The sequence below is a fragment of the Roseicyclus amphidinii genome (assembly GCF_030163755.1).
GTDB classification, from domain to species: Bacteria; Pseudomonadota; Alphaproteobacteria; order Rhodobacterales; family Rhodobacteraceae; genus Roseicyclus; species Roseicyclus amphidinii.
Genome location: NZ_JASJOE010000007.1, coordinates 1 through 55,213, shown reverse-complemented (window position 1 = coordinate 55,213; position 55,213 = coordinate 1). Strand labels below are relative to the sequence as shown.

The window sequence follows — 55,213 nt, the reverse complement described above, 5'->3', positions numbered from 1 at the left end:
CCTCGGCAAGCCCGCCTCGGTCTTCAACCAGCACAAGGCCCCTTATGCGATCATCGGCTCGGACGCCGCGGGCATCGTCTGGGCGGTGGGCGACAAGGTCACCCGCTGGAAGGTCGGCGACGAGGTCGTGGTCCATTGCAACCAGGACGACGGCGATGACGAGGAATGCAACGGCGGCGATCCGATGCTCTCGCCCAGCCAGCGCATCTGGGGCTACGAGACCGCCGACGGCTCCTTCGCGCAATTCACCCGCGTGCAGTCGCAGCAGCTGATGCCGCGCCCCAAGCACCTGACCTGGGAAGAAAGCGCCTGCTACACGCTGACGCTCGCCACCGCCTACCGGATGCTCTTCGGCCATGAACCCCATGACCTGAAGCCCGGCCAGAACGTGCTGGTCTGGGGCGCGTCGGGCGGGCTCGGCTCCTTTGCGATCCAGCTGATCAACACGGCGGGTGCCAATGCCATCGGCGTGATCTCGGAAGAGGACAAGCGCCAGTTCGTCATGGACCTTGGCGCCAAGGGCGTCATCAACCGCAAGGATTTCAACTGCTGGGGCCGCCTGCCCGAGGTGGGCACCGAGGAATACAAGGAATGGTTCGCCGAGGTGCGCCGCTTCGGCAAGGCGATCTGGGACATCACCGGCAAGGGCGTGAATGTCGACATGGTCTTCGAGCACCCCGGCGAGGCGACCTTCCCCGTTTCCACCTTCGTGGTGAAGCGCGGCGGCATGGTGGTGATCTGCGCGGGCACCTCGGGCTACAACTGCACCTTCGACGTGCGCCACATGTGGTCGCATCAAAAGCGCCTGCAGGGTTCGCATTTCGCGCATCTCAAGCAGGCCGCCGCGGCCAACAAGCTGATGCTGGACCGCCGCCTCGACCCCTGCATGTCCGAGGTCTTTCCCTGGGAAGACCTGCCGCAGGCGCACATGAAGATGCTGCGCAACGAGCACAAGCCGGGCAACATGGCCGTGCTGGTGCAGGCCCCCCGCACCGGGCTGCGCACGCTCGAGGACGTGCTGGACGCAGGTCCGACAGCCGGGTGAGCAAGACCGCCTCGCCCCGCCGTGCGGAGGACACGGCGGGACGCGGCGGGGCGAGGCGGGGCGAGCGGGCTTGGGCGTGGCGGCGTTGTTCCCGTGCAACCCCCGCGCCTCCGACCGGCGGCGGGGGTGCCCCTTTCGGGCCACATGCTCTAGAACGGGCGAAATGCCAGTAGACCCGTTGCCAGTGCCATGACCCCGGACGTTCCGATTTCCGTCACCACCCGTTTCTCGTTCCTCGGGCTCTCAGGCTGGAAAAGCGAACCTTCGCGCAATCCCGAGCTTCTGTTCGAGGACAGCCGCCTGAAAGGGCGGCTCGTGTTGTTCGAGACCGTGGCGCTGGCCTCGCTCGCGGCCCAGACCGATCCGGATTTCCACCTTCATGTCCTGACCAGCGACCAGATGCCGGGATGGGCGCTCGAGCGGCTGCACGAGATCTCTGTCACCGCGCTGGGGCCCGAGCGGGTCACCATCGACCCCCGCCCCGAGGGGCGCGCCCGCAAGTTTCACCGTATCCACCTGCAACAGGCCTATGGCGACCGGCGCGTCGCGCAGGTCGTGCTGGATGACGATGACGGCCTCTCGGCCGATTTCATGGAGATCCTGCGCCACAGGATCGCCGAGGCCGAGGAGGCCGGGCACCTGCCCGACCTCGCGGCGCGGCATTTCCTGTCCTTCCCCTTCGGCTACGGGTTGGTGCATTCCGACGGGCCGACCGAACTGTATCGGCACCGTTACAAGCTCATCAACCTCGGGCTGACCATGCTGGGCAACAGCGACAGGTCGATCCATTCCATCGACCACCGCAACGAGCCGAACAAGGTCGGGGTCACGACCGACGGGACGCAACCGATGTTCCTGCGCTCGGTTCACCACCTCAACGACAGCCGCGTCGAGGTGACGGACCGCTGGAAGAAGGTGCCCGACTGGCGAGCCGAAGCCGGGTTCGAAGAGCGGTTCGGCTATGTCGCGCCGCTGCTCGAGGGGCCGCCGCTTGCCGCCCGCCTTTAGGGCGCCGGGCCTCAGGCCATGACGGCCACGAAGAGCGCGATGACCAGGGCGACAGCGCCGCCAAGGCCCATCACGCGCCGCCGCCTGCGCCGGTCGATCCTCGAGGTGCCGCCGGCATAGTCGAAGCGTTCGTAGATCACCCGCTCCATCGGCAGGCCGAGCGCCAGCAACCCGTCCGACACCGCGGTGACCATCGCGCCCGGCCCGCAGATCAGCGCGACCACCCGCGCAGGCTCCAGCCCCTGCGCCAACTGCGCCAAGCGGCCATGATCGAGCCGCCCGACCTCGCCCGGCCAGCCGGCCGCGTCCTGCTCGCTGACCAGCAGCACCTCGAGGTCGAGCGTCGCGCGGGCGGCCTCGATCTCGGGCAGGCAGGCGAACTTGGCGGGGTCCCCCGCGGCGTAGGCCAGCCGGACGGGCCGCCGGTCACCGCGCGCGACCAGATCGCGCAGAAGCCCCATGATCGGCGCGATCCCCACGCCGCCCGCGATCAGCAGGACCGCGTCGGCGGGATGCGCCTCGAGGGTGAAATCGCCGTAGGGTCCGTCGATCCCGATCGGTGTGCCGGGGGGCAGGCTGCCGATCCGGTCGGTGAAATCCCCCGCCTGCTTGACGATCAGGCGCAGGCCGGGGCGCGCCGGGCTGCCCGCGATGGAAAACGGGTGATCGAACAGCGGAAAGCGCCGCGCGCCCTCGGTCATCCAGACGAATTGACCCGCCGTGTAGGCCAGTTCGGGCGTGCCAGGAGCGGGCTGGATGTCCAGCTCCCACATGCGGCCCGGATGCCGCGTGACCGAGGCCAGCCGCCACGCCCCGCGGTGCAACTGCGCCCAGCGCCAGCCGTAGAGCACCGCGAGGACCGCGACCACCGCGGCCCCGACGCCCCACCACAGGAGGGGCATGCCCCCAACCATGCCGAAACGTCCCACGGTGATCGCGTGGTGCAGGCCCGCGCCGAGCGCGAGAACGGACAAGGCCACATGCGCACCGCGCCAGAGCTCGTAGCGCAGCGGCAACCGCTCGCGCAGCGCCGAGGCCGGAACCAGCACCGCGAGGGCGGCCAGCGCGATCACCCCGCTTCGATAATGCGGCAGCGTGAGATAGGCCCGAAGCCGCTCCCACGCCAGGCCGGGGTCGGCCAGCCAGGTGGGCAGCACGTAGATGAGCGGATGCAACAGCAGCGCCAGCAAGACCCACCACGCGGCGATCTTGTGAAAGGACATGACCCGGTCGATGCCGATGCGGCCAGAGACCAGCTCGAACCGCCCCGAGGTCACGGCCTGCACCGCCATCGCGGCAAGGCCCACCATGCCCAGCGCGGCCGCCGCGATCTCCCATGTCGCGGCCGGGGCGGCGCTGCGCGTGACGGCAAGGACCAGTGGCGCGGCGCAGGCCAGCACATAGAGCGGCCCGAGGGCGCGAGGGGGCAGGCGCAAGCCTCTCCTGCGACGCGCTGCGTCGGCCTCATGATCGGGGACTGTCATCGGATGATCCTCGAGTCTTGGTCCCTCAGCCGTGGCAGCACGGAGCCGGGCGGGCCTTGATCCGTGTCAAGGAAAGGAACCGCGGCCCGATTTACCCTTTCACCGACAAGAATGTCACAAGGGGGTGCCCCGATGCCGCGCACATTGTCATGTATCGTCTGCCTGTCGCTCCTGCTTGGCTGGGCGGTCGCGTCGGCCGCACAGGCGCAGGGCCATGACCTGTCCGCGATCACCGAGGCCTGGCTGGCCGGGCCGCATGGCGACTACCGCGCGCCCTCCTACACCCATTGGAACGCGGAGGGCGAGGTGCCCCCGGCCTGCGCGGCCTGCCATTCGGAAACCGGGTTCCTCGACTGGCTGGGCGCGGATGGCACCGCCGCGCTCTCGGTCGAGCATCCGGCGACGATCAACACCGCGATCGGCTGCGTCTCGTGCCATGTCGGCGAAGCCGAGGCGCTGGAGGACGTGCCCTTCCCCTCGGGGATCACGCTGACCGGGCTCGGCCCGTCGGCCACCTGCACCGCCTGCCACCAGGGGCGCACGCATTCCGGCACCGTCGAGAGCGCCGTGGAGGGTCTGGGGCCGGACACGGTTGCCGAAACCCTGCGCTTCATCAACGTGCATTACGGCGTCGCGGCCGGCGTCAGCGCGGGCGACCTCGTCGACACCGGCTACCACTATGCGGGGCGCAGCTACGCTGGCCGCTTCACCCATGTGCCAAGCGCGGGCACCTGCGTCGCCTGCCACGAGCCCCACAGCGGCGAGGTGGCCACCGAGGGCTGCGTCGCCTGTCACCAGGGTGTCGAGGACATCACCGCGATCCGCACGCGCCACGCCGATTTCGACGGCGACGGGCGCCGCGACGGCGGCATCCGCGACGAAATCGCGGGGCTTCACGCAGGGCTCGGGGACGCCATCGAGGCCTATGCCCGCGATGTGATCGGCACGCCCATCGTCTATGCCGCGGGCAGCTTCCCCTATTTCTTCACCGACAGCGACGGCGACGGCACCCTGTCCGAGGCCGAGGCCGTCTTTCCCAACCGCTACGCAAGCTGGACGCCGCGGCTCCTCCGGGCGGCCTACAATTACCAGGTGGTCGCCAAGGATGCGGGCGCATGGGTCCACAACCCGGCCTATGCGCTGCAGCTGCTCCATGACAGCCTGGTCGACCTGTCCGACGGGGTCGGGATCGACACCACCCGGCTGGTGCGGCCCTGAGCCCGCGGGGTCGGGCGGCCCGGTCCCTGCCCCGCTCAGGAGGCGGCCAGCGCCTCGGCCACCACGGCCTTGAGCGACAGCCCCTCGACCGGCGCGAAGCCGAGCGCCTCGGTGCCGAGGTAGGCGCGCTGGTTCAGCGCGGTCCACCCGTTCACCGCGAGCCGGTAGGTCGCCGCCGGATCGACGTCGATCTCGGCGGCATGGACGAAATCGCCCGTGCGCTGGTCGAGACTGGCCGCGCGGTGCTGGTTTGCCCGCGTGAGGATCCGTGCCAGTTCCTGCCCCGACACCTCGGCCACCTGCAGATCGCCGTCGAAGCGGATATAGGCGTCGAAATCGAAGCGCGTCACCGGCCCTTGCGGGAGCGGCTGGCCAAAGGTCGTGTGGCCCAGCATGGCGATGTCGGCCCCGGTCGCGGCGCGCACGGCCTCGGTCGCAAAGAGGATCGAGGCGGCAAGATCCCGCGCCACCCGGCTTTCGCCGATCACCGCGCGCTCCTCGTCGGTCAGATGCGCATCCATCTGCGCCGCGATGCTCGCGGCAAGCGCCGCATCCCCCTGCATGTCGGGCGTGATCGGGCGCATCTCGACGCTGGGGCGCATCCCCGGCGCAAGCCCGATCACCGTCAGCATGCCGCCTCAGGACCCGCCATGGACATAAGGCGCCGCGGCATCTTCGCTCACGAAACTCAGGTGGTCATGGCCGCCCACCATCGCCGTTCCCGCGGGCAAGGTGGGCAGGATCGCCTTGTCGTCGGCCACGCCCGCATGGCTGAGCAGGATCGAGACATCCGAGCCCGCAACGACGCCCGGGAAGGCATCGGCGGCGAAGCCCGCGGGATCGAGGAATTGCAGGGTTCCGCGCACGGGCGCGCGGTAGACGAAGGGGTTCGTCGGCGCGAGGCCAAGCACACCGATCCGCAGACCGCCCAGCGCGACACGGGTCGACACCGGCGCGAAGAACCGGCCGCGCCTGGCGTCGATCAGGTTCCCGATCACCTCGACGCCGAGGCCCTCGGCCACGGCGACCGTCGTGGCCATGTCGTCGACCAGCGCGGTCTCGTGATTGCCGAGGTTCAGGATGACCGGACCGCGCAGCGTGAGCGCCGCGAGAAACTCCAGGTCGGCCACCCCGCCCGAGCGCAGCGCCACGGCATTGCCGCGCTCGAAGAGATCGCCGTTGATCGCAATCGCCACCGGCAGGCCGCTTTCGGCGCGGATGCGGTCGATCTCTGCCAGAAGCTGCGGCAGGCGCGCATAGGGGGAATGCAGGTCGGCCAGCGACAGGACAAGGGCGTGCGCGCCTGCATGCTGTGCGGACAAGGGGCGCGGCAGAAGGGCCGCGGCGGGCAGGGACGCAAGCCCGCCCAGCAACAGGCGGCGGCTCACGGCGGCGGTCATGCGATACGTCATGACAAAGGGTCCCGATCTCGGTGCAATGCACAGGGATCGTAAACCACGGGTGGTGAAGGTTCCATGACGCCTGCGGGCGCGGGTGCCCGCGGGGCCCCTGCCGCGTTGCCCGCGATCAGGCCGCGCCCGCCCCGTCCGCCGCCGCCCGGATCGCCTGGATGTTGCGGCCATAGACCTCGGGCGCGTCGACCGAGCCACCCTTGAACACGGCCGAGCCCGCGACAAGCACGTCGGCCCCGGCCGCGGCCACCAGCGGCGCGGTGACCGGGTCGACGCCGCCGTCGATCTCGACATGCACCGGGCGGTCGCCGATCATCGCGCGCAGGCTCCGCACCTTGGCCGTCATGTCGATGAACTTCTGTCCGCCGAAACCGGGGTTCACGGTCATCACGCAGACCAGATCCGCCAGGTCGAGCAGATGCGCCACCGCCTCGGCGGGCGTGCCGGGGTTCAGCGCGACGCCCGCCTTCATGCCCGCGCCGCGGATCGCCTGAAGCGTGCGGTGGATATGCGGCCCGGCCTCGACATGGGCGGTCAGCACATCGGCCCCGGCCTCGGCATAGGCGTCGATATAGGGATCGACGGGCGCGATCATCAGGTGAACGTCCATCACCGTCTTCACATGCGGGCGAAAGGCCTTCACCGCCATCGGGCCGAAGGTCAGGTTGGGCACGAAATGCCCGTCCATCACATCGACATGGACCCAATCGGCGCCGTGCGCCTCGATGGCGCGGATCTCGGCCCCGAAATTGGCGAAATCGGCGGACAGGATCGACGGCGCGATCTTGATGGAACGGTCGAACGGCATCGGCAGGGCCCCCTTGGCAAAACGCCGCCCTGTTAGCCGCTTCGCCCGGCGCTGTCACGGGGCCAATCCCGCCGCCGGGTCACGCTTGCCAAGGTCATGGCCGCGTGACACGATTTAAGGCATGTCCCAGACCGCCGACACCACCATGACCGCGCCCCATTCCACCACCGCGCCCGGCCATCTGCCGCAGCTTCACAGGCCCCGCAATCCGGGGATGCCGCTGGACCTCGACTGGGTCGCGCGGGTGCAGGCCAACACCTCGGCCATCGAACGCCGCGCAGCCACGTTGCCCGGCCGCCGCACGGTGAAGAAAGAGTTTCAGGCCGCCTGGCTCGCCCGCGCGATCACGCTGATCGACCTGACGACGCTTGCGGGGGACGACACGCCCGGCCGCGTCCGCCGGCTTTGCGCCAAGGCGCGCCAGCCGGTGCGCGCCGATCTGCTGGAGGCGCTTGGCCTGCCCGGCCTGACCACGGGGGCGGTCTGCGTCTATCACGAGATGGTGGAAACGGCAGTCGAGGCGCTTGAGGGGTCGGGCATCCCCGTCGCCGCCGTCTCGACCGGCTTTCCCGCGGGCCTGTCGCCCTACGCGCTGCGCGTGAAGGAGATCGAGGAAAGCGTGAAGGCCGGCGCGCAGGAAATCGACATCGTCATCTCCCGCCGCCACGTGCTGACCGGCAACTGGCAGGCGCTCCATGACGAGATGCGCGACTTCCGCGCCGCCTGCGGCGAGGCGCATGTGAAGGCGATCCTTGCGACAGGCGAGCTTGGAACGCTGCGCAACGTCGCCCGCGCCTCGCTGGTCTGCATGATGGCGGGGGCGGATTTCATCAAGACCTCGACCGGCAAGGAGAGCGTGAACGCCACGCTGCCCGTGAGCCTCACCATGATCCGCGCGATACGCGCCTATGAGCAGGCGACCGGCATCAAGATCGGCTACAAGCCTGCGGGCGGCATTTCCAAGGCCAAGGACGCGCTGGTCTACTTGTCCTTGATGAAAGAGGAACTGGGCGACGACTGGCTGCGGCCCGACCTCTTCCGCTTCGGGGCCTCCTCGCTTCTGGGCGATATCGAACGGCAACTCGAACACCACGTCACCGGCGCCTATTCGGCGGGCTGGCGGCATCCGATGGCATGACGGCAGGGCGCGTTTTCCTGCAGGAAAACGGCACGAAAAACTGCAGTTTTTCGGCGCGGAAAACTCGCGTTTTCCGGTGCCGCGACAAGGGACACGGAACATGACCACTGCCCAGATCTTCGACAGCATGGACTACGGCCCCGCCCCCGAAAGCGCCGCCGAGGCGCTGGAGTGGATCGCCACCCGCGGCCCGGCCTTCGGCCATTTCATCGACGGCGGCTTCACGCGCCCCGGCGAAACCTTCGCCACGAAAAACCCTGCCACAGGCCGCGAACTGGCCCAGATCACCCAGGGCACGGCGGAGGACGTCGACGCTGCCGTAGCGGCCGCGACGAAAGCCTTCCCCAAATGGTCAAAGCTCTCCTGCCACGCGCGGGCGAAATACCTCTACGCGCTGGCCCGCCTGCTGCAGAAACACGCCCGCCTCTTCGCCGTGCTGGAGACGCTCGACAACGGCAAACCGATCCGCGAGGCGCGCGATATCGACATCCCCCTCGCCCAGCGCCATTTCTACCACCATGCAGGGCTGGCCCAGCTGCGCGACGCCGAACTGCCCGGGCATCGGCCCATCGGCGTCTGCGGCCAGGTCATCCCTTGGAACTTCCCGCTGCTGATGCTCGCGTGGAAGATCGCGCCTGCGCTCGCCGCCGGGAACACGGTGGTGCTGAAACCCGCCGAATACACCTCTCTGACCGCGCTCCTCTTCGGTCATATCTGCCAGGAGGCGGGTCTGCCCCGCGGTGTCGTGAACATCGTGACGGGCGACGGGCGGACGGGCGAGGCCATCGTCACCCATCCGGGCACCGCGAAGATCGCCTTCACCGGCTCCACCGCCGTGGGCCGCCGCATCCGCGAACAGACTGCGGGCATGGGCAAGTCGCTGACGCTCGAGCTGGGCGGAAAATCCCCCTACATCGTCTTTGACGACGCAGATATCGATTCAGCCATCGAGGGGCTTGTCGATGCGATCTGGTTCAACCAGGGGCAGGTCTGCTGCGCGGGTTCCCGGCTTCTTGTGCAAGAAGGTATCGCCGGGGAGTTTCATGACCGGCTGAAGGCGCGCATGGCGAAGCTGCGCGTGGGCGACCCGCTCGACAAATGCATCGACATGGGCGCGCTGGTCGATCCCGTGCAGCACGCGGCCATTTCGCGGATGGTGGACGCCAACACCGAGGGCGAGACCTGGCGCGCGCCCGTCGAGATGCCGGAAACGGGCTGTTTCTACCCGCCGACGCTCGTCACCGGCCTGTCGCCCGCAGCACCCCTGATGCAGGACGAGATCTTCGGCCCCGTCCTCGTCTCGACCACTTTCCGCACGCCCGCCGAGGCGGTCGAGGTCGCCAACAACACCCGCTACGGGCTGGCCGCGAGCCTCTGGACCGAGAACCTGAACCTGGCGCTCGACATCGCGCCGAAACTGGCGGCGGGCGTTGTGTGGGTGAACGCCACCAACCTGTTCGACGCCGCCGCCCCCTTCGGCGGTCTGCGCGAAAGCGGGTTCGGCCGCGAAGGCGGGTGGGAGGGGCTGCAGGCCTATCTCGCGCCCGCCGCCAAGTGGGCCCCGATCAAACCCATCGCCCCCTTCCCCGCGCCCGAGGCCCCGGAGGCCCCCGGCCTTGACCGCACGGCGAAGCTTTATATCGGCGGCAAGCAGGCGCGGCCCGATGGCGGCTACTCGCACCCCGTCTGGTCGAAGCGCGGCGCGCTGCTGGGGCATGCCGGGATCGGCAGCCGCAAGGATATCCGCAACGCGGTCGAGGCCGCGCGCGGCGCTGGCGCATGGGCGAGGGCCAGCGCACACAACCGGGCGCAGGTGCTCTATTACATCGCCGAGAACCTCTCGGCCCGCAGCGAGGAATTCGCCCGCCGCATCCGCGAGCTGACCGCCTGTTCGGCGGCAAGGGCCGAGGCCGAGGTCGCACGCTCCATCGACCGGCTGTTCAGCTACGCCGCCTGGGCCGACAAGATGGACGGGCGCGTCGCCAATGTCCCGATCCGCGGCGTGGCGCTGGCCATGCGCGAGCCGGTGGGCGTGATCGGCGCGCTCACTCCCGACGAAGCGCCGCTTCTGGGCGCTGTCTCGCTGATCGCGCCGGCCATCGCCATGGGCAACCGCGTGGTGCTGGTGCCCTCGCAGCCCTGCCCGCTGGCGGCGACCGACCTTTATCAGGTGCTCGACACCTCGGACCTGCCGGGCGGGGTGGTGAACATCGTCACCGGCCCATCGCACGAGTTGGGCATGACGCTGGCGCGGCATCTGGACGTGGACGCGCTGTGGAGTTTCGCGGGCGGGGTGGATGCGGGCGCGCTGGAGACGGCGAGCGCGGGCAACCTCAAGCGGACATGGATCAACCGCGCCGCGCCGGACTGGGCCGGGCCCGAGGCGGAGGGGCGTGCCTTTCTGGACCAGGCGACCGAGGTCCGGACGATCTGGGTGCCCTACGGCGAATAGGGCCGGGCCTTGGCGCGGGTGGCAGGCTGCGGGAGCCTCCGGCGGGGATATTTGGGAAACGGAGAAGGGGGGGAGCGCGCGTTAACCTTGATACGGGGTTAACCACGCCCTGCGAGACGGTCCTTCATCTTGGCCCATTGCACCGAGACACGGTCGACGATCGGGTCGATCACCCGGTCGTTGAGGCGTTCCCAGATGCGCCAGGCCATGAAGACCACCAGCGCCAGGAAGGCCAGGATCACGATGTTGAGCCACGGAAAGGCGCTTGCGTCCGGGCCTGCGACGGGGCGGATCGTGATGGCGTTGGGGTAGATCGAGATCAGGTTCGAACGCCAGCCGTAATGGGTGATGGCGACCCATTGCGGTTCGGTCTCGGTCGAGGTGAGGTTCGCCGCTTCGGTCTGAAGATCCTCGCTGTCGAACTTGAAATAGGGCGGCCAGAACACGCCGGTATCCTCGTTGCGGAACACCAGCGGGCGACCGTCGGGGCGGATGGTCGAGATCAGGCGCAGGTCGCGCGCCGCGCTGGTCTGGGCCGAGCCGCTGTCGCGCTGCGCGAAGAACAGGCCGTTGAAGCCGCCGACCTCGGTCAGGCGCGATTCGGCGTTGACGATGCGCACGACCTCGCGCTGCGGCAGCGTGTAGTGCAGCGCCGCGACCAGCAGGAGGGCGAGCAGACTGAGGAAGATGATCCGGGGCCAGCGCATGGCGCACCTCAATTCGTGATGTATGTGTAAATGCTCAAGCCCGCGATGGGCAGGACGTAAACCAGAAACACCAGCCATGTGCGGATGCGCCGCGCCACGGGTGCGATGCGCTGGTCGATCCAGTCCTCGCGGTCGCCGGGGCGGCCCTCCATGACCCATTGCTCTTCCAGCCGGATGCGGGCCCCGGCGCGCAGGTAGAGAAACAGGCTGACATAGACGACGGTCAGCAGCACCAGCATCACGAGCAACATGCGCCCAAGGCCGAGGATCATCCGGACACCCTTTCTGGTCGGTTCCTTCCGATATAGGGCAACGCGGCGCGAAATGGCAGGGCTTGCGGGCGGCGGCGGCAACGCGCAGTCTGTGCGGCATGGAGTGGGACGACCGATTGACGGCAGCGGTTGCGGCGCGCGAGGACGATCTCGTTGCGCTCACGCAGGATCTGATCCGTATCCCGACGCTGAACCCGCCGGGGCGGAACTACCGCGAGATCTGCGAGCTGCTGGCCGCGCGCCTCGAGGCGCGGGGGTTCACGGTCGAGCTGGTCCGCGCCCATGGTGCGCCCGCCGACAGCGACCGCTACCCGCGCTGGAACATGGTGGCGCGGCGCGAGGGGGCGCGGCCGGGCGACTGCGTGCATTTCAACGGGCATCACGACGTGGTCGAGGCGGGGCACGGCTGGACGGTCGATCCGTTCGGCGGCGAGCTGCGCGATGGCCGCGTCTACGGGCGCGGGGCCTGCGACATGAAGGGCGGGATCGCCGCCAGCGTGATCGCGGCCGAGGCGTTCCTCGACACCTGCCCCGATTTCGCGGGCGCCCTCGAGATCAGCGCGACGGCGGACGAGGAATCGGGCGGTTACGGCGGCGTCGCCTACCTGGCCGAGCAGGGGTATTTCGACCCCACGCGCGTGCAGCATGTCATCATCCCCGAACCGTTGAACAAGGACCGGATCTGCCTCGGGCATCGCGGCGTCTGGTGGGCCGAGATCGAGACGCATGGGCGCATCGCCCATGGCTCGATGCCGTTCCTCGGCGATTGCGCGGTGCGCCACATGGGGGCGGTGCTGGCCGAGATGGAGGCGACGCTGTTCCCGCTTCTGGCCTCCAAGCGCACCGAGATGCCCGTCGTCCCCGAGGGCGCGCGGCAGTCCACCCTCAACATCAACGCGATCCACGGCGGCGAGCCCGCGCAGGAGGAGGGCTATACCGGCCTGCCCGCCCCTTGTGTGCCGGACCGCTGCCGCATCACCATCGACCGGCGCTACCTGATCGAGGAGGACCCCGCCGAGGTGAAGGCCGAGGTCTCGGCCCTGATGGAGCGGGTCAAGGCGCAGCGCCCCGGCTTTTCCTACGAGATCCGCGAGCTCTTCGAGGTGCGCCCGACGATGACCGACCGCGAGGCGCCCGTGGTCACCACCGTCGCGGCCGCGATCGAGCGGGTGCTGGCGCGCAAGGCGGATTTCGTGGTGTCGCCCGGCACCTACGACCAGAAGCATATCGACCGGATCGGGCGGTTGAGGAACTGCATCGCCTACGGGCCGGGGATCCTCGACCTCGCGCATCAGCCCGATGAATGGGTGGGCGTGCGGGACATGGTGGACAGCGCGACGGTGATGGCGCTGACGCTGGCCGACCTTCTGTCACCCCGTCAGGGGCGGGACTGATCCATCAGGCCGAGATGCCTGAGCGCCGCCGCGGCCATGTCGCGGACATCGCTGTCGCCGTCCAGAAGCTCGCGGTTGAGGCGCTTGACGAGGCGGCTGAGGGTGCGGGACCCGGCCTGCGTCCGGATGAACTCGGGCACCATCTGAGGTGCCAGATCGAGGATGTCGCTGGTGTCCGGAACTGTCATTCGGCCCCCATGTCTTCTACTCCGAATGCCGTTGGTAACGTTCCGTTAACCCGATTCGGGTTCGGTGGGGAACGATTCATGAAGGTGATGCGACAGTGGATACCGAAAGGTGACGGGTCTCGACGCGCCCGTCACTTGTAGGATCCCGGCGCGAGAAAGGCGACGATCTGTTCCATCGCCTCGCCCTCGGGGACGGGTCGGCCGAGGTGCCCGGCCAGTTCCTCGACGAAAAGCCGCGGGTCCAGAACCGCCTTTTCGTAGGAGACAAGCAGCGTCGGCACTCGCCAGCGGTCCACGAGGAACCAGTTCTTCTGCTGCTGGACGAGGATTTCATGTGCGGCGAGCGTGATCTCGCGGTTGTGCCAGCGCATGTGCCCCTTCATGGTGGCGGCGATGTCGCGGAAGACGACGACAAGCCAAGGGTTGCGCAGGTCTTTCGACAGCCCTTCGAGGTAGTTGGAGGCCGCCGGGAATTTCCAGCCCCAGACGTCATGGGCGGCATTGCGCTCGGCAATCGCCTCGCGCATCCGCGCGGGCGACTGGCCGGGGCCGAAGCGGGGGTCTTCGTAATTGTTGGGCAGCTCGTCGCCCATGAAGATGCCCAGACGCTGCATCGCGCCCGCCACGGCGCTGGTTCCACCCCGGGCGACGCCGAAACAGACATAGGTGCGGCGCGGATGAAGCTGGCCGTCCGCGCGGGTGAACATCGGCACGATGGCGCTGTTCCGCTCGGTCGAGGACATGCGACAGGGTCTTTCACTCGTTACGCTGCGCCCCTTGGCCTACTGTATTGCGCCCGAACCGGCAAGCGCGTGGACACGCGACGATTTTTGACGGGATTTTTGCGGAAAGCCGGGACAATATGCGCCGAACCAACCTCAGGGAGAGAGACATGGTCCATCATCTTCGCAACGGGGCGGCGATCTGCGCGCTTTGCGCCGGGGCGGCCCTTGCCCAGCAGACAGACATCTCGGTCGGCATGGTGCTCGAGCCGCCGAACCTCGATCCGACCGCCGGCGCCGCCGCCGCCATCGACGAGGTGGTCTATTCCAACGTCTTCGAAGGGCTGACCCGCTTCGGCCCCGACGGCGCGGTCAACCCCGGCCTTGCCGAGAGCTGGGACATCTCCGAGGACGGCACCGTCTACACCTTCACGCTGCGCTCGGGCGTGACCTTCCACGATGGCGCGGCGATGACGGCCGAGGACGTGGTCTTCACCCTCGACCGCGCGCGCGCCGAGGGCTCGACCAACGCGCAGCCCGCGCTTTTCGCCAATATCGTCAGCGTCGAGGCCACGAACGACACCACCGTTGTCGTCACGCTGGACGGGCCGGACGGCGCGTTCCTGTTCGACATGGCATGGGGCGACGCGGTGATCGTGGACCCGGCCAGCGCCGACACGAACGCGACGAACCCCGTCGGCACCGGCCCGTTCCGCTTCGTCGAATGGGTGCAGGGCGACCGGGTGGAGCTGGCCCGCAACGAGGCCTACTGGGGCGAGCCGGTCGCGCTCGAGGCCGCGACCTTCCGCTTCATCTCGGACCCCAACGCCGCTTTCGCCGCGCTGATGGCGGGCGACGTGGACGCCTTCCCGAACTTCCCCGCGCCCGAGACGCTGGCCCAGTTCGAGGCCGATCCGCGCTTCACCGTCATCGTCGGTTCGACCGAGGGCGAGACGATCCTCGCCATGAACAACGCGCAAGCCCCGCTCGACGACATCCGGGTGCGGCAGGCGATCAGCCACGCGATCAACCGGCAAGACATCATCGACGGCGCCATGTTCGGCTACGGCACGCCCATCGGCACGCATTTCGCGCCGCACAATCCCGATTACGTCGACCTGACGGCGAACTCCGCCTATGATCCCGAGGCCGCCCGCGCCCTGCTGGCCGAGGCCGCGCCGGACGGGCTGACGCTGCGCATGGCCCTGCCGCCGCCCTCCTACGCGCGCCGTGGCGGCGAGATCATCGCGGCCCAACTGCGCGAAGTGGGGATCGAGACCGAGATCACCAACCTGGAATGGGCGCAATGGCTCGAACAGGTGTTCCGCGGCCATGACTTCGACCTGACCATCGTCAGCCACACCGAGCCGATGGACATCGGCATCTACGCGCGGCCCGACTACTACTTCCAGTATGCGCGGCCCGAGTTCGTGGCGCTGAACGACACGCTGGCCACCACGTCGGACCCTGTGGAACGATCCAGCCTCCTGTCCGAGATGCAGCAGATCATCGCCGCGGATTACGTGAACGGCTACCTGTTCCAGCTCGCCAAGACCGGAGTCGCCGATGCGCGGATCGAAGGTCTTTGGGAGAACTCGCCCACGCAAGCCAACGACCTGACCGCGGTCCGCTGGACCGAGTGAGCCGCCACCACGCGATGCCGCCCTCGGACAGGGGGCGGCATCCTTCCTTCAAGGGTCTCCGAATGTCGCTCATCCTTCCCGTCCTGCCCGGCGGCGATCCGGAGGTCAGCCGCCCCGATCCGTCCCGCGTGATCGCGGGTGACCCGGTTCATCGGACATGGCTGACCGAAGAAGCCGATGGCCTTTTCGCGGGTGTGTGGGAGTCGACACCCGGCACATGGCGCGTGATCTATGACGAGTGGGAATATTTCCGGCTGACCGACGGCGTGTCGGTCATAACGCCCGACGACGGCGCAGCGGTGACGCTCCGTGTCGGTGACGCCTGGGTCATCCGCCCCGGTTTCACCGGCGCATGGGAGGTGGTGGAGACCACCCGCAAGGATTTCGTCATCCGCCTGTAGCGGTCGCTCCGATCTCGAGCACGATGGCCCCCTTGCGCCTGCGCGTCTCGACCTTGGCATGGGCCGCGCGGATCTCGTCGAACGGGTAGACCGTGTCGATCACCGGGCGCAGCTGGCCCGCGGCGATCAGTTCCACAAGCCGATCCAGCCCCTCTTTCGTGTCGCCGTTCACCTTGAGGATCTGGGCGTGGCCATTGCGCCGGGCCTTGCGCCCCTTCCACACATCGCCAAGGCCGAAGTTCAGCGGCACGAAGCGGCCGCCCTTGGCCAGCATCGGCGCGGCGCGCGTGTAGTCGAGCGCGCCCACCGTGTCGAAGACCACGTCATAGGGGCCGGTCAGCTTGGCCGGATCGGTCTGGCGGTAGTCCACGACATGATCCGCGCCAAGGCTTTCGACGAAGGGCAGGCTCTCGCCCGAGGCGACGCCGGTGACGATGGCCCCCAGCGCGCGGGCGACCTGCACCGCGTAGGCCCCGACCCCGCCCGAGGCCCCCACGACCAGCACCCGCTCGCCCGGTTTGAGCTGCGCGAAGCGGTCGAGGAACTCCAACGCGCACAACCCGCCGAAAGGCAACGCCGCGGCCTGCGCGTCGGTCAGGCCATCGGGCGTTTTCGTCACCGCGCCCGCGGCCTTCACCGTCATGAATTCCGCATGCGCGCCGCCGAACCGGAAGCCGAAGACACGCTCGCCCAGGGCAAAGCCGGTCACACCCGGCCCCAGTGCCTCGACCCGGCCGGCAAAGTCGCTGCCCAGCACGGGATTGCGCGGCGCGCAGATGCCGAACATCAGCCGCCCGGCCACCGCGCTGATCGCCCCCGGAAAGGCCGCGGCGCGCAGGCGCCAGTCGGCGGTGGTGACCCCGGCCGCAGCGACGCGGACAAGGAGCTCGCCCTTCCTCGGCTCGGGGCGCGCGAGGGTGCCGAGGGTGACGACCTCGGGGCCGCCGTAGGTTTTCGAGATGGCTGCTTTCATGGCGGGCCTCCTTGGTCACTCGTTGCGATGAGGGAGAGATACCGCTGCAGCAATCCAAAAGAAATTGACTGGATATGCAGAATATCCATACGTTTTCGCATGGATTGGAAAAGCCTGACCTTCGACTGGAACCGCGCGCGTGCCGTGGTGGCGACCGCCGAACATGGCTCTCTCTCGGCGGCGGCCCGTGCGCTGGGGATGACCCAGCCGACGCTCGGACGGCAGGTCACCGCGCTGGAGGAGGAACTGGGCGTCACGCTGTTCACCCGCGCGGGCAAGCGGATGGAGCTGACCGAGGCGGGCACGCGACTGATCGAGCATCTGCGCCACATGGCCGAGGCCGCCCATGCCGCGGCGCTGGCCGCCTCTGGGCAAAGCCGCGACATCGCGGGGACGGTGACGATCACCGCCTCGCATCTCTACGCGACCGAGCTTCTGCCGCCGATCCTTGCCCGCATCCGGGCCGAGGCGCCCGCGCTTCAGGTTCAGATCGTCGTCACCAACGCGCTGCGCGACCTGATGCGGCGCGAGGCGGATATCGCCGTGCGCCACGCGCGGCCCGACCAGCCGGAATTGACCGCGAAACTGATCCGCGAGGACGAGGCCGCGCTTTACGCCACCCCCGCGCTGCTGGCGAAGGGACCGCTCGAGAGTCTGCCCTTCATCGGCTACGACCATGCCGGCACCTACCGCGCGATGCTGGCCGAGCGGCGGATCGACCTGCCGCCCGAGGCCTTCCCCTTCCTGTCGGAAGACAGCCACATGCAGCTGGCGCTGGCCCGCGCGGGCCTTGGCGTCGCCGCCCTGCCGGTCTGGGTCGGCGACCCCGACCGGGCGCTTGCGCGCGCGCAACCCGGCGCGCCGCCGCTTGTCACCTTTCCGGTCTGGCTCGCCGCGCACCGCGACCTGCACCTGTCGCGGCGCGTGCGGCTGGTGTTCGACGCGCTGGCCAAGGGTCTGGCCCCGCGGGCGTGAAAAAGCCCCCGTGGCGAACCGCGGGGGCGTGTTTGGTGCTGAAATGACGGGGTGAAAAGCGATATGTCCCGCCCCGCATATCGCAGGGCGGGACATCGGATCACATCGGCGGGATGGCGAAGACCCTCATTCCGAAGGAATGGCGAAGAACATCGTTTCGCCCGAGTGGTCATCGACACCGTCATTGTCGGTCGACACCCACATGGTGCCGTCCGCGGCGATGGCGAGGCCCTCGACCTTGTCCAGCACGAAACCGCCGGTCGAGGTCAGGTAGGGCAGCAGGTCGACGACGACCTCGGTCTCGAGCACGGCGGGGGTTTCCCCGACGGCGACCATGGCTTCCATCGCCGACATCGGCACGCGGGTGATCAGCTTGGTCACCGCCGCGTCCGCGATCTGGTTGTCGCGCTCGACGAAGTAGAGGTGATCGCCATGGGCGACGATCTCGGACAGGCCGACCCAACCGGTCGAAGGCTCGGTCAGCGGGTAGTGGATCACCGACCATTCCTCGGTCTCGAGGTTGTAGCCCAGAACCTTGGCGTGGTTCGCCGGATCGTCGCGCCACGGGCGCTGCACCGCGACAAAGAGCATGTCACCGACCCGCGTGATCCCCTCGAAGCCGAAGCGGATCTCGACGGCCATCAGCTCTGCGGGGAGGGTGATGTAATCCTCGATCGCGCCATCGGCACCCACGTGGTAGATCGCATGCGGCACCAGACGGTCGGTGCGGCCCTCGGAGGCGATCCAGAAGCCGCCCTCGCCGTCGAGCGCGATGCCTTCCATGTCCATCAGCTGCGCGGGCTGGCCCTCGCGCGTCACCCGGATCGCATCCACGATGCGGGCGGGGGTTTCGCTGACGTCGATGTGGAAGATCGTCGGCTGCATGCCGTAGAAGCTGTCGGAGACGGCGAAGATCGTGCCGTCCTCGGCCATGACCTGACCCGAGATCGCGCCCCACCCGATGAGCTCGTCCGCGCCTGCGCTGGTCAGGTGCGGATAGGCGGCGGGGGCCGACTGGTATTCGTAGATCATCACATGGGCCGGCGCCGCGCCATCCTCGCGGCCGTCGAACTCGTTGGCGGTCGCCAGCAGGTTGCGGCCGGGAATGGCGATGGCCCCTTCGGGCGAGATGCCCGAGGGCAGCAGCTGCGCCAGAGCGGGGGCCGAGGGGTCGGTCATGTCATAGACCCCGATGACCGAAGAGCGTTCGGCCAGCAGGAACATCATCGGGGTGCCGCCGAAGGTGCCGACTTCCATGCCCTCGGGCTCGACGCCCTTGTTGCCCGAGCGTTCCTCGGGATAGTGGCCGATCTCGACGAGGGCGTATTCGAAGGACATGCCGGCCTCGAAGACCTCGGTGCCGTCGCGGTGGAAGACGGTGAAGCCGCGGCTGCCGCCGTCCATGTCGCCCTCGTTGGCGATCACGACATGGTCGGTGTCGATCCACTGCAGCGCATCGGGTTCGCGCGGAACGTCGGCCAGCGTGTCGGTGAAGACAAGCGCGCCTTCTTCCTCGGTGTCCACACCCTCGAGCGTGACGGTCCCGGCCGAGAAGTGGCTGAGAACCTCACCCGCGGCCGACACCACGACGATGTGGTTGTTTTCCTGCAGCGTCACGGCGATGTCGCCGTTTGCGTTCACGTCCACGAATTCCGGCTCGGGGTCTTCGGGCGCGATATCGGCAAGGCCGGTCAGGTCGACGCGGATCTGCGCGTCGCAGTCCATCGCGCCGTTCTCACCGAGCGGCTGGATCACGAGATAGCCCGCGGGCATCTGCGGCACGCGGCCCTCGCCGAGGTCTTCGTCGCGCTCGTTCTCGATCGCCACGGTGATGAAGCTGCCATCGGGCGCCACGGCGGTGCTGTCGGGCTGGCCGCCCAGGTCGCAGGACGCGATGACCTCGCGCGAGGCGGCATCGACGGCATGCAGGATGCCGGAGGGGGCGGTGTAGCTTTCCGAGGTGTTTTCGGCCACGAAGACCGTCTGGCCCAGTGCCGAAACCGCCGTCGGCTCACCCGCGGGCAGCGCGAAGGTGCCCGCCGCGACGGGGGCCGCCGGGTCGGTGATGTCGATGAAGCCGATCACGCCCGCGGGGCTGTCGGAATAGACCAGCGTCATGCCGTCGCCGGTGACGGCGATGATCTCGGCCGAGGTCTCTTCCGCGTCCGGCGTGTTCGACGCCACCGGGAAAGAGGCGATGCGGTTGAAGTTCATGTCCTGCGCAAGCGCAGGCGAAGCGGCCACGAGGGCCAGCGCGGATGTCAGCATCAGCGAGGTGCGGGGCATGAGTCTCTCCGGAGGGGTGGATACATGCCGCCCACCTGCCGCAAGCCCGTCACAGCGACGTGACCGAACGGTAACGGATTGATGACAGGGCGCGCGGAGGCTGCCCGGTCAGGGATCGACGATCACGAATGAACGATCACGGATGAACGAGGGCCCAGCGTTCGATCAGCTGCTGTTGCAGCCCCTTGGCGGCGGCATTGTAGCTGCGCGCGCCCGGCGGGCGTTCGCGCTCGGCCTCGGACAGGGCGGCGCGGCGGTCGACGTCGCCGCAGAAGATCGCAAAGGCGAGGTCACGGCCGCCGGGCGTGCGCACGAACCCCGCCAGCGACGAGACGAAGTTCAGCGTCCCGGTCTTGGCCACCACGCCGACCGGGTGGTCGCGGATCACGTTGCCGCGCTGGTCGAGCATCGGAATGTCGCGCATCAGTTGCCGCAACAGGCCGTTCGGCCCGCTCGCCAGCAGCGCACGGACCATGTCATGCGCGCGCAGGCGGCTTCGGTCGCCAAGGCCCGAGTGATCCACGAAGGCGGCATGGCGCGCGCCGAGGCTGTCGCGCATCCAGTCCGACATCGCCCCCGCCGATTGCTCGAGCGACAAGGGTCGCAGCCCGCCCGCCTGTGTCGCCAGAAGGCCCACCACTTCGGCGGTGAGGTTGGTGGACCAGCGCATCATGCCGCGCAGGATATCCTCGAGCGGGTCGCTGACATGCTCGACCAGCACGACGGCGGATGACGGCGCGGCGCGCGGCCCGGCGGCGGTGGCCAGTTCGACGCCGCCAAAGCGCATCCCGGCGACGCGCATCAGCGTCTCGAACACTTCGGCCACATAGGCCGAGGGGCGTCGCACCGGCAGCCAGCGGGCCCCGGTGTCGCCCAGCGCCCCGCGCGCCACCGTCCATTGGTCCATGCCTTCGACCTGTGCATAGGTGTAGACCGGGGCCGCACGATCCTCGATCCGCATCCGCGCGATGCGCACGGCAGGCCGCAGCGACTCGGAGCGGGCATCCATGCTGACGGTGTAGTCATCCGCCTCGCGGGCCCATTCGAAATGCACGCGGTTGAAGTTCAGGTTCAGGCCCGAGATCGACGGGTTGTAGCCCACATGCGGCGGTTGGCCCGGATCGATCTCGAAAATCTGCGGCAAGGCCCCGTCGGCCAGCATGAGCCGCCCCGTCACCTCGCGCAGGCCGTAGCCCTCCAGTTCGGCCACCATCGCGGCCAGCGCATCCGTGTCGAGCAGCGGATCGCCCGACCCCACGAGCCAGAGGTCGCCGTCGAGCCTGCCGTTGACGATGGGCCCGTCCGCCACCAGCCGCGTGCGGAAGCGATAGCCGGGCCCGAGGCGCTGCAGGCCGTAGGCGCAGGTCACCGCCTTGGCGACCGAGGCTGGCGGCATCGCCAGAAGCGGGTTGAACACCTCGAGCATCTCGCCGGTCGCCGCATCCGCGACGGCATAGCCGACCTGCCCACCGAGGCGCGCGCGCGCGACAAGCTCTGCGCCCGACGGCAGGACGCGGCGGTAGAACCCGTCGGGGCGCACCGGAGGGCGCAGGGATGTCAGGGGCGGGGCGGCAAGCCCCGGCGCGGCAGCAAGGCTCGCGGCCCCGGTCAGAAATGCGCGACGCGAGAACATGGAAATGGACCGTTTGTTAAAATGTTGCCCCGACTAAAGCGCAGCCGCCCGAGTCACTCAAGAGGTTTGAGGTCTCACGGCTTCGTGAGGGGTGCGGCTTTCCCGCCCCATTGCAATGGGATAGCAGGGGCCATGCACCGCGATACGCTCCGCGCCCTTCCCCTGATGCTTCTGGCCATGGCCTCGATCCCGGCGGGCGACGCGGCGGGAAAGCTCATGGGCGAGGCGGGCGTCGCCCCCTTCTTCACGGCATGGAGCCGTTTCGCGCTGGGGGCGGTGCTGCTCTTGCCCTTCGTGCTGCACCTGACGCCGCTGCGCCTGTTCCTCGACTGGCGCGTCTGGCTTCGGGGGCTGTTGATCGCGGGGGGCATCCTGTCGATCCTGACCGCGCTCAGGACCGAGCCGATCGCCAATGTCTTCGGCGCGTTCTTCGTCGGGCCGATGGTGGCCTACCTGTTGTCCGTGTGGCTGCTGCGCGAGACGTTCTCGACCACGCGGGTGGCGCTTCTGGCGGTGGGGTTCGCGGGCGTCGTCCTTGTCGTGAAGCCGGGTTTCGGGATGACGCCGGGCCTTGGCTTCGCGGTGCTGGCGGGCCTGTTCTACGGGGCCTACCTGACCGCCTCGCGCTGGCTGGCCGAGCTGGCGCGCCCGCGCGCGATGCTGATCTCGCAGCTGGTCGTGGGCGCGCTGGTGCTGGCGCCCCTCGGCCTTCCGGCGGTTCCCGAGATCACGCCGCGCATCGGCGCACTGACGCTGGCCTCGGCCATGGGGTCGATGCTGGGCAACCTGTGCCTGATCCTCGCGCTGCGCATGGCCCCCGCGACACGGCTCGCGCCCTTCGTCTACACCCAGTTGATCGCGGCGACCGCGCTGGGATGGACGGTCTTCGGCGTCTGGCCCGACGCGCTGACGCTGGCGGGGCTTGCGGTGCTGCTGGCCTCGGGGCTGGCGACGCTGGCGTTGCGGGGCGGGCGGTAGATCACCACTCGCCACGGTCGCGGATGGCGCTGGAAGACAGGTCGACCATCGGCAGGTTCAGGAAACACCACGCCGGCGGTTCGCTCCCCGCCAGGAGCCGCGCCTGTGCCGCGGGCAACCGGTGGCGCGCAAAGGCCCGCGCCGCGGGCGACATGCGCGCCGAGATGCGCTGGCCGGGGCGGGCCAGAACGCCCACCGGCACGCTGCGCAGGATCCACTGCCACTGCTGCCAGCGATGGAACTGCGCCAGGTTGTCGGCCCCCATCAGCCAGACGAAGCGCACACCGGGATAGAGCGCCATCAGCCGCGACAGCGTCTCGGCGGTGTAGCGGGTGCCCAGCTGCGCCTCGACATCCGTGACGGTGATCCGAGGATCCTGCACCAACGCACGGGCCGCCGCCATCCGCCGCTCGAGCGGCGCGGGGCCGCGCGGCTTCAGCGGGTTGCCGGGGCTGACCAGCCACCACACCCGGTCGAGCCCGAAGCGCTTCAGCGCCTCGCGGCTGACATGCAGGTGACCGGCATGGGGCGGATCGAAGGAGCCGCCGAACAGGCCGATGGACATGCCCGGCAGGGCAAGGGGGTAGTCGCTGCGCATGGCGGGCGGCATATCCTGTCTGCACCGGGCGGGGAAGTCCGGCCGCAGGCCCACGCGCTGATTGCCGTTCCGGGCGCGGGCGATTAGATAGCGTCGGAACCTCGGATCAGCGGAACGGAGCGGCGCATGGCCTCCTATCAGTATGTCTATCACATGGATGGTGTCTCGAAGACCTATCCGGGCGGCAAGAAATGCTTCGAGAACATCCGCCTGAGCTTTCTGCCCGGCGTGAAGATCGGCGTCGTGGGCGTGAACGGCGCGGGCAAGTCCACGCTGATGCGGATCATGGCCGGGATCGACAAGGATTTCTCGGGCGAGGCCTGGGCCGCGCAGGGCGCGCGCGTCGGCTACCTCCCGCAGGAGCCGCACCTCGACGAGAGCCTGACCGTGCGCGAGAACGTCATGCTGGGCGTGGCCGCCAAGAAGGCCAAGCTCGACCGGTTCAACGAGCTGGCGATGAACTACTCGGACGAGACCGCCGACGAGATGGCGCAGCTTCAGGACGAAATCGATTCGCTGAACCTGTGGGATCTCGACAGCCAGATCGACGTCGCCATGGAGGCGCTGCGCTGCCCGCCCGATGAGGCCGCGGTGGCCACCCTGTCGGGCGGTGAGCGGCGGCGCGTGGCGCTGTGCAAGCTGCTTCTGGAAGCGCCCGAGATGCTGCTTCTGGACGAACCGACCAACCACCTGGACGCGGAAACGATCGCCTGGCTCCAACAGCACCTGATCGACTACAAGGGCACGATCCTGATCGTGACCCACGACCGCTATTTCCTCGACGACATCACCGGCTGGATCCTCGAGTTGGACCGCGGCCGCGGCATTCCCTACGAGGGGAACTATTCCGCCTGGCTCGAGCAGAAGGCCAAGCGGCTGGAACAGGAAGCCCGCGAGGACAAGTCGCGCCAGAAGACGCTGGAGCGCGAGCTTGAGTGGATCCGCGCCGGCGCCAAGGCGCGGCAGGCCAAGCAGAAGGCCCGGATCAACGCCTACGAGGAACTGGCCAGCCAGTCCGAGCGCGAGAAGATTTCCCGCGCGCAGATCGTCATCCCCAACGGCCCGCGCCTTGGCGGCAAGGTGATCGAGGTCGAGGGGCTGAAGAAGGGCTACGGCGACCGCCTGCTGATCGAGGACCTGAGCTTCGCCCTGCCGCCCGGCGGCATCGTCGGCGTGATCGGCCCGAACGGCGCGGGCAAGTCGACGCTCTTCCGCATGCTGACGGGGCAGGAGGTGCCGGACGAGGGCAGCGTGGAGTTCGGCGACACGGTGCAATTGTCCTACGTCGACCAGTCGCGCGATGCGCTGGATGCGAACAAGACCGTGTGGGAAGAGATTTCCGGCGGGGCCGAGATCATCGAGCTGGGCGACGCCTCGATGAACTCCCGTGCCTATTGCTCGGCCTTCAACTTCAAGGGCGGCGACCAGCAGAAGAAGGTGGGGCTGCTCTCGGGCGGTGAGCGCAACCGCGTCCACATGGCCAAGCTTCTGAAGTCGGGCGGCAACGTGCTTCTGCTCGACGAGCCGACCAACGACCTCGACGTCGAGACGCTGCGCGCGCTGGAAGATGCGCTGGAGGATTTCGCGGGCTGCGCCGTGATCATCTCGCACGACCGCTTCTTCCTCGACCGGCTTTGCACCCACATCCTCGCCTTCGAGGGCGAGGCGCATGTGGAATGGTTCGAGGGCGATTTCTCGGCCTACGAGGAAGACAAGAAGCGCCGTCTCGGCCCCGACGCGCTGGAGCCGAAGCGGGTGAAATACAAGAAGTTCGTGCGCTGACACAGGGTGGGCGCACCCCACCCGTTCGTCGAGATGGCAAGGACGGCGTGGCGGGGCCGCGGTGACTGGTGGGTTGCACCCACCTTGCGCGGTCCGCCTGTGCGCGACGTCCCCGATCCTGCCGAGGATGCGCATGGGGCACGGCGTTTCGAAGCGCCTTGCCCTTGCCCCGTGGCGGGCGGCGCGCTACCCCTCGTCCGATCCAAGGGAGGCGACCGATGCCTGATGATATCCTGAACAGTTTCATGACCGGCCCGGACGAAAAGGGCCGGTTCGGCGATTTCGGCGGGCGCTTCGTCTCCGAGACGCTGATGCCGCTCATCCTCGAGCTCGAGGCGCAGTATGAACACGCCAAGACCGACCAGAGCTTCTGGGACGAGATGGATTTCCTGTGGAAGCATTACGTCGGCCGCCCCAGCCCGCTCTATTTCGCCGAACGCCTGACCGAGCGCCTGGGCGGGGCCAAGATCTACTTCAAGCGCGACGAGCTGAACCACACCGGTGCGCACAAGATCAACAACGTGCTGGGCCAGATCATCCTGGCGCGCCGCATGGGCAAGACCCGGATCATCGCCGAGACCGGCGCGGGCCAGCATGGCGTCGCCACCGCGACGGTCTGCGCCAAGTTCGGCCTGAAATGCGTGGTCTACATGGGCGCGCATGACGTCGAGCGGCAGGCGCCCAATGTCTTCCGGATGAAGCTTCTGGGTGCCGAGGTGGTGCCGGTGACCTCGGGGCGCGGCACGCTGAAGGACGCGATGAACGACGCGCTGCGCGACTGGGTGACCAATGTGCGCGACACGTTCTACTGCATCGGCACGGTGGCGGGTCCGCACCCCTACCCTGCGATGGTCCGCGATTTCCAGTCGATCATCGGCAAGGAAACCCGCGAGCAGATGATGGAGGCCGAGGGCCGCCTGCCCGACACGATCATCGCGGCCATCGGCGGCGGGTCGAACGCGATGGGCCTGTTCTACCCGTTCCTCGACGACAAGGAGGTCGCCATCATCGGCGTCGAGGCCGGTGGCAAGGGCGTCAACGAGAAGATGGAGCATTGCGCCTCGCTGACCGGCGGGCGTCCCGGCGTGCTGCACGGCAACCGGACCTACCTGTTGCAGGACGAAGACGGCCAGATCCTCGAGGGGCACTCGATCTCGGCGGGGCTCGATTATCCGGGCATCGGGCCGGAACATGCCTGGCTGCATGACATCGGCCGCGCGCAATACGTGTCGATCACCGACACCGAGGCGCTCGAGGCGTTCCAGCTGTCCTGCGAGACCGAGGGAATCATTCCCGCGCTCGAGCCGAGCCACGCGCTCGCCCATGTCGCCAAGATCGCGCCGGAGCTGCCGCGCGATCACCTGCTGGTAATGAACATGTGCGGACGGGGCGACAAGGACATCTTCACCGTCGCACGCGCGCTCGGTTGGGACATGTGACCGGCGGCCGAGGGCGAAACACCTCTATACCTTCGGTTTAGGCGGCTACACGGCGGGTTTACCCAGGGCCGCCTAAACCCATACTCGATTTCGGAAGGTGCCCGCGGGTGCTTGGGTGGTGTCGACGGGTGGCGCTGGTGTCCCCCGCATCCACCGAAAGGAACTCGAGATGATGCATCGCATCCTGATGACGACCACCGCCCTCGGCCTTGTCGCCGCGGGGGCCGCCCACGCCCAGAGCAGCCTCGCCACCACGCTGGCCGAGCGGTACCAGGCCGAGGGCTTCACCTATGTCGAGATCGACGAGGGCCCGACGCAGATCAAGGTCGAGGCGACGCAGGGCAACCAGACCATCGAAGTCGTCTACGACATCGCCACCGGCAACATCCTGAAGTCCGAGGTCGAGGCAGCGGATGCCAGCGACATCGGCCGTGTCGGCGTCGATTACGACCGTGAGGACGAGGACTTCACCGACGACGACAGCTATGACGATGACGACTCGCGCGGGTATGACGATAGCCGCTACGATGATGATGATGATGATGATGATCGGGACGACGACCGGGATGATGATCGGGACGATGATCGGGATGATGACCGGGACGACGACGACGATGATCGTGACGACGACGATGACCGTGACGATGATGATGATGACGACGATGATGACGACGGCGACGATGACTGATGCCGGATCGCATTGCCTGATGATATGACCGGGTATCCCGTCGGCCCCAACGGGCCGGCGGACCATGACGAAGGACCCAAACCGATGCTGTCGCGCCGCGACTTCCTGTGTTTCGCAATCGCCACGGTGACACTGGCCGGTCCCGCCCTGGCCCAGGCGGACCCGGTCACGACCGCCATCGTGCAGCAGCTCGAAGGCCAGGGTTTCACGATCACCGAGGTCCGCCGGACCCTTCTGGGCCGCGTCCGTATCGTCTCGGAACGGGGAGCCTTGACGCGCGAGCTGGTCTTCGACCCGCGCAATGGCATCATCTTGCGCGACCTCGTCTCGCGCGGGGGGGCGGCGATCAATGTTCCCGACATCGGCGATTACGACGATGACGATGACGATGATGACCGGGACGATGATCGTGACGACGATGATGATGATCGTGACGATGACCGGGACGATGACCGGGACGACAGAGACGACGACCGCGACGATGATGACGATGACGATGATGACGACGACGACGACGACGACGATTGATCTTCATATCGGTGGCGCGTCGGCATGTTGAACCGTCCGGGGCTCTTCGGCACGATCCTTGTCCTTCAGGTCGCTTGCGCGATCTTTTTCGTGTCGGACATCGTGCTGGCCCTGTTTCGGGTACCCATCGACCCCGTCCCTTGGCGCTACCGGGAATTGATGGAAATCGGCGCGGCGCTTGGGCTGATCCTGGGCGTTCTGCTCGGGGCCTTGCTGCTGCGCGCCTCGCTGCAACGGACCCGCGCGGTGGAACAGGCGCTGCGCGCCGCATCCGGCGCGTTCATGGAGCTTGTCGACGAACGCTTCGACGACTGGGGCCTGACCCCCGCCGAACGCGACGTGGCCCTGTTCGCGCTCAAGGGCATGTCGATTGCGGAAATCGCCGCCCTGCGCGCCACATCGGAGGGCACGGTCAAGGCGCAGACCAACGCGATCTATCGCAAGGCCGGTGTCAGCGGGCGGCCCCAGCTTCTCAGCCTGTTCGTCGAGGACCTGATGGGCGAGGCGATGGCCCCCGCCGCCTGACCGCCATACGCTTCAGCCGCTGCCGAGCGCGTTGGCCTCCAGCACCTCCAGCGGCACGATGTCGAGCGCGCGCTCATGGGTCGCCGCCAGGTTCACCCGCGGCGCGACCCCTTCGTCATGGGCCTGCAGGAAGCGACTGGCGCACAGGCACCACTGGTCGCCGGGCTTGAGGCCCGCAAAGTTGAACTCGGGCCGCGGCGTCGACAGGTCATTGCCCACGTATTTCGAGAAGGCGAGAAACTCTGCCGTCATCACCGCGCACACCGTGTGCGATCCGTGATCCTCGGCGCAGGTGTCGCACTGGCCGTTGCGGAAGAACCCCGTCAGAGGGTCACGCGAACAGCCGGTCAGCGGGCCGCCGAGCACGTTCACCGACGGCACCATGGAGAACCCCATCATTACACCTCACCTGTCCTTTTGATCTGACAGTCAGGCTAGCAGGTGCGGGAAATTTGGCAATGTCTACAACCTCCAAGCGATCCATCGACCATGGAAATCCACCCGTGCGAGCAGATGCGGTGTGCCACCGCCCTCGGGGTCGGGCCAGAGCCGCAGGATGAGCGCGGCCCCTTCGGCGTCGCCATCCGCCTCCATCGCCACATGGGCGAGCGGCGCATCGGCCGTGGCGCGGCGCCCGGCGTCTTCCAGCGCGGCGGTTGCAGCGGCCTGCGTTTCGGGTGGGAAATATTGCCAGGCGATCGTGTTGTAGACGACATGCAGGGTTCCGGGCCGCGGGTTGGCCAGCCGCCGGGCCAGCCATGGGGCGGCATCGTCGCGCTCGGGCACGGTGTCGGCCAGCGCAATGGCCCCGCGGGTCAGGGTCAGCCGGTGCGGCTGATCGGGCCACAGGTAGGCGAGAAGCCGCAGCTGCGCGGCCGGGTCCGACGGGTCGAGCGGGTTGCGGTCGACGCCCGCGCGCTCGGCCACCCGGATGGGGCGCGGCGCGGGACCAGCGCCGGACCAGTCCGGGGCCAGCTGCACCGGGCTGTCGGCGGGGCCGTGCAAGCCGTCGCCGACACGCAATGCGAACCGGTCGAGCGACAGGTTCAGCCCCGCGCTCGCCCCCAGCTCGGACAAGGTCACGGGCAGGTCATGGCGCGCGAGCGCCCACCAGATCGCGGGGATCAGAGCGGCCGCGCGGCGCACCTCGTTTGTTTGCGGCGCCTGGTCGAGCCAGGCCATCAGCCGAGCCTCGTGCCGCAGCATCGCCGCCTCGACAGCGGACCACAGCGCATCGTCGCCGACCTCGGCGGGCGGGTAGACAGCGGCCAGCCCCGGATCGCTGCCCTCCAGCACCAGCCCGTGCAGCGCGCCCGCCAGCCGCAGGGGAACGGAATGGCCGTTGGAGCTGACATCGCCCGGCCAGTCGAGCAGCCGCCGCGCAACCGCATTTTCGGGCCGCACGCGGTCGGCCAGAAGCGGCATCAGCCGCCCCATGAAGGGCGAGCCGAGCATCGCGCAGGCCTTGCCCTGCCGCAGGAACGCCGCGCGCAGCCGCTCGTTCACTTGAACTTGTCCATCAGCCGCTGCAGCGGGCTGCGTGCGTCGGCCTCCGGTTCCGTGGAGGGCGCGGCGGGCTTCGCCGCCTCCTTCGCGGCCCCCGTCGAGCTGCGCGGCGGGGCCGTGCGCTGCGCCACCGCGTTCATGAAGCGCCCGGTGTCGCCCTTGGCCAGCGCGGGCGCGCCGTCCGAGATGCCGCGCATCAGGTCGTCGAGCCAGTCCTGCTCGGCCTTGGCGAAATCCGACAGGACGTAGCCCGCCACCCGGTCCTTGTGGCCCGGATGCCCGATGCCCAGCCGGACGCGGTGATAGGCCTCGCCGATGTGCTGGTGCATCGAGCGCAGGCCGTTGTGCCCGGCATGCCCGCCACCGGTCTTGACCCGCAGCTTGCCGGGGGCAAGGTCCAGCTCGTCATGGAAGACGGTCACGTCAGCCGGCGTCAGCTTGTAGAAGCGCATCGCCTCGCCGACCGACTGCCCCGAGAGGTTCATGAAGGTCTCGGGCTTCAGCAGCAGCACCTTTTCGCCACCGAGGCTTCCCTCGCAGAGGCTGCCCTGGAACTTGCCGCGCCAGGGCGCAAACCCGTGATCCCCGGCGATCCGGTCCACGGCCATCCAGCCGATGTTGTGGCGGTTCCCGGCGTATTTCGCCCCCGGATTGCCCAGTCCGACCCAAAGCTGCATGGCGTGTCCCCCTGCTTGGCCTGGCCGGGTGATGCCAGCCGGGCAAGGGTTTGCCAAGGGCTTGGCCCGCATGGCACGCTGGCCCAAGCCAGCAAGGGGACCATCATGACCGATCTGCCCGACACCATGCGCGCGCTGATGCTGACCGCGCGCGATACGCTCGAGCTGCAACAGGTGCCGCGCCCTTCGCCCGGTCCGGGGCAGATTCTCGTGCGCGTCGCGGCTTCGCCCGTGAACCCCTCGGACCTGATGACGCTCAAGGGCGAATACGGCATCGATGCAGATTACCCCTTCGTCCCCGGCCTCGAAGGGTCGGGCGTCGTCGTCGCCGCGGGAAGCGGGCTGATGGCGCGCTGGCTGATGGGCAAGCGCGTGGCGTTGGCCACGGGTGTGGGCGGCCTGTGGGCCGACTACGTGGTCGTGGACGCCGCACGCGCGCTGCCCTTGCCCGCGGGGGTCTCGCTCGGCTCGGGGGCCATGTCGGCGGTCAACCCGCTGACGGCCATCGCGCTGATCTCGCTGGCGCGCAAGGGCGGGCACTGGTCGGTCGTGTCGACCGGCGCGGGCGGGCAGCTGGGCCGGATGATCCGCAAGCGCGCCCGCGAAAAGGGCGTGAAGGTGATCAACGTCGTCCGCCGCGCCGAGCAGGTGGCCCAGCTGGAAGCCGAAGGCGCGCGCCATGTGCTGAATTCCTCCGACGCGCGTTTCGACGAAGACCTGGCCCGGCTCTGCCGAGATCTGCGCTGCCGCATGGCCTTCGACGCCGTGGGCGGCGCGATGACCGGGCGGCTGGTCGCGGCGCTGCGCCCCAAATCCGAGGTGCTGGTCTACGGCGCGCTCGAGCAATCGGCGGTTCAGCTTCACCCCGGCAAGCTGATCTTCCGCGAGGCGACCGTCCGGGGCTTCTGGCTGTCGCAATGGCTGCCCCGGCAGGGCCTGCCCCGCCTGCTGATGGCCGCGCGCGAGGCGACGCAGGCGCTTGGGGGTGGTTTCGCGGTGAGCGAGGTCGCCCGCATCGTCCCGCCCGAGGCGGCACAGGACGGCATCGCCGAGTATGCGGCGAACATGTCGGCGGGCAAGACGCTGATCCGCTTCTCGGACGCGGATCTCGGGGTCACGCCCACCGCCTGACGGCCCCGAAATTGCCATGGTCATGCGCCAGACCGCGCGCCATGATACATGCAGGACCGACAGGGCCGGAGGCCGCGCGATGCACGAGTTTCGCCTGAACGGCGTGGAGCTGGCCTTGCCCAGCGGGCTGGCGACGCCGGCCATTCTGGAGAAACTGGCCGAAGGCACCTACGAGGAGGACGAGGCCCGCGCCGCCGACCGCTGCGTGCGCCCCGGTTTTCGCGTGCTCGAACTGGGCGCGGGCATCGGCTATGTCACCGCGCTTTGCGCGCAACGCACGGCCCCGGCCAACGTGCTGTCGGTCGAGGCGAACCCCGACCTTCTGCCGGTGATCGAGGCGACGCTGGCGCGCAATGGCCTGTCTGGGGTCAGCGTGATGCACGGCGCGGCGACCGGCCCGGTCGAAGAGGGCGCAATGGCCGAGTTCGCGGTGTCCGAGGGCTACACCGGCTCCAGCCTCGACGGAAAGGGGCGGGGAGTGCGCGTGCCGCTGGTGTCGGTCCATGACCTGATCCGGGCGCACAAGCCGCACGTCGTGCTGATGGACGTCGAGGGTGCCGAGGCGGAGATGTTCAACCGCCCGTGGAAATGCCCCCTGCGCTTCTGCGTGATGGAGCTGCACCCGAGGAAATACCACGCCCGCACGATCAAGAAGATCGTGGATTTCATGTCGGCGATGGACATGACCTATGATCCGGTCACCTCGCGCGGGAAGGTCCTGGGGTTCCGCAAGGTCTGGGGGGCCGCGGATGGGGTCGAGGAGTGAAGGGCGCGGTCCCGCGAACGGGTGCCGGTCCGGGCCGCGCCCGGCCGCGGCCTAAAGCCCGGCCAGCGCCCCCGTGAAGGCGGCCATCCGGCCGGTGTCCTTGAGACCCGGCTCCGCCTCCACGCCCGAGGACACGTCGACTTGCCGGGCGCCGGTCAGGCGCACCGCCTCGGCCACGTTGTCGGGCGTAAGCCCCCCGGCCAGCATCCACGGCGTCGTCCAGTATTTCCGCGCGGCCAGCAACCGCCAGTCGAAGGCCAGCCCGTTGCCGCCCGGCAGGTCGGCCCCCCTCGGCGGTTTCGCGTCGATCAGAAGCTGGTCGGCCACGCCGGAATAGGCGTCGATCTGCGCCAGGTCGTCCGCGTCGGCGATGCCGATCGCCTTCATCACCGGCAGCCCGTAACGCCCCCTGACCTCGGCCACGCGGGCGGGCGGCTCGTGGCCATGCAGCTGCAAAAGGTCAAGCGGCACAGCCGCCGTCAGGGCATCGAGCGCCGCATCGTCGGCGTCCACCGTCAAGGCCACCTTGGCCACGCCCGGCGGCACGGCCAGCGCAAGGTCGCGCGCAGCCGCGAGGCTGACGTTGCGGGGCGATTTCGGGAAGAACACGAAGCCGACATATCGCGCCCCCGCCTCGACCGCGCCATGGATGTCCTGCGGCCGGGTCAGGCCGCAGAATTTGACCGCGATGCTCATGGGGTCAACGCGACGGGGCGGAGCCGTCCACCAGCGCGAGAATCTCGTCCTGGCCGCCCTTGGCGGGGCCCTTGAGGCTCTGGACCTCGCGCTCAAGCGCCTTGGCCGTGCGCTTTTGCGTCCGCGCCTCGGCGCGGTGGCGGTGTTCGCGCAGCCATTCCCAGACGAAACCGACAAGGATGCCCACCATCACCCCCCCCAGCACCACCGCGAACAGCGGCAGCTCGATCGCGTATTGCACGCCGACCCAGGGCGCGAGCGCCTCGGGGATCACCTCGAGCAGGACCGTTTCGCGGTTGGCGAAGGCCATCATGACGAGGACCAGCGCCACGACGATCAGGAAGAGGTATTTCAGGTAACGGAGGATGACCATGTCTCGAATGCTCCCGGGGCTTCGGTTACGCGTCGCCGTTCAGGCGGTCACGTAGCAGCTTGCCGGCCTTGAAGAAAGGCACGTGCTTCTCCTCGACCTCGACGCTTTCGCCGGTGCGCGGGTTGCGGCCGGTGCGGGCGTCGCGTTTCTTGACGGAGAAAGCGCCGAAGCCGCGCAGCTCGACGCGGTTGCCATTGGCCATCGCCTCGATGATCTCTTCGAAGACCGTGTTGACGATGCGTTCGACGTCGCGCTGGTAGAGATGCGGGTTTTCGTCCGCCAGCTTCTGGATCAGTTCGGATCGTATCATGGTGGCGTCCCTCCCCGGAGCTGGCACGAACCGCGCCACTATAGGCAGGTTTTCCGCGACTGGCCAATGCAAAGCCGCGGAAACCATGGAGATTGCAGGCGTTTTCCCGCCGCACCCGCGCCTCCTCCGGCGGCGGATGGCCGATGGGTGGGCGAAGGGCCGCGTGGCCGCGCCGCGGCAGGATCATGGTTCATGACAACGATTCGGGCGAGGTCCGCCCCTCAGAGGCCGCGCCAGACCTGCGTCGCCGCGAAGCCCAGCGCGTAGAACCGGCGCATCAGGGGGGCGCTTGGAACGGCGGCCATGTCGGTCAGCGGCAGCGGCAGCGCCGCGGGGTCGCGCCCGGTCAGAAGCCCCGCGATGGCCGCGCCGAAGATGGTGCCCGTCGTGATGCCGCGCCCGTTGTAGCCGATGGGCGTGTAAAGCCCTTCGGCAAGCTGGTGGACCCGCGGCAGGTGATCCGGCGTCATGGCGATCTCGCCATCCCAGGCCGCGTCGAACCGGACCGGGCCCAGCCCCGGAAACAGCCGCGCGATCCGTTTCCGCGCCCAGCGCAGCGAGATCCCGCCGCCGACATCGCCCATCAGGCGGCCCATCGAGCCGATCATGATCCGCCCCGCCGCATCGCGCCGCAGCGAGGTCATCACCGGTGCGGTGTCCCACACGCCCTGCCGGCCGGGCAGGATATGGGCTGCGTCCGTGCCCAGGGGCTCGGTCGCCAGCTGGAAATAGCGGATCGTCGTGTAGCTGCGCCGCAACCCCGGCCAAAGCGCGTCGGTATAGGCATTGGTGCCCAGAACCACGGCCCGCGCCCGCAGCGGCCCCGCCGTCGTCTCGACACGCCAGAGCCCGCCGTCCTCGCGGGCCAGCCGGGTGGCGCGCACGCCCGTGCTGATCCCTGCCCCGGCCCCGTCGGCCGCCCGCGCCAGGCCGCGGACATAGCCCATCGGGTTCACCGTTCCGGCCCTGTGGTCGAGCAGCCCGCCATGGAACGCCGGGCTGCCGGTGCGCGCGGTGACCGCATCGCGGTCGAGCAGTTCGACCGGTGCCCCCATCTCGCGCCAGTCGCGGTAGCGCCCCTCGAGCGCCCGCAGGCCCGAAGGGGCATGGGCGACATGGATCGTTCCCTCGCGCGTGGCCTCGCAGCGGATCTGGTGCCGCTCGATCAGGTCGAAGACCATGCGCGGCCCGTCGCCGAACCGCGCGAGAAAGCTGCGCCCGGTGTCATCGCCCAGTTTCGCCCGCACCGCCGCGGGCGGCAGCCAGACACCCGCGTTCACCAGCCCCACGTTGCGCCCCGACCCGCCGTGCCCGATGCGCTGCGCCTCGATGACATGGGCGGACAGCCCCGCCTCGGCGGCATGAAGGGCGGTCGAAAGACCGGTGAAGCCACCGCCCACGATGGCAAGATCGATGGGCGCTTCGGGCAGCGGGCGGCCCGGCCCCTCCGCTTCGGCGGCGGTCTCGTCCCAGAGCGACACGCGTTCGCTGATCATCCCCACCTCCCGGCCCCGGTTCGGGCCCGGTTCGGCCCCAGTTGCACCGCGCACCGCCAAGGGATCGGACACGTCACGGCAGTCTGTCAATCGGAATGCAGCGGGCCAAAACTGCGCGCACGGCGGCAGGATACCCGAAGCCCCCCCCCCGCTTTCGGCCGGCACGCCCCCGGCTGTCGCCCCTTGCCTTTCCCGCTGCATGGCGGAACCCTGTGCGCACTGGACGGAAAGGGCGGTGTATGGACCCGAGGCAGGGCGCGGAACAGCAACTCCCCGGTGAGCGGACAGCCGAGGCCCTGCGCTTCGGCCCCATCGACCCTTGCGACCCCGCGCTCGCCGAGCTGATCGCGCGCCACGCGGCGCATGGGGATGCGCATTACCCGTCCGAGAGCAACCACCACCTCGACGGCGCGGCGATGGCGGCCGAAGGGGTGCTGCTTTTCGCGGGATGGCGCGGCGACAGCGTGCTGGCGATGGGCGGCTACAGGATCATCGCCTCCGGCGAGGCGGAAGTGAAATCCATGCATGTCGCGGAGGACGCGCGCGGACAGGGGGCCGGTGCCCGGCTTCTCGCGCTGATCCTCGAGGACGCGACCCGGCGCGGGGTTCGGCGCATCTCGCTGGAAACCGGAAGCCGGCCTGCATCGGCCGCGGCCCGCCGCCTGTATGAGCGCGCGGGCTTCACGTTCTGCGCGCCCTTCGGGGCCTACCGGGAGGACCCCGAAAGCGTCTTCATGACCCGGAGGCTGCCCGCGCCGACAGGCGGTCCGGTCGGCACTGCGTCGAAGCCGTCAACCTGACAGCCCCCCGACACGGGCCCAGAACCCGGATTTGCGTCCATGGGCGCTCCGCAAGTTGCGGAGATAGTCGTCATGCGCAGGATGCCCGGCATGGTCGGTGATCGCCCCCTCCGCCGCGGCGCAGGCGTCGAGGTGCCGCGCCGCGTGGCCGTAACGGCCGGAGCGCGCCCGCGTCAGGGCAAAGTCGATCATCGACCGCAAGAGCAGGACCGCGGCCAAGGGGTGCGACCCGGACAGGGCTTCGGAAAGGGGCGTCAGAACCTCGTAGGCGTCGCCGTCGATCTCGGCATGGCGGGCCAGCACGATCTCGGCCGCAAGCGCCATGTCGGGGGCGGCCTGGCAATACGCCAGCGCGGCCTCGACGGGCCGGAACGCCGCAACGTGGCGGCGGGCGGCGTCCTCGGCCTCGACATCGTCGAAGTCGGGCAACAGCTTGAGATGGCGGCGCAGGGCCGCGGGGCACAGCCGGGCTTCGAACCGTCTCCAGAGCGCGGCCCGCAGGTCGTCGGTGCGGCCCAAGGCCTCGAGGCAGGCGAAATGCGCGTCGTCCAGTTCGGCCTTGTCGGACCAGGGGTCATCGTTGGGCAGCGCGCCTTCGACCAGCGCCAGCGCCTCATCGGCGCGGCCGGCCTCCAGCAGGCGGGCGGCGGCTTGGGGGGCGATGGTGTGGAAGGTCAACTGCTCGGGGCTGTAGCGCGCGAGCCACGCGTCCACGTCGCCTTGCAGATCGGCGATATCCTGAAGGATCATCTCGACGGTGCGGTTCCGCGCCGCCCGCGCGCGGGCCTCGCGCTGTGACCGGTCGGCGATGAAGGCGTAAAGGATCAGGTCGCCGTCGCCCAGGGGGGCCTCGCGGGCGGTCTCCGCCAGCGTTTTCAGCCGCGCCAGACCCGCGTCGCCCAGCGCCTCGGCCAAGGCGGGGACCGCGTGGTCGAACGCGCCGTAGCCGTCGCCCGAGACCGCATCGAAGATGTCCTCCGCCAGCGTCGCGGGGTCCTTGGTCAGAGCGGGCGACAGCCGGGCAACCGCCTCCATCGCGTCGCCCATGGCGTCGCCGATGGTGCCCCAGCTGTCATCGGTGCGATCATGGATGCCCGCCGCCAGGTGCAGTTGCGCCCAGAGCAGATCAAAGGCGATGTCGGGGGCGTCGGGCGCGACGCGTTCCTCGATCAGGCGCACCAGGCCGCACAGTTCCTGCCCCAGCTTCTTCTGCGACTGCCGGGAGATGAAGCTGCGCCCGCGCCGAATGGAGGCAAACCGCTTGCGCACATCCGCCGCGACCGTCTCGGGTCCCTGCCCCGCCGCCAGGGCCATGCGCAGCTTGCGCTGGCGGGCGGCGTCGCCCTTGACGGCCTCCAGCAGCAAGTCGGCGAGCGTCTCGGCTCCGAGGGCCAGCAGGTTGGTCTTGTTCAACGCCTTGCCAGCCATCCCCACCCCCAGGTTTCTACATATGGAAAAGGCGCCCATCGGGCGCCCTTTTTAGTGCTTCGATCAAGGCTCCGAGACATCCTTGACCCGTTTCCGAGACAACTTTGCCCGGATTTGCAAAACGCTCAATGCGTCCATGCGCCCTTGCGGTCGGTGGCGAAGTTCTCGCCGTAGCCGCGGGGGCGGATGTTCGGCTTGCGCTCCTTCGGCTTCAGGACCACCGCTTCGATCCCATGGGCCTTGGCGTAATCCTGCGCGGCTTCGAGGCTGTCGAAGCGCAGCCGAACCTGGCTGTTCATGTCCGACGACGACGTCCAGCCCATGAGCGGATCGACCTCTCGCGCGGCTTGGGGGGCGAACTCGAGCACCCATTGCTTCGTCTTGGCCGTGCCCGAAGACATCGCCGTCTTCGCAGGCTTGTAGATCCGTGCACGCATCGCGGAACCCCTTGTCTGGTCTTGGCGCGTATATCCGAAAATGGGCGGCTTTGCGCAATGCGCCAATTTCACACGCCTGCACCGGAGAAGGACAGGCGGCATCAGGGCAATCAGGCAGGGAAAGCGCAGGCAGGAGAGGGTTGCCGGTCGGTCCCGAGGGAGCGAGGGGTGGGTGGGTGGTTCGGATCCGACCGGCAACCACATCCGCTGCTTGCCCCCTCAGCTTAGGGCAACCATGCCGGATGTTGCAACGGAATATTCTCCTTAAAGTTGTGAAAATTGTCGCGGGTTCGGAAAGGTTTCGTCAACCATTGACCGTCTGCCGACACCCTCTGGCAACAGCCAGTGCGCCGAGGGGTTGAACCCCTGTGAAACAAGGTCAATTACGGGGTGACGGAGGTCCACCATGCACAACAACTCCCCGGAACAGATGCCCGACACCGGCCTTTCGGTCGATGCGGTCCGCGCGCGGCCCAAGCTGGAGGGCGGCAAGCGTTTCGTCATGCAGTCGGAATTCAAGCCCGCAGGCGACCAGCCCACGGCCATCGCCGAGCTGTCGCAGGGCGTCATGTCGGGCGAGCGGGACCAGGTGCTTCTGGGCGCCACGGGGACCGGCAAGACCTTCACCATGGCCAAGATCATCGAGGAAACGCAGCGCCCCGCGATCATCCTTGCGCCGAACAAGACGCTGGCCGCCCAGCTGTACGGCGAGTTCAAGGGGTTCTTCCCCGACAACGCGGTCGAGTATTTCGTCAGCTACTACGACTACTACCAGCCCGAAGCCTACGTGCCGCGGTCCGACACCTATATCGAGAAGGAATCCCAGATCAACGAACAGATCGACCGGATGCGCCACTCGGCCACCCGGGCGCTTCTGGAACGCGATGACGTGATCATCGTGGCCTCCGTCTCCTGCATCTACGGTATCGGCTCGGTCGAGACCTACGGCGCGATGACCCAGGACCTGTTCGCCGGACAGGAGTATGACCAGCGCCGGGTTATGGCCGACCTGGTGGCCCAGCAATACCGCCGCAACGACGCCGGTTTTCAACGCGGCAGTTTCCGGGTGCGGGGCGATTCGCTGGAGATCTGGCCGGCCCACCTCGAGGACCGGGCGTGGAAACTCTCGTTCTTCGGGGAAGAGCTGGAGAGCATCACGGAATTCGACCCGCTGACCGGGGCCAAGACCGGCAGTTTCGAAAAGATCCGCGTCTACGCGAATTCGCACTACGTCACGCCGCGCCCGACGATGCAGCAGGCGATGAAGGGCATCAAGGAAGAGCTTCGGCAGCGCCTCGACCAGCTGGTCGGCGAGGGCAAGTTGCTCGAGGCGCAGCGGCTGGAGCAGCGGACGAATTTCGACCTCGAGATGCTCGAGGCGACGGGCGTCTGCAACGGGATCGAGAATTATTCCCGCTACCTCACGGGCCGCGCGCCGGGCGAGCCGCCGCCCACCCTGTTCGAATACATCCCCGACAACGCCATCGTCTTCGCCGATGAATCCCACGTCACCGTGCCCCAGATCGGCGGCATGTACCGGGGCGACTACCGGCGCAAGTTCACGCTGGCCGAGCATGGCTTCCGCCTGCCGTCGTGCATGGACAACCGCCCGCTGAAGTTCGAGGAATGGGACGCCATGCGCCCGCAGTCGGTCTTCGTCTCGGCCACCCCCGCGGCCTGGGAGCTGGAACAGGCGGGCGGCATCTTCACCGAACAGGTGATCCGTCCCACCGGCCTGCTCGACCCGCAGATCGAGATCCGGCCCGTCGAGATGCAGGTCGACGACCTGCTCGACGAGGTGCGCCGCGTGGCCGCCGCGGGCTACCGCACGCTGTGCACCACGCTGACCAAGCGCATGGCCGAGGACCTGACGGAATACATGCACGAACAGGGCATCCGCGTGCGCTACATGCATTCCGACATCGACACGATCGAACGGATCGAGATCCTGCGCGACCTGCGGCTGGGGGCCTTCGACGTGCTGATCGGCATCAACCTGCTGCGCGAGGGGCTGGACATTCCCGAATGCGGGCTGGTGGCAATCCTCGATGCCGACAAGGAGGGCTTCCTGCGCTCCGAGACCTCGCTGATCCAGACCATCGGGCGCGCGGCGCGGAACGCCGACGGTCGGGTGATCATGTATGCCGACCGCATCACCGGCTCGATGGAGCGCGCCATGCGCGAGACCGATCGGCGGCGCGCCAAGCAGATCGCCTACAACGAGGAACACGGGATCACGCCCGCGACGGTGCGCAAGAACGTCGAGGATGTGCTGGCGGGCCTCTACAAGGGCGACGTCGACATGAACCGCGTGACCGCCAAGGTCGAGAAGCCGCTGGTGGGGGCGAACCTTGCCGCCCATCTCGACGGGTTGCGGGCGCAGATGCGCAAGGCGGCCGAGAACCTGGAGTTCGAAGAGGCCGCCCGGTTGCGCGACGAGGTCAAGCGGCTGGAAGCGGTGGAGCTTGCCGTCGCCGACGACCCGCTGGCGCGGCAATCCGCGGTCGAGGCGGCCGTGGACGGCGCGGTCAAGGCCGCCGGCCGGTCTACGGCGGGGCGGCCGGGGCAAAGGGGTGGCGTGAAGCGAAGGGGGAGGTAGGGTGGGCAATCCTGCCAACCGCGCCGGAATGGTGGGCAGGATTGCCCACCCTACTCGCCGTGGGTAAGCTCAACCAACTGGTAGTACTGAGTGGAGCCGAGATGGCTAGCATACTAAAAAAGCTTTTAAAACTTGCTTCAACACCGCCAAAAAACAGGAAGCGAGTTTTTCCAAAGGTAACTGACTATATCCCATCTGAAACCAGTATAGAGGGAGTCTGGTGCACACCGGCGGACGGCGAACTGATTATCCGAAAGTATTATCGTGACTTCCGAGGTGATCGGAAAGCAGAGCAGGCAGCAGTTGACGCGTTTTTTGGCATTCTAGAGCGCACCGCGCAGGAACTGGAAGAGATCATTAATGAATTTCGGTATGATCTAATTAATGAAAGACAGCACGCGCAGGATGAAATCAGCAAAGCAAAAAATGAAGAAGACCGATTGGAACTTACCAGGCTTTATGAATATGACATAAAACAACATGAGAAGCGACTTAGCAAAGTCGAAAAGTGGGTCAGCAGGCAGTTAGATCTGACAAAGCAAGACTGCAGAAAGCCACTTCGTGCGGTCCTTACCACTGTTAGGACCTCAGAAAATGAGGGGTTTTATCTGACTTCTGACCAAGTGGAGTCTGAGCGTGACTATCAGTATCCAGAGCTTCCCGAGAGCTATTACTGAAGGCCAAGTAAACTCCGACAGTCTCGAGAAATTATGAAGATTACCACCCCAGGGCCGCGGTGCGGCGATCCAAGCGTCGAGCGGAAGCGCTTTATCCCAGCCACATCCGCGCACAGACCGAACGGCGCACCCAGCCCCACCAAATCGCCGTGCCGGGGGGCGGCCCGGCGATAGCGCGGCAGCCTGCGACTGCTATTCGCGCAGGGCGCTTCGCTAGACCGACAGAACCGACACCCCGACAAACACCGTAGGCCGGGCTTCAGCCCGGCACCTGCCCGCCAGTGCAGGCCCTTGCCCCACCCCACGGACGCCCGCGCGCCTCACCCGCCAGCACCCCCCGGCACCACGGTCAGGCCCAGCATCTGCCAGTTCTGCATGCCCCCCCGGTAATACGAGATATTCTCCGCCGGGAAGCCCGCCTCGATCATGTTGCGCGCCGCCGTCGGCGACTGGCCGCACCATGGGCCGTTGCAGAACAGGACGACCTGCGGGATCTCGCCTTCGCAGATGAACCCGTCGAAATCTACGACGCAGCCCAGCTCGCCCAGCCGGTCGGCGGCTTCGTTATAGGGCACCGAAACCGCGCCGGGGATCGTGCCGGCCTCGAACTCGGGCCGGATGCGGCCGTCGATCACCACGGCATTCGGGTCCTGCAGGGCCGCGATCACCTCCAGCTCGCCCACGGGCGTCACGCCCGGCGCGGGGATCATCGGCTGGATGCAGAAATTCGGGCAGGGCCGCGAGGTCAGCGTCCAGTCGCCCTCCAACCGGTTCCCGGTGTCCTGGTTGCGCATGATCTCGACCGGGCCCGAAGGCGTCGGCACGGTGGCCGACATCATGTCGGGCGTCAGCCCGACCCCCTCGGCCGAAGCCAACCCCGGCAGCGCGATCAGCGCCAGCGTCAAAGCCATGTTCCGCATGATAGGGTGTCCTCCCCTGTTGTCTTCCGTGCCAAGCCTCTCCCACGACAGGTGACCGCGTCAACCTCCGGTTGGTCGCAGGCGAATGGATGCGCCCGCGGGCTGTGCCCGGTGCGGAGTGCTGCAAGGCGGTTTCCCTCGGCCCGGCACGCACTATTTCCGGCGCATGCGACGTGTTCTTGTTCCCCTGTGTCTCGCTCTTTCCGCCGCTCCCGCCGCCGCGTGGGAGGCCGGGCGCTCCGGCTCGATCTGCACCCTGACCCACAGCGATCCGGAGGCCGGCGAGATCCGCCTGACCCATGACCCCGCCGGGCCGCTCTACACGATCACCGTCACACGGACCGAGCCCTGGCCAGAGGCGCCGGTCTTCGGCATCGCCTTCGGCGGCGGGGCCGAGCTGACCATCACCACCGACCGCCATATCCTGTCCGACGAGGGGCGCGCGCTGACCGTGACCGACCGCGGCTTCGGCAACGTGCTGGCCGGGCTCGCGCGGAACGAGACCGCCACGATCTTCGCCGGCCCCGCCGCGCTGACCGTGTCGCTCGAGGGGGCCGCGCCGGAGGTGGCGGCCTTCGCCGCCTGCGAGCTTGCCCCCTCGGTCTGAGCGACCCTTGCAGGAGCGCACAATCGCCCTGTGCGCATCTGCGTTTTCGGGTGGGTGCCCGCCCCCTAGCTGACCCCGTGACGTCAGGCGCGCGCGCCCGGCCCCAGCCAGAAGGACCACAGCATCATGACCCGCCCCATTCCCGGCCTGCACCATGTCACGGCGATTTCCGGGCCGCCGCAGGCGAATGTCGATTTCTACACCGGCACGCTGCGCCAGCGGCTGGTGAAGAAGACCGTGAACTTCGACGATCCCGGCACCTATCACCTGTATTACGGCGACGCGGCAGGAAGCCCCGGAACGATCCTGACCTTCTTTCCCTTCGCCGACGCGGGCCCCGGTCGGGCCGGGCCCGGCATGGCGCGGGCCTATGCCTATGCCGTGCCGAAGGGCGGCTTCGACGGCTGGATGGAGCGGCTGGCCGAACAGGCCATCGACTTCGACGGCCCGGAGGAACGCTTTGGCCAACGCGTCATCACCCTGCGCGACCCCGACGGCGCGCCGGTCGAGCTGATCGAGACCGACCGCGACAGCGCCGAGGCGCTGGACGGCTTCCATTCCGTCACGCTGTGGGAGCGCGACATCGCGCCGACCGCGCGGCTTCTGACCGAGGTCTTCGGCTATTCCGAGACCGGCCACGAGACCGCGGGCGGCGTGGAACGGTTGCGGCTGCAAGCCCCCGGCGAGGCGCGCGGTGCGGTGATCGACCTGATGCGCTCGGACGCGCCCTCGATCGGGCGGCAGGGCGCTGGAACGATCCACCATGTCGCCTTCCGCGCCGAGACGGACGAGGTGCAGCGCGACTGGCAGGAGCGGCTGGCCGTGGCGGGCCATCCCACGACGCCCGTGATCGACCGGCAGTATTTCAACGCGATCTACTTCCGCGAACCGGGCGGGGTGCTGTTCGAGATCGCCACCGACCCGCCGGGTTTCGCCGTGGACGAGGACGCCGCGCATCTGGGCGAGGCGCTGAAACTGCCCGCGCAGTACGAGCCGCACCGCGCCCGGATCGAGCAGGTGCTGCCGCCCCTCAAGGTGCCGGCATGACCCGGCTTGTGCGTGCAGGAGCATCGGGGGGCACCGCCCGGATGGGCCTTGTCCTTGTCCATGGGCGTGGTGCCGGGGCCGAGGACATCCTCGGCCTTGGGGCGGCGCTGGGGTTGCCCGACGTCGCCATGATCGCGCCCGAAGCGCCGGGGCGCAGCTGGTGGCCCACGTCCTTCCTTGCGCCGATGGGGGGCATGGCCCCGCATGTCGCCGCGGGGATCGACGCGGTGGAGGGCGCCATCGCGGCACTGGAGGCCGAGGGGCTGACCCGCGACCGGATCGCGCTGGCGGGGTTCAGCCAGGGCGGTTGCCTTGCACTGGAATACGCCGCGCGGCACGGCGGGCTGGCAGCCGTCTTCGGCCTCTCGGCGGGGCTGGTCGGCACCTCGGACGCGATGGGCGGGCCGGACCCGGCGCTTTACGGCTTCACCGCCAAGCGGTTGAATTACGACAGCGACCTGACCGGCCTGCCGGTCACGATCACGGTGCATGAGCAAGACCCGCATATCCCGCTGAAACGCGCCCGCGACAGCGCCGAAGCGTTTCGCGCGCTGGGGGCCGAGGTCGCGCTGCATGTCGCCCCCGGCGCGGGCCATGGCGTGACAGAGGCAGGCGTGGCCGCCATGCGCCATGCGCTGAACGGATAGGGCGTTAGGGCCGCGTTAACCTGCTCGGGTCATGCTGCCACCATGCCCAATGACCTGAGCCATCCACCGGCCCCGCCCGTCCCTGCCCCGCCCGACCGCCAGCGTGAGGCCGGCCACCTGCTGCGCAAGGCCGAAGCGTGGTGCGACCGGGCCGAGGCCCTGGCCCGCGATCCCACCCTGAGCGCGGAGGGCGCGGCCAAGGCCCTGTCGCACCTGTCGCGCCTCGGGCGTGATCTGGCCGGGCGGCGGCTGGTCCTCACCCGCCCGCTGACGCGGCGGATGGAGGAGGTGCGCGGCTGGTTCGCGCCCGCCGAAGCCCGGATCAAGGCCGCGCAGGCGGCGCTGACCGCGGCCTCGACCCCGCTTGTCGCGCAAGGGCTTCACGACGAGCTGATCGAGACGGACGGCCCGGCAGGCGCATCGCCCACGCCCGCGCCCGCAACGGTGGAGACCTGCCTGAGGGTGGTCGGCATCGACCGTGACCGGCTCGATCTCGAGGCGCTGCGCCCCTATTTCACCGACCACGCGTTGAAGACGGCGGTGGCCCGGCGCGCGCAAGCCACCGGGGACGGCGCGCTTGGCGGCGTCGTGCAGCGCAGGCAACTTGCCGCCGCGCCGACCATGGTGAGCGTCACCGGCGACGCCTGGACCCCGGAGCGGGATGTGACGGGATGACATGGCTGCACCGCCCGGCACCGAAGGCCGGGACGGCGCGGCAGGCAGCACGGCTTAACCCAGCACCTCGGCGATGCTCTCGGCGGTGGCGGTGACGACGGTGTCGGCCTCTTCCCGCGTCAGGCAGAGGGGCGGCGCGTAGCCCAGGATATCGCCCTGCGGCATGGCCCGCGCGATCACGCCGCGGCGGCCCATCGCGGCGACGATGCGCGGCACGACCTTGTCGGCGGGATCGAAACCCGCCCGCGTGTCGCGGTCGGCGACCAGTTCCACCGCGGTCAGCATCCCCTCGCCGCGGACCTCGCCCACGTTGACGTGCTCCCCCACGGCCTCGGCCATGGTGCGGGTCAGGTAGGGGCCGACCTCGCCCGCGTTCCGCACCAGCCCGAGGCTGTCCAGCAGCTTCAGATTCGCCACCCCAGCCGCGGCCCCGATGGGATGCGCGGAATAGGTCCAGCCATGGCCGAAGGGCCCGAACCGGTCGGTGCCCTGCTCCAGCACGCGCCAGACCTTGTCCGACACGATGGACCCCGACAGCGGCGCATAGGCCGAGGTCACGCCCTTGGCGATGGTCATCACGTCGGGCTTCAGCCCGTAGGCGGGCGAGCCGAACATGTGGCCCAGCCGCCCGAAGCCGGTGACCACCTCGTCGGCGATCAGCAGGATGTCGTGCTTCTCGAGGATGGGCGTGATCGCCTCCCAGTAGCCCATGGGCGGGGGGACGATGCCGCCCGTGCCCAGCATCGGCTCGGCGATGAAGGCGGCGATGGTGTCGGCCCCCTCGGCCTCGATCAGCTCTTCGAGGTCGGCGGCGCATTGCGCGCTGAACTGCTCTTCGGACTGCGCGACATCCGCCCGGCGGTAGTAATAGGGCGCGGTGGTGTGCCGCACGGTCGAGAGCGGAAGGTCGAATTTCTGGTGGAACAGGTGCAGCCCCGTCAGCGATCCCGACATCAGCCCCGAGCCGTGATAGCCGCGCCAGCGCGAGATGATCTTCTTCTTCTCGGGCCGCCCGAGGATGTTGTTGTAATACCAGATCAGCTTGACGTTGGTCTCGTTCGCGTCGCTGCCGCCAAGGCCGAAATAGACCTTGGACATGTGATCGGGCGCACGCTCCATCACCATCTGCGCCAGCGTGATCGACACCTCGGTGCCGTGGCCCATGTAGGCGTGGTAATAGGCCAGCTCGCGCGCCTGGTCGGCGATGGCCTCGGCCACCTCCTGCCGCCCGTAGCCGATGTTCACGCAGTAAAGCCCCGCGAAGGCGTCGAGGAACCGGTTGCCGTCGCGGTCCACGATATGGCTGCCCTCGGCGGTCTGGATGATGCGGCCCGGTGCCTCGCCGCGGGCATGCTGGGCGAGATGGGTCGAGGGGTGCAGGAAATGATCCCGGTCCCATTTCGCGAGCTGGTCGTTGGTCAGCATGGCCGTCTCCTGTGTCTGGGTCGCCAACAGCTAACGGGCGCGGCAGACAGAGTGCAAGGCAGGGCTGGCGAAACGCCAACCGAGACCGGCGAACTGCCCGGGCGCATCAGCCCTGACCGCGTCAGCCTTGCCTGCGGAAGGTCAGGTAATGCGGCACGCGCCCCTCGCGCAGCGCCTTTTGCTCATAGCGCGTGCTGATCCAGTCGCCCCAGGGCTCCCGCCAGTCCCGCGGCCCCTCGGCCAGCCAGTCGAAGCCCGCGCGCGGCACCTCTTCCAAAGTCTGGCGGACGTAATCGGGAATGTCGGTGGCCACCCGGAACTCGGCGCCGGGTTTCAGCACGCGGGCCAGCGGCTCCAGATGCTCGGGCGTGACGAAGCGGCGGCGGTGGTGGCGCTTTTTCGGCCAAGGGTCGGGGTAGAGGAGAAACGCCTTCGAGATCGAGGCCTCGGGCAGCACGTCGAACATGTCGCGCGCATCGCCGGGATGGACGCGCAGGTTGTCCACCCCCGCCCGCCGGATCTTGCCCAGCAGCATGGCGACGCCGTTGATGTAGGGCTCGCAGCCGATGATCCCCGCCTGCGGGTTCAACCCCGCCTGGTGGACCATGTGCTCGCCGCCGCCGAACCCCACCTCGAGCCAGACCTCGCGTCCGCCGAAGAGCGCGTGCAGATCGAGGGGGTGCCGCTCGGGGTTCGCCTCCCACCCGACCGGGCCGGGCGACAGCGCGTCGAGGTCTTCCTGAAGATAGGCTTCCTGGCTGTCGCGCAGGTGCTTGCCGCGGCGGCGGCCGTAGAAATTGCGGTGCGGGCGCTCGGGCGGCTGCGACATGACGGGCCTTTCGGGGTGCATCGGCGCGCGGTGTAACGCCGCGGGCCACCGGCCTCAATCCCCTGCCCTGCCTTTCAATCGCGCCGCCCTGTGCTTACCTCGGACAAGCAAAGCGATGCGAGGCCCCCGATGTTCGGACATTCCGTCAAGCTCTTCGATCTCTTCGGCTTCGAGATCAAGGTGGATGCCAGCTGGCTCCTGATCGCCGCCCTGATCGTCTGGAGCCTTGCCTCGGGCTACCTGCCGCAGGTGCTGCCGGGGCTTGGGCCGGGGGCCTATCTCGCCCTTGCCATCGCCGCGATGCTCGGGCTGTTCGGCAGCCTGATCCTGCACGAGCTGGCGCATTCGCTGGTCGCGCGGCGCTACGGGCTCGGGATCGGGGGGATCACGCTGTTCCTGTTCGGGGGCGTGGCCGAGCTGTTGGACGAGCCGAAAAGCGCGGGTTCGGAATTCTGGATCGCCATCGCCGGGCCGGTGATGAGCTTTGTGCTGGCAGCGCTCTTCGGGCTCGCGGCGATGGCCACGGGCGCGGAAGGAATCGTCGGAACGATCCTCGCCTATCTCGCCTCGATCAACCTGGTCCTCGCGGTCTTCAACCTCTTGCCGGCCTTCCCGCTCGACGGGGGGCGGGTGCTGCGCGCATGGCTCTGGCACCGCTCGGGCGACATGCTCGGGGCGACGCGCAAGGCCAGCGGCGCGGGCACGGTGCTGGCGCTGGGGCTGATGGGGCTGGGCCTGTTCTCGGCGCTCTCGGGCGGCGGGATCGGAGGCGTCTGGCTGGTGCTGATCGGCTTCTTCGTGCTGAACGCCAGCCGCGGCACCTATCAGCGGCTCCTGATGCAGGACGGCCTGCGCGGGCGTCGGGTGGCCGAGCTGATGACGCCCGACCCCTGGACGGCGACGCCCGAGATGACCCTGGCAGAGCTGGCCGACCGGGTGATGCTGGCCCATGCCGTCAGCTTTGCACCGGTGGTCGATGCGGGCAACGTGATCGGCCAGATCGACGCCGCGCGGATGCGCGAGGTCGCGCGCGAGGACTGGGCCACGACCCGCGTGGCCGAAACCATGGCGCCGCTGACCGACGCCGACCTGATCGCGCCCCGCATGACGGCGGAAGAGGCGTTGCAGCGCCTGTCCGATGGGCCGCAGCGCAAGCTGATCGTCGCCGAGGGGCGGCGGCTGCGCGGCATCCTGAGCCTGCGCGACCTGATGGGCCATATCGCCGTGGTGCAGGCGCTGGGGCGCGGCACCCCGAACCGGCCGGGGTAGGCGCGTGCAGGGCTCGCTTCTTGCGCTTCTCTCGGCGGTCTTCGTCGGGCTTGCCGTCTGGCTCAGCTGGCGGGCGGCGCAGACGGCGCGCACCCCGCAGGGCGCGGTGGGCTGGGTCGTGTTCCTGCTGACGACACCTTACATCGCCGTTCTGCTCTACGGGCTTTTCGGCCCGCACCGCTACAAGCGCCGCACGAAGGAACGGCGGCGAAGCCGCCTTCTCTTCGACGACAAGCGCCCCGATCCCGAAGACCTCCGCGTGTCCTGCCCGTCCTGCGACCGCATCGACCGCCGCCCCTTCGAACGCATCGCGGGCATGGCCTTCGTGCCCGGCAACCGGGCCGAGTTGCTGATCGACGGGCAGGCGACTTTCGACGCGCTCTTCGACGCCATCGACCGGGCCGAACACTATCTCCTCGTGCAGTTCTACACGCTGCGCGACGACGGGCTGGGCACCGAGATGATCGACCGGCTGATCGCCGCCGCCGAGCGGGGCGTGGCGGTGATGCTCCATACCGATGCGCTCGGCTCGAACGGGCTGCGCCGCGCCACGCTGCGCCGGATGGAGGCCGCGGGCATCAACGGCATCGCGCAAGCGCGCAACCGCCCCATCGCGCGCCGCGTGCAGATCAACTTTCGCAACCACCGCAAGACGCTGATCGTGGATGGGCGCGAGGCCTACCTGGGCGGGCTGAACGTGGGCGATGACTACATGGGCCGCAACCCCGCCTTCGGCGCGTGGCGCGACAGTTTCGTGCGGCTGACCGGCCCCGCCGTGACGCAGCTGCAACTGGTCTTCGCCGAGGATTGGCACTGGCTGACCGGCAAGGCGCTGCGCAGCGACCTCCAGTGGTCCATCCCTGCGCCGACGGGCGAGACCGAGGCGCTGGTCGTCGCCACCGGCCCGACCGATGGCGAGGATGGGGCGGCCGCCCTGTTCTTCGCCGCCATCGCCGCTGCCGAGCGGCGCATCTGGATCAGCACGCCCTATTTCGTGCCCGACCTCGCGCTGATCGCCGCGTTGAAACACGCAGCCACCCGCGGGCGCGAGGTGCGCATCCTCGTGCCCGACACCATAGACCACTACCTACCCTGGCTCGCGGCCTTCGCCTATTTCGACGAATTGCGCGAGGCGGGCGTCGAGATCTGGCGCTACAGCGCGGGGTTCCTGCACCAGAAGGCGCTCTTGATCGACGATTGCCTGTCGGGGATCGGCAGCACGAATTTCGACAACCGCTCCTTCCGCCTGAATTTCGAGACGATGGCACTGTTCCTCGACACCGGGGTCGCCTCGGAGGTCGAAGAGATGCTGCGCGCCGATTTCGCCCGTGCCGCCTGCCTCGACAAGACGCTGGAGCAGCAACCGCTGGCGATCCGCCTTGGCGCACCGCTGGCACGGCTCTTCGCGCCGGTGCTGTAGGGGGGGCGATGCGGGTTCTGAGCTACAACATCCGCAAGGCCGTGGGCCTCGACCGGCGCTACAACCCCGAGCGGATACTTGGGGTGATCGCCGACAGCGGGGCAGATGTTGCGATCCTGCAGGAGGCCGACAAGCGCCTTGGCGCGCGGCCGGCCGCCATTCCCAAGCGCCTGATCGAGAGGGAAAGCGACTATGACCTCGTCGATCTGGGCGGCACCGATGTGAGCCTCGGCTGGCACGGCAACGCTGTGCTGGTGAAGCCGGGTATCCGGGTCCTCGGCCTGCGCCGCCTGCCGCTGCCGGGGCTGGAGCCGCGCGGCGCGGTCATGGTCGAGGTCGAGCGCGCGGGGCTGGGCCGCGTGACGCTGGTGGGCGCGCACCTGGGCCTGTTGCGCCGCTGGCGGCGACGGCAGATGCATGCGCTGTCCGAGCAGATCGCGCCCGAGGCGAGGGGGCGGACGATCATCGCGGGGGATTTCAACGAATGGTCACCCGTGGGCGGGTTCGAGCCGCTCGGCCGTGCCTTTTCGCTGGTCACGCCGGGGCGCAGCTTTCACGCGGCCTACCCGGTTGCACCTTTGGATCGCTTTGCACATGGCGCGGGGCTGGCTGTCACCGGCAGCGGCGTGATCCGCGACGGGCACGCGCGACAGGCCTCGGATCACCTGCCCGTCTGGGCGGATTTCGCGCCGGCCCCGCGAGGGACCGGCGCAGGGTAGATCAGACCGCCGCCTTCAGCGCCTCGGCAAGGTCGGTGCGCTCCCAGCTGAAGCCGCCATCGGCCTCGGGTGCGCGGCCGAAATGGCCATAGGCCGCGGTGCGCTGGTAGATCGGGCGGTTCAGCGACAGATGCGTGCGGATGCCGCGCGGGGTCAGGTTCATGACCTGCCGGATCGCGGCCTCGATCCGGGCCTCGTCCACCTCGCCCGTGCCATGCGTATCCGCATAGATCGACAGCGGTTCGGCCACGCCGATGGCATAGCTCAGCTGCAGCGTGCAGCGTTTGGCCAGCCCCGCGGCGACCACGTTCTTGGCAAGGTAACGCGCCGCATAGGCTGCCGAGCGGTCCACCTTGGTCGGGTCCTTGCCCGAGAAGGCACCGCCGCCGTGCGGCGCTGCGCCACCGTAGGTGTCGACGATGATCTTGCGGCCCGTCAGGCCCGCGTCCCCGTCAGGGCCGCCGATGACGAATTTGCCGGTGGGGTTCACCCACCAGTTCGTCGCCTCGGTGATCCAGCCCGAGGGCAGGACCTCGCGGATATAGGGTTCGACCACGGCGCGCACGTCGTCCGAGGTCATGTCCTCGTCGAGGTGCTGCGTGGACAGCACGATCGAGGTCACCTCTACCGGCTTGCCGCCTTCGTAACGCAGGGTCAGCTGGCTTTTCGCGTCGGGGCCGAGCGTCGGCTCCTGCCCGGATTTGCGCACCTCGGCCAGACGCTTCAGGATCGCGTGGGAATAGAGGATCGGGGCCGGCATCAGCTCGGGCGTCTCGTCGACGGCATACCCGAACATGATACCCTGGTCGCCCGCGCCCTCGTCCTTGTTTTCGGCGGCGTCCACGCCCTGCGCGATATGCGCGGATTGCTCGTGCAAGAGGTTCGTCACCTCGACGGTGGCGTGGTGGAACTTGTCCTGCTCGTAGCCGATGTCGCGGATGCAGTCGCGCGCGATAGCTTCGATCCGGCCCATGTAATCGGACAGCTTCGCCTTGTCCGACAGGCCGACCTCGCCGCCGATGACCACGCGGTTGGTCGTGGCGAAGGTTTCACAGGCGACGCGCGCCTCCGGTTCCTCGGAGATGAGGGCATCGAGAACGGCATCCGAGATGCGGTCGCAGACCTTGTCAGGGTGCCCCTCCGAGACGGACTCGGAGGTGAAGATGTAGCTGTCGCGTGCCATGGGGGGAAAGCGCTCCATTGGAATACAGGTGACCCCACGCCAGGAAGCCGTTGTGGGGCATACGGCGCTTTACGCCCTTAGCCTGACCGGTGCAATGGCGCGAACCGGCGACCGGCGGCAAGCGCCGCGGCTGTTGCCAAAAGGACAAGCAGCAGGATCGGCCAGTCGCCGGTCCGCGCATAGAGTGTCGGCGGCAGCGCGGGCGGCAGCGCCGCGTCGAGCGCGCCCGCCGCGTTCAGGGGCAGCGCGGCCAGCACGCGCCCACGCCCGTCGATCACCGCGGACACGCCGGTGTTGGCTGCGCGCAGAACGGGCAGCCCCTGCTCGACGGCGCGCAACCGCGCGAGGGCGAGATGCTGGTAGGGGCCCGAGACCTGCCCGAACCACGCGTCATTGGTCAGGTGGAGCATCCAGTCGGGGCGCGGCACCGTGCGGATGTAGCGGGGAAAGATCGCCTCGTAGCAGATCATCGGAAAGGCGCGGCCAAGCGCGCCGCCGATCTCGAGAAGATCGGGGCCGGGACCGGGCGAATAGCCGCCCGCCAGCACCTCGGCGATGCCGCGCAGGCCCAGCGCCTGGGCGGCGGCACCGCCGGGCATGTATTCGCCGAAGGGCACGAGGTGGTGCTTGTCGTAGAGCTGCCGGATCGCGCCCTCGGGATCGAGCAGAACAGCCGTGTTGCGCGCGCGCAGCCCCTCGAAGCGTTGCCCGCCCACGACCACCTCGGCCGCACCGGCGGCCGCGGCGATGTCGGCGCGCACGCGCTGCGACTCCTCCAGCAGGACGGGCAGCGATGTCTCGGGCCAGACGATCAGCGCGGGCGCGCGCCCCTCGGGCGGGCCGGCCGTCAGGTCGAGCGCCCGGCGGAAGAAGACCGGGACCATGTCCGAACGCCATTTCAGGTGCTGCGGCGCGTTGGGCTGGATCAGCCGGACCACGGGGGCCGCGGGATCGGGCGGCGGCGGTGCGGGAACCGGCAGCGCCAGCAGGGCCAGCGGCGCAAGCGCCAGCAGGCCCGCGCCCATCGCGTGCCCGCGCAGCACCACCACGGCCAGGACCGCCGCCGCGCCAAGAACCAGCGCGGTCAGGCCCAGCGGACCGGCCAGCGCCGCCAGTCCCAGCAGCGGCGAGGCGATCAGCCCATGGCCCGGCTGCGCCCATGGAAAGCCGGTGAAGACCACGCCGCGCGCGGCCTCGGCCAGCACGAGAAGCCCGGCGAGCACGACCACCCGCGCCGCGTGCCGCGGCAGCAGCCGCGCCGCGAGCCAGCCGGGCAGGGCCCAGAACAACGCCAGCCCCCCCGCCATCAGGATCAGCGCGAAGGGCGCCATCCAGCCATGGCGCGCGGCATCGACGAAGAACGGCTCGACGATCCAGTTGAGCGCGAGCGCGAAATGCGCCGAACCGCCGACCCATGCCGCAAGGGCAGCAGCGCGCGGAGCGGGTGCCGTGACGCTCAGCGCCACAAGCGCGGCAAAGCCGAGCCAGCCGACGAACCACAGGTCGAAGGGCGCAAGCCCGAGCGCGCCCACCGCCCCGGCCAGCCCCGCAAGCCCGAGCCGCGCCCACGGGCGCAGACCGGCCAGCGCCGACGCGGCGGAGTGGCTCACCCGGCGGCCCCTTTGGGCATCCGCACCCGCAGGCGCTTGATGCGGCGCGGATCGGCGTCGATCACCTCGAATTCGACGCCCGAGGGATGCGGCACGACCTCGCCCCGCGCGGGCACGCGGCCCGACAGCAGGAAGACGAGACCGCCAAGCGTGTCCACCTCTTCCTCGTCGTCCACGTCCGACAGGGCCATGCCCAGCTCGGCCTCGAACTCGTCGAGCGGGGCGCGCGCCAGCGCCAGCCAGCGCCCCTCGCCCTCGGCGGTCCAGGGCTGGTCCTCTTCGATGTCGTGTTCGTCCTCGATCTCGCCGATGACCTGCTCGATCAGGTCCTCGATGGTGACCAGCCCCTCGACCCCGCCATATTCGTCGATCACCAGCGCCATATGCGTCCGCTCGGTCTGCATCTTCTGCAGCAGCACGCCGATGGGCATCGAGGGCGGCACGTAAAGCAAGGGGCGCAGCATGGTGCGCAGGTGAAACCCGTTGCCCTTGCCATTGAACCCGTAGCGCAGCGCCACGTCCTTGAGGTGGACAAGCCCCGTGGGGCTGTCGAGCGTGCCCTCGTAGACCGGCAAGCGCGTCAGACCGCTGTCGCGGAAGACATCGACCAGCGCGTCGAGGTCTTCGTCACAGGAGACCGAAACGATCTCGGCGCGCGGGATCATCACGTCCTCGACGCGCATCCGGCGCAGGTTGGACATGCCGAATTGCGGCAGGGCCGCGCCATTGGCACCGCCCGCACCGGGTTGCGGATCGTCGTTCGAAGGATCGGCCTCGGCGTCATCCGCGCCGAAGAGCCTTGCAAAGAAACCCGGCCTCTGCGGCTGCGGGTCTTCCGCGTCGTCCTGCGCGCCACGCGCCGCGGGAGACGAGGGATCAGGGGTCGAGCTCATGGCTCCTTTCCGAAATCACTATTCGGGCCCAGTTCGGCCCGCGTCCTCAATATGGGTCAGGCACCCCCAGTCTTGCAAGGATGCGGGTCTCCAGACCCTCCATTAGCGCGGCATCGGGGTCGGTTATGTGATCGAAACCCAACAGGTGTAGCAGCCCATGGACCAGAAGATGGGCAAGATGATGATCGAAAGGCTTGGCCCCCTCCTGCGCTTCGCGGGTCAAGACCCCCAGCGCCAGCGCGATATCGCCCAGCTCTTCGGGCGGGCCTGCGGGGTTCGGGCGCGGCAGGTGCGGCATCTCGCCCGGCGCGGCCGGAGCGCGCTCCTCCGACGGCCATGACAGAACGTTGGTCGGCGTGGGCTTGCCGCGGAACTCGGCGTTCAGGGTGGCGATGCGGTCGTCGTCACAGGCAAGGATCGAGACGGCATACTGCTGCGGCTCAAGGCCCAGCTCGTCCAGCGTGGTCTCGCAGGCGCGGGCGGCCAGCGCCTCGAGCGCGGGCTCGTCCCAGCCGTCGTCCTCGATGAGAATGTCGATATCCATGCCCCGCGCCATGCACCGGCGCGCTGCGGCGGTCAACTGCCACCGTTTTCGCCGCGCGTCTCAGGTCGCGTCCCAGATCTGGCCCGCCGCGGCGAGCCCGGCGTTCCATGCCCCGCCGAGCGTGGTGCCATAGGGGCCCGGCGCGGCCTCGCCCGCGAAGAACAGCCGCCCGTCAAGCGCCGCGGCATAGTCCCGGCGCGCCGTGTCGGCACCGGGCCGCACCCGCGCCCAG

At 68.8% G+C, this 55,213-nt stretch carries 55 protein-coding genes and 1 riboswitch (1 of these 56 cut by a window edge); of the genes, 27 read left to right on the top strand and 28 right to left on the bottom strand.

All coding sequences use genetic code 11. The features are described from left to right. Positions 1–1,045, top strand: the 3' portion of a protein-coding gene (gene ccrA, locus QQK83_RS04050) for a crotonyl-CoA carboxylase/reductase (RefSeq protein ID WP_284261998.1). It extends 251 nt beyond the left edge of the window; 1,045 of the gene's 1,296 nt are visible here — the last part of the coding sequence; its start codon lies off the left edge, out of view; its stop codon occupies positions 1,043–1,045. Positions 1,046–1,234: 189 nt separating this feature from the next. After that, the gene (locus QQK83_RS04045) at positions 1,235–2,053 is read left to right on the top strand and encodes a glycosyltransferase (protein ID WP_284261911.1); all 819 of its coding nucleotides are present in this window, start codon (positions 1,235–1,237) and stop codon (positions 2,051–2,053) included. A gap of 11 nt (positions 2,054–2,064) precedes the next feature. Here QQK83_RS04045 and QQK83_RS04040 read toward each other — a convergent pair whose 3' ends face one another. Beyond that, entirely contained in the window at positions 2,065–3,489 is a 1,425-nt protein-coding gene (locus QQK83_RS04040; protein WP_284261909.1) for a ferredoxin reductase family protein, read from the bottom strand. A gap of 180 nt (positions 3,490–3,669) precedes the next feature. On the opposite strand from QQK83_RS04040, the gene QQK83_RS04035 reads away from it, so the two are divergent. Beyond that, entirely contained in the window at positions 3,670–4,755 is a 1,086-nt protein-coding gene (locus QQK83_RS04035) for a polyheme membrane-associated cytochrome C (RefSeq protein WP_284261907.1), read from the top strand. 35 nt (positions 4,756–4,790) lie between these two features. On the opposite strand, the gene QQK83_RS04030 is transcribed toward QQK83_RS04035, so the two are convergent. From QQK83_RS04030 to rpe, 3 genes are all read right to left on the bottom strand, one after another. Then, positions 4,791–5,387, bottom strand: a complete 597-nt coding sequence (locus tag QQK83_RS04030; RefSeq protein ID WP_284261905.1) for a 5'-nucleotidase C-terminal domain-containing protein — start codon at positions 5,385–5,387, stop codon at positions 4,791–4,793. Positions 5,388–5,393: 6 nt separating this feature from the next. Next, positions 5,394–6,155, bottom strand: coding sequence for a metallophosphoesterase (locus tag QQK83_RS04025; protein WP_284261903.1), 762 nt, complete (start codon positions 6,153–6,155; stop codon positions 5,394–5,396). A 127-nt stretch (positions 6,156–6,282) separates the two neighbouring features. Next, positions 6,283–6,975, bottom strand: a complete 693-nt coding sequence (gene rpe, locus QQK83_RS04020) for a ribulose-phosphate 3-epimerase (protein ID WP_284261902.1) — start codon at positions 6,973–6,975, stop codon at positions 6,283–6,285. Positions 6,976–7,096: 121 nt separating this feature from the next. Here rpe and deoC point away from each other — a divergent pair, with 121 nt between their 5' ends. After that, positions 7,097–8,113, top strand: coding sequence for a deoxyribose-phosphate aldolase (gene deoC, locus QQK83_RS04015; RefSeq protein ID WP_284261901.1), 1,017 nt, complete (start codon positions 7,097–7,099; stop codon positions 8,111–8,113). 100 nt (positions 8,114–8,213) lie between these two features. Then, the gene (locus QQK83_RS04010; RefSeq protein WP_284261900.1) at positions 8,214–10,565 is read left to right on the top strand and encodes an aldehyde dehydrogenase family protein; all 2,352 of its coding nucleotides are present in this window, start codon (positions 8,214–8,216) and stop codon (positions 10,563–10,565) included. Between the two features lie 98 nt (positions 10,566–10,663). On the opposite strand, the gene QQK83_RS04005 is transcribed toward QQK83_RS04010, so the two are convergent. Both QQK83_RS04005 and QQK83_RS04000 read right to left on the bottom strand, forming a co-directional pair. Next, entirely contained in the window at positions 10,664–11,272 is a 609-nt protein-coding gene (locus tag QQK83_RS04005; RefSeq protein ID WP_284261898.1) for a DUF1523 family protein, read from the bottom strand. Between the two features lie 8 nt (positions 11,273–11,280). Next, complete coding sequence (locus tag QQK83_RS04000; protein WP_284261896.1) at positions 11,281–11,544, bottom strand: hypothetical protein; 264 nt, start codon at positions 11,542–11,544, stop codon at positions 11,281–11,283. A 98-nt stretch (positions 11,545–11,642) separates the two neighbouring features. Here QQK83_RS04000 and QQK83_RS03995 point away from each other — a divergent pair, with 98 nt between their 5' ends. Next, positions 11,643–12,938 (top strand): acetylornithine deacetylase/succinyl-diaminopimelate desuccinylase family protein, encoded by a 1,296-nt coding sequence (locus QQK83_RS03995; RefSeq protein WP_284261894.1) that lies wholly within the window; start codon positions 11,643–11,645, stop codon positions 12,936–12,938. Here the strand turns inward: QQK83_RS03995 and QQK83_RS03990 are convergent. Together QQK83_RS03990 and QQK83_RS03985 are read right to left on the bottom strand one after the other, a co-directional pair. Then, positions 12,923–13,126, bottom strand: a complete 204-nt coding sequence (locus tag QQK83_RS03990) for a hypothetical protein (protein WP_284261893.1) — start codon at positions 13,124–13,126, stop codon at positions 12,923–12,925. The genes QQK83_RS03995 and QQK83_RS03990 overlap by 16 nt on opposite strands. A gap of 131 nt (positions 13,127–13,257) precedes the next feature. Beyond that, positions 13,258–13,869 carry a hypothetical protein gene (locus QQK83_RS03985; RefSeq protein ID WP_284261891.1) on the bottom strand — a complete coding sequence of 204 codons (612 nt, stop codon included), beginning with the start codon at positions 13,867–13,869 and terminating at the stop codon, positions 13,258–13,260. Between the two features lie 149 nt (positions 13,870–14,018). Between QQK83_RS03985 and QQK83_RS03980 the strand changes: the two genes are divergently transcribed. Both QQK83_RS03980 and QQK83_RS03975 read left to right on the top strand, forming a co-directional pair. Beyond that, on the top strand, positions 14,019–15,491 hold the full coding sequence (locus QQK83_RS03980) for an ABC transporter substrate-binding protein (RefSeq protein ID WP_284261889.1): 1,473 nt from the start codon (positions 14,019–14,021) through the stop codon (positions 15,489–15,491). A 62-nt stretch (positions 15,492–15,553) separates the two neighbouring features. Beyond that, entirely contained in the window at positions 15,554–15,892 is a 339-nt protein-coding gene (locus tag QQK83_RS03975) for a cupin domain-containing protein (protein WP_284261887.1), read from the top strand. Here QQK83_RS03975 and QQK83_RS03970 read toward each other — a convergent pair. Continuing rightward, positions 15,879–16,865 (bottom strand): NAD(P)-dependent alcohol dehydrogenase, encoded by a 987-nt coding sequence (locus QQK83_RS03970; protein WP_284261885.1) that lies wholly within the window; start codon positions 16,863–16,865, stop codon positions 15,879–15,881. The two genes, QQK83_RS03975 and QQK83_RS03970, sit on opposite strands and share 14 nt — an antisense overlap. Positions 16,866–16,964: 99 nt before the next feature. Here QQK83_RS03970 and QQK83_RS03965 point away from each other — a divergent pair, with 99 nt between their 5' ends. Then, the gene (locus tag QQK83_RS03965) at positions 16,965–17,840 is read left to right on the top strand and encodes a LysR family transcriptional regulator (RefSeq protein ID WP_284261883.1); all 876 of its coding nucleotides are present in this window, start codon (positions 16,965–16,967) and stop codon (positions 17,838–17,840) included. Positions 17,841–17,966: 126 nt separating this feature from the next. On the opposite strand, the gene QQK83_RS03960 is transcribed toward QQK83_RS03965, so the two are convergent. Both QQK83_RS03960 and dacB read right to left on the bottom strand, forming a co-directional pair. Continuing rightward, on the bottom strand, positions 17,967–20,126 hold the full coding sequence (locus tag QQK83_RS03960) for an esterase-like activity of phytase family protein (protein ID WP_284261881.1): 2,160 nt from the start codon (positions 20,124–20,126) through the stop codon (positions 17,967–17,969). A 136-nt stretch (positions 20,127–20,262) separates the two neighbouring features. Then, positions 20,263–21,759 (bottom strand): D-alanyl-D-alanine carboxypeptidase/D-alanyl-D-alanine endopeptidase, encoded by a 1,497-nt coding sequence (dacB, locus tag QQK83_RS03955; RefSeq protein ID WP_284261879.1) that lies wholly within the window; start codon positions 21,757–21,759, stop codon positions 20,263–20,265. A 132-nt stretch (positions 21,760–21,891) separates the two neighbouring features. Between dacB and QQK83_RS03950 the strand changes: the two genes are divergently transcribed. Beyond that, positions 21,892–22,737 carry a DMT family transporter gene (locus tag QQK83_RS03950; RefSeq protein ID WP_284261877.1) on the top strand — a complete coding sequence of 282 codons (846 nt, stop codon included), beginning with the start codon at positions 21,892–21,894 and terminating at the stop codon, positions 22,735–22,737. Position 22,738: 1 nt separating this feature from the next. Here QQK83_RS03950 and QQK83_RS03945 read toward each other — a convergent pair whose 3' ends face one another. Next, positions 22,739–23,335 (bottom strand): nicotinate-nucleotide adenylyltransferase, encoded by a 597-nt coding sequence (locus tag QQK83_RS03945; protein ID WP_284261875.1) that lies wholly within the window; start codon positions 23,333–23,335, stop codon positions 22,739–22,741. Between the two features lie 126 nt (positions 23,336–23,461). Between QQK83_RS03945 and ettA the strand changes: the two genes are divergently transcribed. From ettA to QQK83_RS03920, 5 genes are all read left to right on the top strand, one after another. After that, positions 23,462–25,117 (top strand): energy-dependent translational throttle protein EttA, encoded by a 1,656-nt coding sequence (gene ettA / locus QQK83_RS03940; RefSeq protein WP_284261874.1) that lies wholly within the window; start codon positions 23,462–23,464, stop codon positions 25,115–25,117. 218 nt (positions 25,118–25,335) lie between these two features. Beyond that, entirely contained in the window at positions 25,336–26,556 is a 1,221-nt protein-coding gene (gene trpB, locus QQK83_RS03935; RefSeq protein ID WP_284261873.1) for a tryptophan synthase subunit beta, read from the top strand. Positions 26,557–26,725: 169 nt separating this feature from the next. Further along, a complete protein-coding gene (locus tag QQK83_RS03930) occupies positions 26,726–27,244 on the top strand; it encodes a PepSY domain-containing protein (RefSeq protein ID WP_284261872.1) in 519 nt (172 codons plus the stop codon). A gap of 84 nt (positions 27,245–27,328) precedes the next feature. Further along, positions 27,329–27,772, top strand: a complete 444-nt coding sequence (locus QQK83_RS03925; RefSeq protein WP_284261871.1) for a hypothetical protein — start codon at positions 27,329–27,331, stop codon at positions 27,770–27,772. A gap of 24 nt (positions 27,773–27,796) precedes the next feature. Continuing rightward, positions 27,797–28,297, top strand: coding sequence for a helix-turn-helix transcriptional regulator (locus QQK83_RS03920; RefSeq protein ID WP_284261870.1), 501 nt, complete (start codon positions 27,797–27,799; stop codon positions 28,295–28,297). Between the two features lie 12 nt (positions 28,298–28,309). Here QQK83_RS03920 and QQK83_RS03915 read toward each other — a convergent pair whose 3' ends face one another. The 3 genes from QQK83_RS03915 to pth all read right to left on the bottom strand — a co-directional run bounded on the left by QQK83_RS03915 (position 28,310) and on the right by pth (position 30,480). Next, positions 28,310–28,696: a DUF2237 family protein gene (locus QQK83_RS03915; protein WP_284261869.1), complete on the bottom strand. Its 387-nt coding sequence runs from the start codon at positions 28,694–28,696 to the stop codon at positions 28,310–28,312. A 63-nt stretch (positions 28,697–28,759) separates the two neighbouring features. After that, a complete protein-coding gene (locus QQK83_RS03910) occupies positions 28,760–29,803 on the bottom strand; it encodes a DUF2332 domain-containing protein (protein WP_284261868.1) in 1,044 nt (347 codons plus the stop codon). Further along, positions 29,800–30,480 carry an aminoacyl-tRNA hydrolase gene (gene pth, locus QQK83_RS03905; RefSeq protein ID WP_284261867.1) on the bottom strand — a complete coding sequence of 227 codons (681 nt, stop codon included), beginning with the start codon at positions 30,478–30,480 and terminating at the stop codon, positions 29,800–29,802. The genes QQK83_RS03910 and pth overlap by 4 nt, the downstream gene beginning before the upstream one ends. 105 nt (positions 30,481–30,585) lie before the next feature. On the opposite strand from pth, the gene QQK83_RS03900 reads away from it, so the two are divergent. Both QQK83_RS03900 and QQK83_RS03895 read left to right on the top strand, forming a co-directional pair. Further along, positions 30,586–31,611, top strand: a complete 1,026-nt coding sequence (locus tag QQK83_RS03900; RefSeq protein WP_284261866.1) for an alcohol dehydrogenase catalytic domain-containing protein — start codon at positions 30,586–30,588, stop codon at positions 31,609–31,611. 79 nt (positions 31,612–31,690) lie between these two features. Continuing rightward, positions 31,691–32,377 (top strand): FkbM family methyltransferase, encoded by a 687-nt coding sequence (locus tag QQK83_RS03895; RefSeq protein WP_284261865.1) that lies wholly within the window; start codon positions 31,691–31,693, stop codon positions 32,375–32,377. 51 nt (positions 32,378–32,428) lie between these two features. Here QQK83_RS03895 and QQK83_RS03890 read toward each other — a convergent pair whose 3' ends face one another. From QQK83_RS03890 to QQK83_RS03875, 4 genes are all read right to left on the bottom strand, one after another. Beyond that, on the bottom strand, positions 32,429–33,073 hold the full coding sequence (locus QQK83_RS03890; protein ID WP_284261864.1) for a phosphoribosylanthranilate isomerase: 645 nt from the start codon (positions 33,071–33,073) through the stop codon (positions 32,429–32,431). Between the two features lie 4 nt (positions 33,074–33,077). Then, on the bottom strand, positions 33,078–33,446 hold the full coding sequence (locus QQK83_RS03885; RefSeq protein ID WP_284261863.1) for a LapA family protein: 369 nt from the start codon (positions 33,444–33,446) through the stop codon (positions 33,078–33,080). A 25-nt stretch (positions 33,447–33,471) separates the two neighbouring features. Then, positions 33,472–33,756 carry an integration host factor subunit beta gene (gene ihfB, locus QQK83_RS03880; RefSeq protein WP_284261862.1) on the bottom strand — a complete coding sequence of 95 codons (285 nt, stop codon included), beginning with the start codon at positions 33,754–33,756 and terminating at the stop codon, positions 33,472–33,474. 221 nt (positions 33,757–33,977) lie between these two features. Further along, positions 33,978–35,252, bottom strand: a complete 1,275-nt coding sequence (locus QQK83_RS03875) for an NAD(P)/FAD-dependent oxidoreductase (RefSeq protein WP_284261861.1) — start codon at positions 35,250–35,252, stop codon at positions 33,978–33,980. 239 nt (positions 35,253–35,491) lie between these two features. Here QQK83_RS03875 and QQK83_RS03870 point away from each other — a divergent pair, with 239 nt between their 5' ends. Then, positions 35,492–36,052, top strand: a complete 561-nt coding sequence (locus QQK83_RS03870; protein ID WP_284261860.1) for a GNAT family N-acetyltransferase — start codon at positions 35,492–35,494, stop codon at positions 36,050–36,052. Here the strand turns inward: QQK83_RS03870 and QQK83_RS03865 are convergent. Together QQK83_RS03865 and QQK83_RS03860 are read right to left on the bottom strand one after the other, a co-directional pair. Next, the gene (locus tag QQK83_RS03865) at positions 36,044–37,519 is read right to left on the bottom strand and encodes a DUF6880 family protein (RefSeq protein ID WP_349816214.1); all 1,476 of its coding nucleotides are present in this window, start codon (positions 37,517–37,519) and stop codon (positions 36,044–36,046) included. The genes QQK83_RS03870 and QQK83_RS03865 overlap by 9 nt on opposite strands. An 86-nt stretch (positions 37,520–37,605) precedes the next feature. Continuing rightward, complete coding sequence (locus tag QQK83_RS03860; protein WP_284261859.1) at positions 37,606–37,917, bottom strand: ETC complex I subunit; 312 nt, start codon at positions 37,915–37,917, stop codon at positions 37,606–37,608. Positions 37,918–38,323: 406 nt separating this feature from the next. Between QQK83_RS03860 and uvrB the strand changes: the two genes are divergently transcribed. Next, complete coding sequence (uvrB, locus tag QQK83_RS03855) at positions 38,324–40,516, top strand: excinuclease ABC subunit UvrB (RefSeq protein ID WP_284261858.1); 2,193 nt, start codon at positions 38,324–38,326, stop codon at positions 40,514–40,516. 59 nt (positions 40,517–40,575) lie between these two features. Then, positions 40,576–41,193: a hypothetical protein gene (locus QQK83_RS03850; protein WP_284261857.1), complete on the top strand. Its 618-nt coding sequence runs from the start codon at positions 40,576–40,578 to the stop codon at positions 41,191–41,193. A gap of 320 nt (positions 41,194–41,513) precedes the next feature. On the opposite strand, the gene QQK83_RS03845 is transcribed toward QQK83_RS03850, so the two are convergent. Beyond that, positions 41,514–42,113, bottom strand: coding sequence for a rhodanese-like domain-containing protein (locus tag QQK83_RS03845; RefSeq protein ID WP_284261856.1), 600 nt, complete (start codon positions 42,111–42,113; stop codon positions 41,514–41,516). Positions 42,114–42,279: 166 nt separating this feature from the next. Between QQK83_RS03845 and QQK83_RS03840 the strand changes: the two genes are divergently transcribed. From QQK83_RS03840 to QQK83_RS03825, 4 genes are all read left to right on the top strand, one after another. Beyond that, the gene (locus QQK83_RS03840; RefSeq protein ID WP_284261855.1) at positions 42,280–42,720 is read left to right on the top strand and encodes a hypothetical protein; all 441 of its coding nucleotides are present in this window, start codon (positions 42,280–42,282) and stop codon (positions 42,718–42,720) included. A gap of 126 nt (positions 42,721–42,846) precedes the next feature. Next, positions 42,847–43,767 (top strand): ring-cleaving dioxygenase, encoded by a 921-nt coding sequence (locus tag QQK83_RS03835; protein WP_284261854.1) that lies wholly within the window; start codon positions 42,847–42,849, stop codon positions 43,765–43,767. Continuing rightward, positions 43,764–44,414 carry an alpha/beta hydrolase gene (locus QQK83_RS03830; protein ID WP_284261853.1) on the top strand — a complete coding sequence of 217 codons (651 nt, stop codon included), beginning with the start codon at positions 43,764–43,766 and terminating at the stop codon, positions 44,412–44,414. Before QQK83_RS03835 ends, QQK83_RS03830 begins: the two co-directional genes overlap by 4 nt. 42 nt (positions 44,415–44,456) lie before the next feature. Next, a complete protein-coding gene (locus QQK83_RS03825; RefSeq protein WP_284261852.1) occupies positions 44,457–45,089 on the top strand; it encodes a hypothetical protein in 633 nt (210 codons plus the stop codon). 54 nt (positions 45,090–45,143) lie between these two features. Here QQK83_RS03825 and QQK83_RS03820 read toward each other — a convergent pair whose 3' ends face one another. Next, positions 45,144–46,514, bottom strand: coding sequence for an aspartate aminotransferase family protein (locus QQK83_RS03820; protein ID WP_284261994.1), 1,371 nt, complete (start codon positions 46,512–46,514; stop codon positions 45,144–45,146). Positions 46,515–46,635: 121 nt separating this feature from the next. Continuing rightward, positions 46,636–47,364 carry a tRNA (guanine(46)-N(7))-methyltransferase TrmB gene (gene trmB, locus QQK83_RS03815; protein ID WP_284261851.1) on the bottom strand — a complete coding sequence of 243 codons (729 nt, stop codon included), beginning with the start codon at positions 47,362–47,364 and terminating at the stop codon, positions 46,636–46,638. A 108-nt stretch (positions 47,365–47,472) separates the two neighbouring features. On the opposite strand from trmB, the gene QQK83_RS03810 reads away from it, so the two are divergent. Genes QQK83_RS03810 through QQK83_RS03800 form a run of 3 tightly spaced genes read left to right on the top strand, consistent with a single transcriptional unit; the run spans position 47,473 to position 50,751 of the window. Continuing rightward, positions 47,473–48,612: a site-2 protease family protein gene (locus QQK83_RS03810; RefSeq protein ID WP_284261850.1), complete on the top strand. Its 1,140-nt coding sequence runs from the start codon at positions 47,473–47,475 to the stop codon at positions 48,610–48,612. 4 nt (positions 48,613–48,616) lie between these two features. Next, the gene (gene cls, locus QQK83_RS03805; protein ID WP_284261849.1) at positions 48,617–50,032 is read left to right on the top strand and encodes a cardiolipin synthase; all 1,416 of its coding nucleotides are present in this window, start codon (positions 48,617–48,619) and stop codon (positions 50,030–50,032) included. Positions 50,033–50,040: 8 nt separating this feature from the next. Next, the gene (locus QQK83_RS03800) at positions 50,041–50,751 is read left to right on the top strand and encodes an endonuclease/exonuclease/phosphatase family protein (RefSeq protein WP_284261848.1); all 711 of its coding nucleotides are present in this window, start codon (positions 50,041–50,043) and stop codon (positions 50,749–50,751) included. Between the two features lies 1 nt (position 50,752). On the opposite strand, the gene metK is transcribed toward QQK83_RS03800, so the two are convergent. The 4 genes from metK to ybeY all read right to left on the bottom strand — a co-directional run bounded on the left by metK (position 50,753) and on the right by ybeY (position 54,981). Continuing rightward, positions 50,753–51,934, bottom strand: coding sequence for a methionine adenosyltransferase (gene metK, locus QQK83_RS03795; protein WP_284261847.1), 1,182 nt, complete (start codon positions 51,932–51,934; stop codon positions 50,753–50,755). Positions 51,935–51,944: 10 nt separating this feature from the next. Next, positions 51,945–51,996, bottom strand: a riboswitch (SAM-SAH riboswitch). A 15-nt stretch (positions 51,997–52,011) separates the two neighbouring features. Beyond that, a complete protein-coding gene (lnt, locus tag QQK83_RS03790; protein ID WP_284261846.1) occupies positions 52,012–53,544 on the bottom strand; it encodes an apolipoprotein N-acyltransferase in 1,533 nt (510 codons plus the stop codon). After that, positions 53,541–54,437, bottom strand: coding sequence for a hemolysin family protein (locus QQK83_RS03785; RefSeq protein ID WP_284261845.1), 897 nt, complete (start codon positions 54,435–54,437; stop codon positions 53,541–53,543). Before QQK83_RS03785 ends, lnt begins: the two co-directional genes overlap by 4 nt. A 46-nt stretch (positions 54,438–54,483) precedes the next feature. Then, positions 54,484–54,981: an rRNA maturation RNase YbeY gene (gene ybeY / locus QQK83_RS03780; RefSeq protein WP_284261844.1), complete on the bottom strand. Its 498-nt coding sequence runs from the start codon at positions 54,979–54,981 to the stop codon at positions 54,484–54,486. Positions 54,982–55,213 lie beyond the last annotated feature (232 nt).

Bases quoted from the DNA above. Each gene is read 5' to 3' on its own strand.
- QQK83_RS04010 (WP_284261900.1), top strand. From the start codon at position 8,214: ATGACCACTGCCCAGATCTTCGACAGCATGGACTACGGCCCCGCCCCC.
- QQK83_RS03990 (WP_284261893.1), bottom strand. From the start codon at position 13,126: ATGACAGTTCCGGACACCAGCGACATCCTCGATCTGGCACCTCAGATG.
- deoC (WP_284261901.1), top strand. From the start codon at position 7,097: ATGTCCCAGACCGCCGACACCACCATGACCGCGCCCCATTCCACCACC.
- QQK83_RS03925 (WP_284261871.1), top strand. From the start codon at position 27,329: ATGCTGTCGCGCCGCGACTTCCTGTGTTTCGCAATCGCCACGGTGACA.
- metK (WP_284261847.1), bottom strand. From the start codon at position 51,934: ATGGCACGCGACAGCTACATCTTCACCTCCGAGTCCGTCTCGGAGGGG.
- QQK83_RS03840 (WP_284261855.1), top strand. From the start codon at position 42,280: ATGCGACGTGTTCTTGTTCCCCTGTGTCTCGCTCTTTCCGCCGCTCCC.
- QQK83_RS03800 (WP_284261848.1), top strand. From the start codon at position 50,041: ATGCGGGTTCTGAGCTACAACATCCGCAAGGCCGTGGGCCTCGACCGG.
- QQK83_RS03820 (WP_284261994.1), bottom strand. From the start codon at position 46,514: ATGCTGACCAACGACCAGCTCGCGAAATGGGACCGGGATCATTTCCTG.
- QQK83_RS03970 (WP_284261885.1), bottom strand. From the start codon at position 16,865: ATGAAAGCAGCCATCTCGAAAACCTACGGCGGCCCCGAGGTCGTCACC.
- QQK83_RS03885 (WP_284261863.1), bottom strand. From the start codon at position 33,446: ATGGTCATCCTCCGTTACCTGAAATACCTCTTCCTGATCGTCGTGGCG.
- ettA (WP_284261874.1), top strand. From the start codon at position 23,462: ATGGCCTCCTATCAGTATGTCTATCACATGGATGGTGTCTCGAAGACC.
- QQK83_RS03945 (WP_284261875.1), bottom strand. From the start codon at position 23,335: ATGCGCAGCGACTACCCCCTTGCCCTGCCGGGCATGTCCATCGGCCTG.
- QQK83_RS04045 (WP_284261911.1), top strand. From the start codon at position 1,235: ATGACCCCGGACGTTCCGATTTCCGTCACCACCCGTTTCTCGTTCCTC.
- QQK83_RS03900 (WP_284261866.1), top strand. From the start codon at position 30,586: ATGACCGATCTGCCCGACACCATGCGCGCGCTGATGCTGACCGCGCGC.
- QQK83_RS03810 (WP_284261850.1), top strand. From the start codon at position 47,473: ATGTTCGGACATTCCGTCAAGCTCTTCGATCTCTTCGGCTTCGAGATC.
- QQK83_RS03995 (WP_284261894.1), top strand. From the start codon at position 11,643: ATGGAGTGGGACGACCGATTGACGGCAGCGGTTGCGGCGCGCGAGGAC.
- QQK83_RS04035 (WP_284261907.1), top strand. From the start codon at position 3,670: ATGCCGCGCACATTGTCATGTATCGTCTGCCTGTCGCTCCTGCTTGGC.
- QQK83_RS03860 (WP_284261859.1), bottom strand. From the start codon at position 37,917: ATGCGTGCACGGATCTACAAGCCTGCGAAGACGGCGATGTCTTCGGGC.
- QQK83_RS03870 (WP_284261860.1), top strand. From the start codon at position 35,492: ATGGACCCGAGGCAGGGCGCGGAACAGCAACTCCCCGGTGAGCGGACA.
- QQK83_RS03980 (WP_284261889.1), top strand. From the start codon at position 14,019: ATGGTCCATCATCTTCGCAACGGGGCGGCGATCTGCGCGCTTTGCGCC.
- uvrB (WP_284261858.1), top strand. From the start codon at position 38,324: ATGCACAACAACTCCCCGGAACAGATGCCCGACACCGGCCTTTCGGTC.
- QQK83_RS04025 (WP_284261903.1), bottom strand. From the start codon at position 6,155: ATGACCGCCGCCGTGAGCCGCCGCCTGTTGCTGGGCGGGCTTGCGTCC.
- QQK83_RS03785 (WP_284261845.1), bottom strand. From the start codon at position 54,437: ATGAGCTCGACCCCTGATCCCTCGTCTCCCGCGGCGCGTGGCGCGCAG.
- QQK83_RS03985 (WP_284261891.1), bottom strand. From the start codon at position 13,869: ATGTCCTCGACCGAGCGGAACAGCGCCATCGTGCCGATGTTCACCCGC.
- QQK83_RS03915 (WP_284261869.1), bottom strand. From the start codon at position 28,696: ATGATGGGGTTCTCCATGGTGCCGTCGGTGAACGTGCTCGGCGGCCCG.
- QQK83_RS04030 (WP_284261905.1), bottom strand. From the start codon at position 5,387: ATGCTGACGGTGATCGGGCTTGCGCCGGGGATGCGCCCCAGCGTCGAG.
- QQK83_RS03890 (WP_284261864.1), bottom strand. From the start codon at position 33,073: ATGAGCATCGCGGTCAAATTCTGCGGCCTGACCCGGCCGCAGGACATC.
- pth (WP_284261867.1), bottom strand. From the start codon at position 30,480: ATGCAGCTTTGGGTCGGACTGGGCAATCCGGGGGCGAAATACGCCGGG.
- rpe (WP_284261902.1), bottom strand. From the start codon at position 6,975: ATGCCGTTCGACCGTTCCATCAAGATCGCGCCGTCGATCCTGTCCGCC.
- QQK83_RS04000 (WP_284261896.1), bottom strand. From the start codon at position 11,544: ATGATCCTCGGCCTTGGGCGCATGTTGCTCGTGATGCTGGTGCTGCTG.
- QQK83_RS03895 (WP_284261865.1), top strand. From the start codon at position 31,691: ATGCACGAGTTTCGCCTGAACGGCGTGGAGCTGGCCTTGCCCAGCGGG.
- QQK83_RS03920 (WP_284261870.1), top strand. From the start codon at position 27,797: ATGTTGAACCGTCCGGGGCTCTTCGGCACGATCCTTGTCCTTCAGGTC.
- QQK83_RS03825 (WP_284261852.1), top strand. From the start codon at position 44,457: ATGCCCAATGACCTGAGCCATCCACCGGCCCCGCCCGTCCCTGCCCCG.
- trmB (WP_284261851.1), bottom strand. From the start codon at position 47,364: ATGCACCCCGAAAGGCCCGTCATGTCGCAGCCGCCCGAGCGCCCGCAC.
- dacB (WP_284261879.1), bottom strand. From the start codon at position 21,759: ATGTTCTCGCGTCGCGCATTTCTGACCGGGGCCGCGAGCCTTGCTGCC.
- trpB (WP_284261873.1), top strand. From the start codon at position 25,336: ATGCCTGATGATATCCTGAACAGTTTCATGACCGGCCCGGACGAAAAG.
- QQK83_RS03975 (WP_284261887.1), top strand. From the start codon at position 15,554: ATGTCGCTCATCCTTCCCGTCCTGCCCGGCGGCGATCCGGAGGTCAGC.
- QQK83_RS03865 (WP_349816214.1), bottom strand. From the start codon at position 37,519: ATGGGCGCCTTTTCCATATGTAGAAACCTGGGGGTGGGGATGGCTGGC.
- QQK83_RS03950 (WP_284261877.1), top strand. From the start codon at position 21,892: ATGCACCGCGATACGCTCCGCGCCCTTCCCCTGATGCTTCTGGCCATG.
- QQK83_RS03875 (WP_284261861.1), bottom strand. From the start codon at position 35,252: ATGATCAGCGAACGCGTGTCGCTCTGGGACGAGACCGCCGCCGAAGCG.
- QQK83_RS03835 (WP_284261854.1), top strand. From the start codon at position 42,847: ATGACCCGCCCCATTCCCGGCCTGCACCATGTCACGGCGATTTCCGGG.
- QQK83_RS04005 (WP_284261898.1), bottom strand. From the start codon at position 11,272: ATGCGCTGGCCCCGGATCATCTTCCTCAGTCTGCTCGCCCTCCTGCTG.
- ybeY (WP_284261844.1), bottom strand. From the start codon at position 54,981: ATGGATATCGACATTCTCATCGAGGACGACGGCTGGGACGAGCCCGCG.
- ihfB (WP_284261862.1), bottom strand. From the start codon at position 33,756: ATGATACGATCCGAACTGATCCAGAAGCTGGCGGACGAAAACCCGCAT.
- QQK83_RS03960 (WP_284261881.1), bottom strand. From the start codon at position 20,126: ATGCCCCGCACCTCGCTGATGCTGACATCCGCGCTGGCCCTCGTGGCC.
- QQK83_RS03830 (WP_284261853.1), top strand. From the start codon at position 43,764: ATGACCCGGCTTGTGCGTGCAGGAGCATCGGGGGGCACCGCCCGGATG.
- QQK83_RS03965 (WP_284261883.1), top strand. From the start codon at position 16,965: ATGGATTGGAAAAGCCTGACCTTCGACTGGAACCGCGCGCGTGCCGTG.
- QQK83_RS03845 (WP_284261856.1), bottom strand. From the start codon at position 42,113: ATGCGGAACATGGCTTTGACGCTGGCGCTGATCGCGCTGCCGGGGTTG.
- QQK83_RS03930 (WP_284261872.1), top strand. From the start codon at position 26,726: ATGATGCATCGCATCCTGATGACGACCACCGCCCTCGGCCTTGTCGCC.